Here is a 57,671-nt window from a genome sequence, read left to right on the forward strand (position 1 = left end):
CCTGCAGCCTTTGATCCGATAATACCTGCAATGCACATAAACACAGATTTTCTGGTAACGCTGGCAACGCTTAATGTCAAGTTGAACTTTCAAAATATCTTTGTATATGTCAACGTCAATAAATCAAACGTCATGGGTTTCATGTCAAATTCGGATATAAAAAGCAACGGGCAAACTTACAGTTGGTCTTATTATCTTAACAACGTTTATTTTGTTGTTATCTCGACTTTAACCAAAAGCGATCAGGGTTATTACACGTTGAATCTCAACGTTGAAGCCCTTAACTCTCAGGTTGAGCAGTGGACGAGAGGATCTCAATATACGGTTCCGGTCGAGTTCACCGTGCTTTATGAAGATCTCGGTCCATTCATAGCAAGTTACGGAAACATTCCAAACATCGTTTTTAACAGATAATTTTGAGATAAAAAATAAATGAGAGGAGAGAGAAAGTGAATTTTAAAAAGCATATTTTGGGGTTATTCATGATTTTAATCGCACTTATTCCTATCGGTGCTTTTGCGCTTGGAGGTCTTTACGTTACGCCTCTTACCGAGAATTTGCACGGTGCACCTGGAAGTCAGGTAACTTTCATGACATCCATAACAAACCAGTCTAACGTGCAGTTGACGGCCGTTATCGCCTTCAGAGATTTTTACATTGATTCAAACGGAAATTACAGCATGACAACCTTCGCCTCTTACACGCATTCATGCGCACCGTGGATAACGACCCCTTCAACGGCTCCGATTGTAGGTGCAGGCCAGAGTATTCAGGTGCCTTTCACGATAACCATTCCATCGAACGTGTCGGGAGAATATTTTGCGACGATACTTATAAACAACACGGCGCCGAATCAAACCGGCAGCATAATAGTCGGAGTGAATACGGCAGTGCTTATAACGCTTAAAATAGATAACATGCCTATGACTTATCAGGCACAATTCAAAGGAGTTAAACTCTACAGCACCAATTCGGATAATTTGCCGGCCAACTTTCCAAGCGGTCTTAAAGGTTCCGGTATACCGTACGCACTTGAGATGGATTACACCAACACGGGAAATTCAGTGGTAGGACTTGATGGCCAGTTTAGGCTTGTGTCCGATACGCTTCATCAGATTGTCTACGCGACAAGTCTTGCAAGGCAGGCGACCCTAGCCTTCCCGGGCATAACAAGGACGATATGGATCCCAATCAACAGAATCGTTCCAAATGGCGATTACAGGGTTTTGCTTTCAGCAAATCTTGGAAACGGGATCATGACAAGTCAGAGTTTCAGCATGAAGGTTACAGATCAGAAGATAAGCCCATTCCCGTTTTTGAGTACGGATAAATATATAATAAACATACCGTTTCAGGTTCCGAATGCCTTTTTGAATACAAATTTCAACGTTCAAAGTCTCGATTACAGGATTTCGGATGTGAAGTTTGAACTGGTTGGCATGGCGCAATCCTATCAAGGGCCTGTCGTAGAGGCACCACTCAATCAAAGTTTATTTGGAAATTTAAAGGTTTATCCTAATCCTTTGGTGGTATATCCTTACGCAAGCAGAAACGTCGTCATCGCCGGTAAAGGTCCTGCGACTGCGCCTGCAAGCGGTGAGTATTACGCACTTTTGAAGTTAAGCGAATCCGTGTCGGGAGGAGAGGCAACAACGGTTGATATTCCGATCGTTTTGTCTGTGGGAAAGTTGACAAAGTCGATTGCTTTAAGTGATTTCAAGGTTACTCCTGACGGATCGAACGTTGACATATCTTTGAACGTTCAAAATACCGGAAATTCGATGACTTATTACGCGGGTGAGATCTTCATAACAGATGCGACAGATCATGCCGTGAACAGTTCGCCTGCCATATTAAGCATTGGAGTTTTGTACTCGGGCGCGACGGTTCATAGAACGATGACTTTGCCTTTCAAGGTTTCAAAGGGATATACGGTAAGGATCGTCATGTATTATTTCAACGATCAAACTTTCAAGAACACGGCGACTGTTTCAACACAGCAGAAGATTAACTGATAAGAGGAGGGGAAGAGAAGATGAAAAAATTTTTGGTGCTTTCTTTTATAACTTTTATTTGCGTATCGGCGATATTTGCGCAAAGCGTTACGATATCTTTCTTTCAAGAGCCACTTACGCAAGCGCTGAACGATCTTGCGACGCAGGAGGGTATAACGATACTGACGGATTCAACGATAGGAGGTATAATAACTCTTAATCTTAACAACGTAAGCATCTCTCAGGCGCTCAATCTCATGCTTATGTCCGGAGGATATGCATGGAAAGAGATCCAGCCGGGTATTTATTTCGTCGGAACTCCAAATCCGGCAACAAACAGTTTCCTTTACCTTGCGCAAATGACGCCGTATCAATTGAAATATATAAATTCAAAGACGCTTTTCAGTTATCTGCCGGCAATCATGCAGCCTTACGTGTTTTCGTCGACGACCTCTCCTTACCTTATCATGATAGGCGCGCCTGACAGCACGAAATCGGCCATCATCTCCTTGATAAGATCAGTCGACGTTGCTCCGAAAGATGTTGTCGTGCAGGTTAACGTACTTGAGATGGACAAATCTCTACTTGACAGTTGGGGCATAAACTTGCAGTATTCGCAGCCGACAAGTTCTTCAAACAGCACGACATTTAACATACTCAATGGTGCGATAAACGCGGCGTTCATAATAAATAACCTTTCGATACTTTCGAACATAAATGCGCTTGTATCAAATGGGGAAGTAAAGACACTTGCAGATCCTAAATTAAGAATTCAAAGCGGACAGACCGGAACCATCAATTCCGTAACAACCACAACCTACCTTTACACGACGTCGGCCGGTCAGCAGACTTTAAGTGTGCCGATAGGCATCAATCTGTCAGTAACTCCGACGATAACCGCCTCAGGTGTTGTGCTTGTGAATTTGACAGAAACGCTTACAGGTGCATCCCAGCAGCAAACCTCTTCAGGCATACCAAACACGATGACCAACACGCTGACAACCTCTTTCACAACTCAGGTTGGCAACACAGTGGCAGTCGGAGGGGCTAATTTCGAAACTTATCAGACTCAAAATTCTAAGGTGCCATTGCTTGGAGATATACCTTTGATAGGCTTCCTTTTCACGCAACAAAACCTTATGAAGGTTGAAAAAGAGATCGTGGTGGTTATAACAGTTGAAAAGGCAGGGGATTAAAATGAAAAAGATCATCCTGATTTCCCTTGTGCTTTTGATTTCCGTTGCCGTTTTGGCTTACGCGTCTGACATGACATCGTCTTTCGTTTTCAGTCAGGAGAGTCTTCAAAGTGCTTTTCAAGATGTATCGATGGCATTCAACGTTTCGATAGTCGTCGATCCGACTGTGAGTGGTAACATCACGATGAATCTCAACAACGTGACTTTGGATCAGGCACTTTCCACTATGTGCAAAGGATACGGGTTGTTTTACTTCAATTACAACGGTGTTTATTTCATCGGGACGAATATGTCTTCCATGTCGATGAAAGCAGCCGGTTATTCAGAACGCGCAATAACACTTAAATATCTTTCTTCTTCGGATGCTATGGCTTTTTTGCAGCCTTACACTGATTACATAACGTATGCGCCGTCTTACCCATACCTTTTCTTCTTTGGCCCGGACAACGTTTACAACAAAGTTGCCTCTGCGATTAAATCCGTTGATGTGCCGGGATCTAATGTTTACGTTGTTTACAACATTTACAGCATGTCAAGCAATGCTTACCAGATATGGCAAAATGCTTTTTACTCGAGTTATTTAGCACCAGGTCAATTCAATAGCACGAATTTTGAATTCTTCAGGCAATTTTACAATTCAATGAAATTTGTCGGAAATGGATTTGCGATTGCCAACGCGGGAAAGAGTGTTCAGTTCACGACAAATTATTTGCCTGCCGCCGCCATGAACATGAATGTCAATGTGAATTCGGTAAGTGCGACTCAGGCAAATCTAACCTTTAATTTATCGGCACAGAGTACAAGTTCGAGCACCATGCAGGGTACTCCTGCTTACGTAGTTCAGGCAAATTCAACGGTCACAGTGGGGGCTAATAGAATGGCCGTTGCTGCTTTTACGAGCGGAAATTCAAATTTCATAGTTACCGTTTCCACAGTCAGAAGCGCTCCGAGCACGTCAATTTTCACTTTGATGAACACTTGGGGCCCAAAAGTAAGGATGTACAACCTTGTTATGGATTACAACAGCAAAGACAACACATTCAAAGCGCTTGGAAATTACGGCATCTTCGCACTTGGCCTTAATCTCGCGCAAAGTGCTCCTTTTCAAATATATGCGGGCATATCAAGCCAAATTGCGGTAGGCCTTCAAGGATATCTTTTAATAGGCGGACCGATCTTTTCAAATTTGTCCAACGTCAACAATTACAAGGGAGAAATTGCGCTCGTTCAGTATCCTGATTTCAAATCAAATTTAATTTCTTCAGGTGTTGTGACTGTAAAGGCGTCTTTGACATCGCTGACAAATTTTTATGTTCAATACAACGGAAATCTTGAATACAAAATAGACAATATCGCTTTGGGAGGAGAACTGTCTTACAATTACACGCAATTAACAGGAAACAGCAATTTTGATCTTTACGGTTCGATTGGTTTGGTTTACGACGGAGAAATTTTGAGAGTGCTTTACTCTCCGATTTCAAGCACTTTCAAGTTTGAAATGAATTGGGGTGGTTGAGTTTGAGGAAAATATATGTGCTTTTGATCTTGATAAGCATTATAGCGACGTTGTCTTTTGCGGATAACTGGCTTAACGCACAGACAGAAATTCAAAAGAGTTTCAATTCCAACTCGCCAGGCCAAAATTTGCAGAATCAATTGCTTGGCTCTACAAACACGAATAACAGTTTCTTGAATTTAGGATCGAGTGTGAGTCTTTTAGACAGTAATAATATACATGATAAAGGTACTTATTATTTAACGGTAAGTATTTCAAATTCTGGGACAACCACAATTGAATGGACATTACCTAATAATGCTTTGCCCGGTAATGTTAATTGGTGGACAACAGGTAGTGGTCAGAATTTCGTGAGTAAAATAGCAACGTCGAATACTTCAAATAACATTTCTATATCTATATATATACCTGCTGGCACATCACCAGGAACTTATAATGAAGTAATAACTTTAGCAACTGGAAATCCAGGACAAGATTCTAATGTATGGGAATGTTTTATAGATCTAACCATTGTATATAAGGCCCAAAGTTACATCGCGACTGCGACATCTTACGACGCATCTTTTTGCGGCGTAACGGGAAATGTTCTCACAAATTCTTACACACCATTTGATGGTGGAGTCTTACTTGCAAAACTTGCTGTTCAATCAAATATGTCAATGATAACAGTTGAAGTCTCGACAGGTGTTAATGGAGGTAGTCTTACATCCGGAATAAGCCCGTCAGGTCTTCCCAACGGTATGACACTCCATTACAGTAATAATTATACTGAAAATGGGAATGTATTGACATTGCCGATAGGTTCAAATCCATATTCAGGCGAACTTGATATATTTGCTTCTAACAGTATAGCATCATGGGCGACACCGGGACAGACAACGATTCAATTTGAATTCACAATAGTACCAAAGGGCAGTTATTGATTCCTCTGGTGAATATTTGAAACAAGCCTAAATGTCCGGGCTTGTTTTTTTATTCTACATTCAAACTCTATTCATGTACGATTTTATTTCATCCACAAAAATTTCTATATCTTTAAGATCTGTTGTGATAATCTCATAGAGTTCTTCGTTGCTAATTTCGTTGTATAAATGCACTATTCTGTTCCTATAACCGGCCATTTTAACAATTTTTTTCGATAATTCTGCATCAACAATTTCTTTCTCTCCTAAACCCTTTGCAATTGCTTTGTACTCTGTCGATAGTTCGATGTTACCTGTTTTGGACAAAATGTGCCGGCCCACATCAAAAATGCATTCAAGGCTTCTTCTTAGATAACTTTCAGCCGCTGCAGATAAAATAGGATTATCGATAAAATGATTTTTATCAGTTTCTGATATTGCCTTCAATTCTTTTGTATACTCAGCAAGCATCGAGAGCCTTTCAGATATCAAATCTTTGTTTATCATATATCTTCTAACCTTTCCTCATAATATTTATCAAGTACATATTTGAAATCAGCCGCGTGTTTTAAGATTTGCTCCTCGTAAAAGTCTTTAAATTTCTCGGATTCACTGTAAACGCAGTAACCTATTATGGCCTGACATTGAAAAACCGAATGGTGTTCCTGTAAGAACACAAGATCTAATCTGTACGGCAGAAAAATGTCTTCAAATTCATTGTATATATCGGCATATAATTTATATCGATCTTTCAAATTTAGAAGGTCAAAGTTAAATACTATGCCAACATCTATATCTGCAAGAGGATCGGTGATTGTGATTTTTTCACCGTCGATAATTCTCTTTGCGTTGTCCTTTTGTGATCCAAAAAGATATACAAGTCCGATATTGTATTTCTTACTTATATCTTTTATCATGTCATGCCTGTTCATAGATAAACATCTCTTCTGAATTATATCAACCGTGCTTAGATTATATCATGGAAAAACACTCCCGCATCGAGTACGGGATAACAATGGTGTTGAATCGCTTACTCCGTCATTCCTTGCTTGACAAGGAATCGCCTTTTTCAGTAATATTTTACTTTATCGCTTAAATCTTCCAATTTCGGATTCATATTTCTTATAAGTTGTAATTTCCACGATCTTTTCCAATTCTTAAGTCTTTTTTCTCTTTCTATTGCTTGATCGATTCTTTCAAAGTATTCGTAGTAAATAAGGTATTCACAATTATACTTTTTTGTGAAGCCATCAACAATTCCGCTTTTATGTTCGTTGACTCTTCTTAAAAGATCATTTGTGACACCGATATACAAAACGCTTCTTGATTTGTTCGACATTATATAAATAAATTCTGAGTTCACAAGATTCCCCCTATCGATTTTTAAAATTATATCATAAAAACACAAGGCGATTCCGGTTCTTCGACCGGAATGACGTTGAGGATATGGTTTTGTTAAAGACCAGGATGAGAGGTTAGGAGAAAGCCCCGATACCAGTCTGTCCTTGATGCGGGATCGCATTGAAGTCCTTAAAGATGATCCCTGATAGACTTAAAGATGATAAAGTGGTGGTGAGTACTTGAGGCTAATAGAAATAATCCATTCCCTTGATATGCCTCCTTTGATGCGGAAATGCATTTGTTTTGAACGAGATTTCGGTTGGAGAATCGCGGAATCCTAAGGCGATCCTGAAACAAGTTCAAGATGACAATACAAATCAAATCAGGAGCAAGGAATCTGCTCCCGCGTCATCCCGCACTCGATGCGGGATCGCATTGAAGTCCTTAAAGATGATCCCTGATTGACTTGGGTATGGCAAAAGCAATGACATTATAGTCTATCGGAATGTAGCGGTTTGTCGCACTTTGCCACGCACTAAAGGTATATAATATCGTTGGAGGTGGTATTTGTGAAAAAAATTAAGATTCTGCTTTTTACTTTGACTATAACCGCCGTTGCTTTTGTCTTAAGCGGATGTATTCCGGGAACTTCTAATTCTGTGCCCGTTGTGATAAATCTTCCTTCAAACTGGTCATACGTTACTTCTATGGCAATCGGAAATAACATCGTGCTTTTGGGCGGCGTTTTGAATAACGCATCCGGTGCGGTTGGCGAATACAACCTTACAAATGGCATGTTTTCAGATCTGTCAAGTCAAATGCAATCTTTTCATTTTCAGCATGTTAATTCAATTACCTTTTTGAATAACAAATTTTATATTGCAGGAGATAGCAGTAACGGCGCAGATTTTGCCTCTTTGGACCCTTTGACAAATATTTTCACGCCTTTAAATTATTTTAATATCGGAAATTTCTCAACTTTTAAATCTATTTCCACGGACGGCACTTCAATTTTAATAGGTGGTATTGGAAACTCGCCACTTTTGATTTACAATCCTTCTAATCTTTACACTTTCACGCCGTTGAATGTGTCTTACAATTTTGAAGTTAACAATGTGCTTTGGGATGGGAATGAATACCTAATCGATGGCTTGAATCAAGCCTACAATACCGGAGTTTTATATTTGGATAAATCAAACACATCCATAGACGTTAGCCCTTATTTGCCCCTTTACACCGGCGCTCTTGGCGCCGCTGGATACAACGGGCAACAATTCTTAATCTGGTCAAAGAATAATTCCAACTCAACGTGGCCAAATGGATATTATCAGATGCTGAGTTTCAATCCATCAATCAATAACGTCAGTCCCATAACTGCTTTTGCAACCAACCTTTCGATTCCATCCAATGGAATTACAGGGTCAAATGGCTGGTTTGTAATAGGCGGCACTCTTTTGTCTCAACCATATTTTGTGAAATATAACCTTACGGGAAATCCAATCGATCTGTCGTCTTATCTGCCCAACAACGTATCGAGCATTTCAAGCGTATTCACAGATGGAAGTAACATTTACGTTGCCGGAAATTACGCAAATTCAACTGCTTTCTTCGAGATAGTAAAAGGACAACTCTGAGGCTATTTCCGATGAGGATATGGCTTTGTTGAAGACCTGAATGGAGAAAACAGACACCGAAAGTCGAATACTTATTTACTGTGAGCGCAGGGCAGGATGCCCTCTCGATGGCCTCCGCAGCGAAGCGAGGACCAGACATCGAGTGGGGCGCCTGCCGGAGCGAAGATTCGGAATTTGAACTTTGTTTGGTATATTGAAAATGATTTGATGTTGAAAATGCTTTTAAAAGTGGTAAAATTTATAATAGTGTGATCTTTTTAAATGAGGAGGAGATTGTCATGATAAAGAAATTAAGGATAATGACTCCCGGGCCCACACCTGTACCTGTGGACGTTTTACTCGAAGGTGCACGCGAAACTCTTTACCACAGAAATCCAGAATTTTTAAAAATGTTAGAAACAGCGTCAAATGATCTGAAGAGTGTTTTCAGAACAAATGATCATGTTTTCATCCTTGCGTCATCAGGCACAGGGTCTATGGAAGCGGCGGTGGCGAATACTGTGAATCCCGGCGACAAGGTCATAGCCGTCGTTGGGGGTAAGTTTGGCGAGAGATGGGCAGATCTGTGCAAGGCTTACAACGCTAACATGATAGAGTTAGACGTCGAATGGGGAGATTATTTAAGACCTGAACAGATCAAAAAGTTGTTAGATCAGAATCCGGACGTGAAGGTTGTCTTTACAACGTTAAGCGAAACATCCACAGGCGTCGTTAACGATATAAAATCAATAGCAGAGATCGTAAAAAAGACGAACGCATTGCTTGTGGTGGATGCGGTGAGCGGAATTTTGGCAGAGCCTCTTGAGACCGATCTGTGGGGTGTCGATATCGTCGTGGCAGGTTCTCAAAAGGCCTTCATGATGCCTCCCGGTCTTGCCTTTGTTGCCGTATCCGGCGAGAAAGCATGGAAGAGGATTGAAGAAGTTAAGTCTCCGAGATATTATTTTGATCTCAGAGCATACAAGAAATCTTACACCGATACCCCTTACACAGGGGCGGTAAATTTGGTTTATCAGTTGAACAAAGGTCTTGAAATGATAAAGTCTGAAGGTATTGAAAATGTCTGGGCACGGCATGCCATCTTCGGAAATGCTGTCAGAAAAGGCGTAAAGGCTTTAGGGCTCGAACTCTTTGCCAAAAAACCCGGAAACGTGGTGACGGCCGTTAAGGTGCCGGAGGGTGTAGACGGATCGAAGTTTTTGAAGTTCTGCCGTGAAGAATACGGTATGGTCTTTTCGGAGGGTCAATCTCAACTCAAAGGAAAGATTTTCAGGGTTTCAAATCTCGGTTATGTGGATAAATTAGATATCATATCTGCGGTCGCGACCATAGAAATGGCTATGAACAAGTTCGGGAAAAAGGTACCGATGGGCGCCGGTGTAAAGGCCGCCGAAGAAGTGCTTTTGGGAGATGAAAGATCATGAAATTCAAAGTTTTGGTTAACGATCCGCTTGCACCTGATGCGATAAAGATTCTTAAAGGTGCGAATTTAGACGTGGAAGAAAGGGAATACTCCAAAGAAGATCTGCCAAAGCACATCGGCGAATATGACGGAATAATAGTCAGAAGCGCTACCAAAGTTACGAAAGAGGTCATAGAGGCCGGCAAAAAGTTAAAGGTCATAGGACGTGCGGGTGTCGGCCTTGATAACATAGATCTTAACGCTGCGAAAGCGCACAGTATAACTGTTTTGAGCACGCCAACGGCAAATTCGATAAGTGTTGCCGAACTGGTCTTTGGCTTTATGATCTCTGTGTCACGCCATCTTGTAACTGGCACAACAACGTTGAGAGATGGAAAATGGGAAAAGAAAGCCCTCGACGGGGTTGAACTTTACGGGAAAACGCTTGGCATAGTTGGGTTTGGAAATATAGGGGCAGAGGTTGCAAAAAGGGCCTTTGCTTTTGGCATGAAGGTCATAACTTACGATGTTATACAGAACAAACGCGGTCTTGACGTTGATTTTGTTCCTTTAAATGATCTGCTTAAAAATTCAGATTACATAACGGTCCATCTGCCGCTTTTGGATTCGACAAAGCATATCATATCCGATGGGCAATTTTCGATGATGAAAAAATCCGCAATCTTCGTTCATGCCGCACGCGGCGGGATAGTAGATGATAAGGCACTTTTGAACGCTTTGAAGTCAGGTAAAATTGCCGGCGCAGGTCTCGATGTCTTTGAAGTAGAACCTCTGGACGATACCGGCCGTCAGATCGTCTCGATGCCAAACGTCGTGGCGACGCCGCATTTAGGTGCGTCTACGGAAGAAGCCCAGTTACGTGTTGGTCGCGAGATAGCGGAAAAAGTCGTCGACTTCTTTAAGGGGGTAAAATAAATGATTTCTCCGAAAGATGTGCTTAAAAAGGCTCAGGAATACGAAAAAGATGTTGCACAGTTTTTGAGAGACATCGTTGCGATTCCGAGCTATTCGGGTCAGGAAAAGGCCGTCGTGGACAGGATTGCGGTGGAGATGAAAAAGGTGGGCTTTGACGAGGTCAAAACAGACGGCCTTGGAAATATCTTTGGAAGAATAGGCAACGGAAAGACGAAGATCGTCATGGATGGGCACATTGACGTTGTCGGCGTCGGAGATCCGACCCAGTGGAAGTACGATCCGTTCAAGGGCAAAATGGAGAACGGCATAATCTACGGAAGGGGCGCGGGAGATCAAAAGGCCGGCATGGCTTCAATGGTGTACGGCGGAAAGATCATAAAAGATCTGCATCTGGAAGGCGATTACACACTTTACGTCGTCGGATCCGTGATGGAAGAGGAATGCGACGGGATGTGCTGGCAGTACATAGTCAAAGAGGATAAATTCGTTCCCGATTACGTGGTCATAACGGAGCCTACAAATCTCAACATTTACAGAGGCCATAGAGGAAGAATAGAGGTTGAGATCCGCACCAAAGGGAAATCTGCCCATGCTGCAATGCCCGAACGAGGTGACAACGCGATTTACAAGATGGCAAGGATAATTTTGGGAATTGAAAAGTTGAATGAAAAACTCAAAGTTGATCCCTTCTTAGGCAAAGGCACGGTTGTGGTTTCGCAGATCTTCTTCAAATCACCATCTGAAAATGCCGTTGCGGATGAATGCACGATACATCTGGACCGAAGGCTTACAATAGGCGAGACGAAAGAAAGCGCAATAGAGGAATTCAAAAAAGTTATAAAAGAAGCAGGCGTCGAGGCAGAGATAATCGAACTTACGTATCACGGAAAGGCTTACACGGGAAAGGAATACTCTTCGGAGAAATATTTCAGAACATGGGTTATGGACGAACATTCGGAGATCGTCGATGCGGCGGTCAAAACTTACAAAGAGGTGTTTGGATCCGATCCGAAGGTAGATAAATGGAATTTTTCAACCAATGGTGTCGCAACGGCAGGCCTTTTCAAAATACCGACAGTCGGATTCGGCCCTGCCAATGAGATATACGCGCATGGAATAAACGATCAGGCGCCGGTGGATCATCTTGTCAAAGCGGCTGCCTTTTACGCATATTTTCCGCAAAAAATTCTTAAGAAGGGATGATAAAATGGGTACACTCTTGAGAGGAAAACATTTCATAACAACGCAGGATTTCACGAAAGAAGAGATCGATCTTATGTTGGACACGTCTTTCGATCTCAAAAGGATGTTTGCACGCGATGAGTTAACTCCGTGGCTGCTTTACAAAACGGTTTTCATGATTTTCTACGAAGAGTCAACAAGAACGAGAAATTCCATAGAAGCAGGCATAACACAGTTGGGAGGTCATGCGCATTACCTTGTGCCAGAGATGATGCAGGCGCACCATGGTGAAACACCTGCCGATACGGCAAAGGTTTTGAGCAGATTCGGTCATGCGATAGCCGTAAGAAATTGTTTCTTTGGAGAGGGAAACAAATTTTTAAGAGATCTTGCAGAAAATTCAAGAGTGCCTGTTTTAAGTCTTCAAGATGATGTTTACCATCCTATGCAGGTTTTGGCCGATCTTATGACCATTCAGGAAAGATTCGGCAAGAATTTAAAAGGTTTGAAGGTTGGAATAAGTTGGGCTTACGCCGAAAGCCATCTCAAACCGCTTTCTGTGCCTCAATCTCAGATATTGCTCTTTGCAAGGTATGGAATGGATATAACTTTGGCATACCCCGAAGGCTTTGATCTCATGCCGGATATCGTCAAGCAGGCGCAGGAAAACGCAAAGACCGGCGAAGGAAAGTTGACGATAACCCATAACATGGATGATGCTTTCAAAGGTGCGGATGTCGTAATTCCAAAGTCGTGGGGCGGATTCTACACAATTCCAAATCCTTTGGAGGCTTCGAAGTACAAAGATAAGATATGGGCCGAAGCCGCAAAGCACAAAGACTGGATATGCAATGAAAATCGTATGAACCTCACGAACAAACATTCGGTTTACATGCACGCACTGCCTGCAGACAGAGGAAAGGAAGTTGTTGATTCTGTAATAGACGGACCGCATTCCATAGTCTGGGACGAGGCAGAAAACAGGCTTCACACGGCAAAGGCTGTCATGGCTTTGACCATGGGAGGCAGGCCTTGAACGATTTAGGCATCATCGATGGAAAGGTCTTTGATGGTTTTAAAACTTACAGGGCAAATATATACATCAGAGATGGTCGCATAACAGCGATCACCTCTGATTATCTTGAAGCAAAAGAAAATTACGAGGTGTTTGGCAAGTACGTCATGCCCGGTCTTATAGATCCTCACGTGCATTTTGCGCTTTCTTTAGGCAAATACAGATCGGCGGATGATTTCGAATCGGGCTCCGTAAGCGCCGCTTTTGGGGGAATCACGACTTACATCGACTTTTTAGATCCCGTTACTCACGAAAACGAGATAGATGAAAAGTTTTTAAAGAGATTGGAAGAGGCAAAAAATTCTCACATAGATTATTCATTTCACATGACGATAGCCCATCCGGATATCGAGCCGGTTACCCTTGCAAAACGCACGCTTTCGTTAGGCATAAACAGCATAAAAACCTTCACAACTTACAGTACGTCAAATCGCATGACGGGTAACGGGTATATTTTGGATTTACTCGCAATCACGAAAAAATATGGAATAATTGAAACCTTTCATGCCGAAGATGATGCGATGATACTTTACAGATCGAAGATGAAAGAAAGACATTTACCCCAGGATCTGCCATTTTTGCATCCGTCGGAGTCAGAAGCATCTGCCGCGATGAGTATAGCGACAATCGCAAAATTGACAGATGGTCAGGCATACATAGTTCACAACTCAAGCGGTTTTTCCGTCAAAATGATAGAAAAATTAAACGCTTCTGAAAATGTAAGACTTGAAACGTGCCCTCAATATCTCGTGCTAAATGACGCTTTGTATCAAAAAGATGATGCCTATCTTTACACGCTGGTACCGCCTTTAAGATCACGTTTGGAATCATCTTATTTATATGAAGCGGTTGAAAACGGGTTGATCTCGACAGTAGGAACAGATCATTGTCCGTTCAAAAAAGCGGAGAAATTTGAGAATAAACTCGATTACGATTCCATGCCAAACGGAATAGGCGGAGTTGAGACTTCTTTTGTTTTGCTTTACAACGAAAATTGTTCGGAAAAAAACGTTAACGATCTCGTGAGGTTGCAAAGCGTCAACGTGGCCGAAACTTTTGGCCTTAAAAATAAAGGTAAAATCGTCGTAGGTGCCGATGCGGATATAGCGATTTTCGATCCGTCGATTCAATGGACCATCGGCATATCAAACTTGCATACGAAAGCAGATTACACGCCATACGAAGGAAAAAACGTGAAGGGGAAGTTCGTTTCTGTCATATCGAGAGGAAGATTCGTCGTCAAAGACGGACAATTTGTCGGAAAACGGTTAAGAGGTAAGTTTGTAAGAAGGGGGAAAGTCTTTTGGCCTACACGATCGGGAACGCCATGGTTTATACGGGAGATGAATTCATAAGGGAAGGTTATGTTTCTTTTGAAGATCGCGTGATTTCAACCGGCAGAATGGATGAGTTGAAATCAAAGATCGATCGTGATGCACATGGAATGCTTGTAATGCCCGCATGGATCAACGCGCACACACACGTTTATTCCACTCTCGCACGCGGGATGAGTCTGCAATTCAATCCAATGTCATTTACTCAAATTTTGGAACAACTCTGGTGGAAACTCGACAGGAAATTAGGACAGGTCGAAATAGAATCAAGTGCTTACGTTGCGGCTGCGGAGTTCATACACGCCGGAGTATCTACGATCTTCGATCACCACTCGAGCCAGAACTTTGTGAAAGGCGCGCTTCCGATTTTGAAGAGATCGATTGTGGATGTTGCGGGCATGCGTGGCATATTCTGTCACGAGACAAGTGACAGAGACGGTACCCAGATCGAATCCATAGAAGAAAATGTTGATTTTTTCAAATCCAATCACAACGAAAAGAGTGCCGGTATGATGGGCCTCCATGCCTCTTTTACGCTTGGAGATCGAACGCTTAGAGAAGTTTCGAAGGCATGTGATGGACAAATTCCGATTCACATTCACGTTGCCGAAGGAATTGAAGACGAACTTTATTCGATAAACGATCATGGAATGAGGATAATTCCAAGATTGGAAAGTTACGGTCTTACCATTCCGAATTCGATATACGCACATTGCATTCACATAGATGAATCGGAAGCCAATTTGATATCTAAAAACAAAGGATACGTGGCAAATACCACTCAATCAAACATGAACAACGGTGTTGGTGTGGCCGATCTGGAGATGATCAGATCAAATGGTGCAAAGATGGTTATGGGCAATGACGGTTTCGGCTTTTCACCGGTATTTGATCTCAGATCAACCGTTTTGGGACAAAAAAATCTTTACAAATCTCCGACTGCATTTTCAACTTCCGATCTCAAATCGATAATCGAAAATACTTTTGAACTCGCGTCTAATCATTTGAAAGTGAAATTCGGGAAGATAAAATCAGGATATGCAGCCGATTTGGTTATGATCGAATATGATCCTCCAACCCCGATAGATGAAAAAAATTTCTGGGATCATCTTTTTTTCGGTATAACTGAAAGCCGCGTTAATTCCCTTTACGTTGCCGGTAAGCCTTTGATGATAGATAACGAAATAAAAGTCTTTGATGAAGTTGAAGTGAGAAAGGCATCCAGAAAAGTTGCGGAAACTCTTTGGAAGAACTTGTGAGGAGGGATTTTGAATGGATCTTTCTACCGAAATAGCCGGAATGCATTTCGCAAATCCTCTTTTGCCGGCAGCAGGTCCTTTGACCGGTGATGATAAAAAAATGAAATACATCGCTTCTTTGGGAGTAGGAGGAATGGTCACCAAGACCATATCGACGGAAGGGGCTAAAGTGCCGAGACCGTGCATCGTTGCCACAAAAGATTACGTCGTCAATGCCGAACTGTGGTCTGAATATGGTCCTGACAGATGGATAAACGAGTTTTTGCCGGGCATCCAGTCTTTGAAAATGCCGAAGATTGTAAGCATAGGCTATTCGAAATCACAGATCGAATACCTTGTGCCGCGTTTGAAAGATTTTGGAGATGCTTTCGAAATTTCAACGCATTACACCGGAAAGGATATAGTACCTATAATTGAAATTGCAAAAACGGCGATAAAATTGTCTAAAAAGCCCGTTTTCATGAAGGTCAGCCCGCATATGCCTGATCCTGTCGAATTTGCGCAAAGCATGAAAGATGTCGGGGTCGCAGGCATAGTTGCCGTGAACTCTTTTGGTCCCGTTTATTACGTTGATCCCAAATTCGGTCATCCCACTTTGGGATCTGAAAACAGATACGGATGGATTTCCGGGCCAATAATAAAGCCAATCGCGCTTTCGATAGTCTTGAGAATAAAGCAAAGTGTGGATATTCCTGTGATAGGGGTGGGTGGAGTAAGAACTTCAGATGATCTTGTTGACTTTTTAGAAGTGGGTGCATCGGCCGTCGGAATGCTTTCTTCTGCTTTGATATACGGTAAAGAACAGTACAGAAGAATCGTAAGCGGACTCGAAGTGGCTTTGAAAAAACGCGGGTATGCATCTGTGAAGGATGCGATCGCGAGCAAGATTGAAAAAAAACCTGCCGAATTTAATGTAAGAAATCCTCAAATAGACACTGCAAAGTGCACGCTTTGCAAAATGTGCGAGTATGTTTGCCCATACTTCGCGATAACCGTAACGGATCACGTTGAAGTTGATACAAATGCGTGCTTCGGATGCGGCCTATGTCAAACGAGATGCCCTGTTGATGCTATAAGTGGCGTGCTTAAGTGAATTATACTAAACTTCTTTTAAGAGTGAAACACAATTTTTGAGTTTGGCGGAGGGCAGGATGCCCTCGATCAGTGAACAGTTTTTCTGATTACGGATCACGCGTTACGCGTCACAAATTTCTCTAATCTCTGAGCCCTAATCTCTGCTTTTTCTACGTGCCATTCGGGCACCTGCCGGAGCGATGATTCGAAATCTGAATTTTATTTAGTGTATTATCTGACGTATGTTATAATTTGGTATAATTTGATGAAGCGGAAAATTTCATAGAAGGGAGCATTAATCTTGAAAAATTTATCTGCCGAGCAGATAAGAAGTGAATTTCTTGAATTTTTCAAATCAAAAGGTCACGAAATCCTTCCAAGTATTTCTCTTATACCTGATGATCCACAATTGCTTTTCACCGTTGCCGGGATGGTGCCTTTTAAAAAGATTTTCTGGGGTCTTGAGGATCCAAAATATTCAAGAGTTGCAACCGTTCAAAAGTGTATAAGAACGAATGACATAGAGAATGTCGGAAGAACTCCGAGGCATCACACATTCTTTGAGATGCTTGGAAATTTTTCTTTTGGCGATTATTTCAAAAAAGAGGCGATAGAGTATGCCTGGGAATTTTTAACCACCAGACTTGAAATTCCCGAGGATAGGCTTTGGGTATCGATATACAAAGATGATGATGAAGCCTTTGATATATGGACAAAAATCATAGGTCTGGATCCAAAAAAGATAGTCAGAATGGGAAGAGAGGATAATTTCTGGGGACCGGTTGGGCCAAGTGGACCATGTGGACCTGATTCGGAGATATTTTACGATCTCAGAATTCCGGTCAAAGAGTGTCCCGATCTGGATAAATGCACGCCGGAATGCAACTGCAACAGGTTTTTAGAAATATGGAATCTTGTTTTTACAGGCCTTTATCAGGATGAAAATGGAAATCTCGGAGAATTGAAAAGGAAGAACATAGATACAGGCATGGGCCTTGAAAGAGTTGCTTCCGTTTTGCAGGGAGTCAGAAGCAATTTTGAAACGGATCTTTTCATGCCTTTGATCCACAAATCCGAGGAAGAATTTTCTGTGAAATACGGCAGAGATGATGGCACAGACATATCGATGAGAATAATAGCGGATCACGCAAGGTCTGCGACTTTTTTGATAGCCGACGGTGTCTCTCCTTCAAACACGGAACGTGGATATGTACTCAGGCGCTTGATAAGAAGGGCTGTAAGGTACGGAAAATCCATAGGCGCTCACGATACTTTTCTTTACAGATATGTACCCGTTGTGGAGAGTGTAATGGGCAAGAGATATCCCGAAATAGGGATGAGAAAAGATTTTATCATGGAAACCATAAAATTCGAAGAGGAAAGATTTTTGAAAACTCTTGATCAAGGTCTTGCACTTGTTGAGAAGATACTTTCTAATTCTTCAAAGATATCAGGCGAGGATGCGTTCAAACTTTATGACACTTACGGTATGCCACTGGATATCCTGCTCGATATGGCAGATGAAAGAAAGGCCATCGTCGATGTCGATGGCTTTAACAAACTTATGGAAGAGCAAAAAAGAAGATCGAGAGAGAATCTTGGCCTTCAGTCTTTTGTGGATAGCATTTATGAATCTCTTTCGAATGTTAAAACGGAATTCGCTGGATATGAAAATCTTAAATCTTTTTCAAAGGTCATCGCCATGATTTCAAACGGAGAAGAGGTAGGCAGTGTAACGGCGGGAAACGAAGCCGAGGTTATCTTCGACAAAACTCCTTTTTACGCCGAAATGGGAGGACAGGTTGGAGATTCCGGCAGATGTGAATTTAAAGATGGAAGTGCGACTGTCATAGATACTTACAAAAGAGGCACACTCCATTTGCATAAGGTAAAGGTTGATAGAGGGACTTTGCGGGTCGGAATGGAAGTTAATCTGATTGTTGATTTCGACAAAAGAATGTTTATAGCGAGAAATCACACGGCCACACATCTGCTTCAGGCAGCACTTCAAAAAGTGCTCGGAGATCATGCGAGACAGGCAGGATCCTACGTTGGTCCCGATAGGCTAAGGTTCGATTTTACCCACAATGCTTCCCTTACAGATGAAGAAATCGGTAAGATAACGACGCTCGTCAATTCTGAAATTTTGAAAGCGACGCCCGTTCAAGTCAAGATAATGTCTCTTGATGAGGCCAAAAAAATGGGTGCAATGGCACTCTTTGGAGAAAAATACGGGGATGAGGTCAGAGTCGTGATGGTCGATGACTTCAGCAAAGAATTGTGTGGCGGCACGCACGTTTCAAATGTCGGTCAGATAGGCGGATTTTTCATCTTAAGCGAAAGGGCGATATCTTCCGGAATCAGAAGAATAGAGGCCATAACCGGATTGAACACAATCGAATTGCTGTCCGGCTACAAATCTACACTTTCAGAGATTTCAAAAAGTCTTCAGTGTACTCAGGATGAAGTGGATCAGAAGGTAAAGATCGTCATCGAGGAGAATCAAGCGCTGAGATCGGAAAATAAAAATCTCAGAAAAAAAATCATTTTCGAAGAATTAAAAAAGGAAATAGCGCATGCCACTTCTGACAACAAAAAATTTCTTGTTTTCCAAACTCGCGATCTCGATCCTGCGGATTTGAGAGACATTGCGGATGATGCCGTTAAAACATTTGCGACCGGTCCCGTGATTTTACTTCAAGAAAACGGTGAAAAAGTCACGATGATAGTCAAATCGACGAATGGAAAGGCAAATGATGTGGCATCGATCGTTTCAAAAACATTCGGCGGAAAAGGTGGAGGACGTTCTGATATGGCACAGGGTGGATGGAACGGAAAGATCGAAATTGAAAAAATCAAATCGATTCTCTCGGAGGTACTGAAATGAAAGCCTTCCTTTTTGATCTTGATGGTACTTTGCTGTTATCCGATGAAGAAATTTTTTACAACAGGTATTTCGAACTCGTCGGTCAGGAATTCAAGGATGTGGTTAATCCAAAAGAACTCATAGATGCGATACAGGAAATCATAGAGAATATGATCTTTGACGGCGGGGACGAAAACAATTATCAGAGGTTCATGGGAAAGATATCTCAAAAATTTGGCAAAAAGGCCCTGGAATTCGAGAAAAGGTTTGACGCTTTCTATTCCAACAATTTTAAGTTGCTTAAACCACTTACAAAGCCAAACGATCGCCTGATAAATCACATGCGCAACTTATCCGAAGTGAAAGTGCTCGCGACAAATCCGATCTTTCCGGAAATAGCAATAAAAGAGAGGATGAAATGGGCTGGCCTTGACGATGACGACTTTGCGCTTGTGACTTTTATGGAAAATTCTCATTATCTAAAGCCTAACCCGAAATATTTTTTAGAGATATGTGAAAAGATAAAGGCTGATCCTCAAAATTGCACCATGATGGGAAACGATCCGAAACTCGATGGTGCGTGCGAGAAAGTTGGGATTAAGTTTGTTTTAGTCGGAGAAGACGGGAATTTTTGATCATTTCTCTGCCATTTCTCTTAATTTTTTTGATTGACTTTCGTCACTCTCTATTACAATCAGTACATCTCCGGCATTTATAACGGTTGAAGGGTCCGGATTGAATTTGAAATCTGTACCGTTTTGCATTGCCACAATGAGGAGTCCCGTTTCTTTTCTTATATTTGCATCGCTCAAAGTTTTGCCAACAAGATGGCTTCTTACGTTGACAAGTATTTCTTCCATCTTAAGATGTACGTTGTTCGATTGATGGATTATATCCATGAAAGATTGAAGCGCCGGATTTAGCACAAGAGAAGCCATTCTCGATCCGACTATCTCCGTCGCCGAAAGCACGTTGTCCACTCCTGCGTATCTTAACCTTTTTATGGCCGTTACGTTGTCGGCCTCGCTTATTATTTTGAGACCTTTATTCATGTTCCTTGCCATCAAAGAAACGTAAACGTTCAAAGAATCGTCTGATAACGTTACAACCAGCGTGCTTGCCTTGTTTATGCCTGCTTTGGTGAGCGTTTGCTCATCCATGGTATCTCCCACGACGTACAAAAAATCGCTCTCTTTCATGATATCTTTTATGCTCTCTTTCACTTCATCCACTCTTGTCGGCGTAGGTGTGGCAAAAACAAAAGGATGGTTTCTTACGGCAAGTTGTCTTATGACATACTTTCCTATTTCGCTTCCGCCCATTACTATGCAGTGACCTTCCATTTTGTCTATCATCTTCATCATCCTTCTTAATCTCATGTATTTTCTCAGATCGCCATCTAAAAAAAAGGAGGTAACAACTCCTATTGCGTAGAGGTATGTTGATATCCCTATGACGATCAAAATCGTTGTAAAAAGATAACCGTTGTAATCCAAAGGTTTTGGAAGACCGTAACCAACGGTCGATAAAGTCATCGCCGTCATGAAAAGCGCATCGACGATGTCCCATTTTTCTATTATCATGTAACCGAAAACGCCAAAGACAAAAACTGCTGCGACAAGCGAAAATGCTATTACAACGTGTCTCGTCCTTTTTTTCAGATCTTCTTCCATTCACATCACTCTTTTATATCCGGCCATTCGTCTTCTCCGCCACCAATCGGCTCTGCGTGAATCGTAACTTCTTTTACGTCCGGCAAATTCTTTTTTATTTCGTCTTCAATAGAGGTCATTATGCTGTGAACATGTTGAAGACGCATTTTTCCGGGAATTTCAACATGCATATCCACTATGTAGTAAGATCCAAGTTTTCTGACTCTGATAAGATGAGGGTTGAAGACGTATTCCTGTTTTTTGACGATCTTTTCTATTACCGCCGTCATTTTTGGATCTTGCTTTTCCATCAACTCCGGAATGCCCGCTTTTATGACGTCTATCCCCATCCATACGATCAAAACTGCCACGGCTATCGACGCAATGGGATCGAAGATCGTCATTCCGGTTAGCAGCACAAGTACACCGCCTGCAAGAACGGCGACTGATGCAAAAACGTCGCTCATGTAATCTTTTGCATCCGCGATGACGGCTTGATTTGAAAATTTTTTACCTGTCCTGAACATGTAATACGAAAGAAAAAATTTTCCAACGATGCTGACCGAGGCTCCGACGATCATTATCAGGGCTATGACATCGTGATGGCCGAAATCCATGAAAGATTCCTGGGCTATCAAAAAGCCTGCGAAGATAACTGAAATGCCCACTATGTTTGCGACTATCGTCTCGGCTCTGCCATGGCCGTAAGGGTGTTCCGTGTCTGGCGGACGGCCTGCAACCCTTATACCCTGATAAACAAGAATCGATTTTGCCACATCCATAGTTGTATCCACTCCATCACTTATCAAGGCAATGGATCCGCTTATAATTCCAAGGAGTATTTTAAAAACCGCAAGGATGGCGTTGCCGTAAATTCCAATTTTAACTGCCTTTAAACTTTTTTGTGTTCTTTCTTCCATGAAGTTTTTTCCCTCATGTTCTCCTTTTTGTGTTAAAATCTTTATGACTCTAAGTATTTTACCATAGGAGGGCTTAAATGGATACAACAGTCAAGTTTGATAACGTTAAGAAGGTCTATTCCGGAGATGTAAAGGCTTTAAATGGGATATCTTTTGAAGTTTCGACGGGAAGTATCTTCGCGATTCTCGGTCCAAATGGCGCCGGTAAAACCACAACTTTGAAGATAATAATGGGTTTGATAAGGCAAACGGATGGAACCGTGAGTGTGATGGGTAAGGTGCCTTTTCCGGATGGAAACAAAGAAATTTCTTTTGTTCCGGAAGAGAAAAATCTTTACGATGGGATGAAAGTGTCAAAAATGAAGGATTATTTTTCGGCATTTGCGCCTAATTTTTCTGAAGAAAAATTTGATCAAATTCGCAAAAGATTGGATTTGACTTATCAGAGAAAGGTAAAAGCCCTTTCGCAGGGAAATAAGACCAAACTTTACCTTGCACTTGCCCTTTCGCAGGATGTCAAACTTTACCTGCTTGACGAGCCGACGTTAGGGCTCGATCCTGTGGTAAGAGCCGAAGTGCTTGAACTTGTTAATGACATCGCAAAAGAAGGTAAGACGATAATTTATTCTTCGCAAATACTCTCAGAAGTTGAGGAGGTTTGCGATCATCTTTTGATCCTTAAAAACGGGACGATTCTTTACACGGGTACGATGGCAGATTTTAAAGGGGCCAACGGAGAAAATCTTTCGAAGGCTTTTCTTGACCTCGTAAGAAAGGGTGAGATCAAATGACATTTGTTGAATTCAAATTAAACTTGACGAGGGCAATAGTGCTTATTGCCATCTTAATCGCGCTTTCCCTTGTTCCCGTCTTAAGTCATAACTTGGTGACAGGTATCTTTGGTTCTCCTGAAGTTCAGCAGAATTTAAAAAATAATCCTGTTGGTCAGCAGGGTCTTAACGCCATCTTATCCAATTACAACTTTTACTCGTATGCGGAATGGTACGGGGGGAATTACAATTTTCTTTCGATAATCGTCGCCATAGTGATGAGTTTCTCTCTCTTTTCAAAAGATAAAGAGCACAAAACATTTTACATCATGGCCGGAAGAATGACAAGATGGGAAATATTTTCATCTAAAGTTTTCGCGGGTTACATATGGACAGCGGCGATTGTGATTATAGGCGGACTCTTCTATTATCTTCTTTCATTGACAATGGGATATACCCTTTCGGGTACCATGGTTGCTATATGGACAGCAAGAGCGGTTGCCGGCGCTGTGCTTTTTTACCAGATAGGTGCATATACGTCGATGCTTTTTTCAAGTCAGGCAAGACCTATACTGCTTGACATAGTAATATTTGCAGGATTGCTGACGGCGGGCGCTTTCGAACAAACTAAATTTCTTGACTTTTTTCAGTACATGGGCGGACAAGACGTACTTACCAAACAATCTTTCGGTGTGCTTACCTTTTCAATTTTACTTGTCATCGCCGCCGGCCTCTTCATACTTCAATACTTTCATTTTAGAAGTTCGGATCTTTAAAGACAGTGCTGGAGGCTCAGCACGAAAAGGCTCGTGGCACGTAGCCGGTAGCGTGTAGAAAAAACACTCATCCTGCCCTATGTCAAGTCGAATAAACATTCGATTTTTAAACTTGAGTTGGCATATTATGTTATAATGCTTTTAGATATATGCCAAACGAAATTCAAATTTCGAATGACCGCTCCGGCAGGTGCCCCACTCGATGTCTGGTCCTCGCAGGCTGCGGAGGCCATCGAGAGGGCATCCTGCCCTGCGCTCCCAGTAAATAAGAATTCGGCTTTTAAAGTGAATTCATTATAAATTAAGGAGAGAGACGATGAAAGACGTTGTACTTATAACCGGCGCATCAAGCGGTATAGGAAAGGAACTTGCGCAATTATTCGCAAAAGAGGGCCGGGATTTGGTACTTGTATCGAGAAATGAATCTGAATTGAGAAAAATTTCGAAAGATCTGTCAGATAAATTCGGGATATCTGCTTTTATCATTCCAAAAGACCTTTCAATGCCTTCCGCTCCGGATGAGATTTTTGATGAGTTGAAAAAAATGGAGTTGAATGTTGATGTACTTGTCAACGATGCTGGTTTTGGAAGTTACGGCGCTTTTATAAAGACCGATTTGAAAACATCTCTTGATATGATACAGGTTAACGTTACGGCACTCACACATTTGACATGGCTTTTGGTGTCGCCGATGATCAAAAACGGCAAAGGTAAGGTGCTCAACGTTGCTTCCCTTGCTGCCTTTCCGCCGGGACCTTACATGAACGTTTATTATTCTACAAAAGCCTACGTTTTGTCATTCTCGGTTGCACTCAACGAAGAGTTGAAAGGTACGGGTGTTTCTGTGACGGCTCTGTGTCCCGGACCGACTGACACGAATTTTCAAAAACGCATAGGTCTTACAAGTGCAGAAACTTTCAGCATAAAAAGCATGAGCGTACAAAAAGTGGCCTTTATGGGTTATAAAGGCTTGAAAAAAGGTAAATTAATAGTCTTGCCGGGCTTTGTAAACAAGATCACGGCTTTCGCACTCAGATTTATTCCCAAAAGCACGGCTGCCCATTTCGTCGCGATAGGGCAAATTTCAAGAAAGTAATGGCTTTTTAGGATCTATTTTTTTGCCCTTCACATCATGTAAACCATCTTTGAATCCTCTGAATATATAGGGCTTTGATTCCGGAGAAACGTATGACCATATGTATCTATCAATTGACAGGTAAAGTTTAACGCCTAAATTCACTATTTTAAAATTTTTAGTCGCCAGAATTGGATTTCTGAAAAGATAATAAGTTTTCCACGGAGGAACATTTGGTTTTGAAAACGGAAAGCGAAAGATGCGTTTTTGCCTTATCCAGTCTTTGTGTGCTATCAAACTTGAATGGACTCTTATCATCTTGAATCCGGCCTTTTTTATTCTCATGGAATAATCGTAATCATCAGCGTAGATGAAAAATTCCGAATCAGGAAGGCCAACTTTTTCAACAACTTCTTTTTTTACCGCAAAACCAACAAAAGTGCCCGTCACCGCAGATGACGTCTTATTTGATGGTTTTGTATTATCTTCATCTGTCAATTTGCTGAGAAAAACGCCTATGTTCGAATTTTGATTTTTTAAAATGGTATATTCGAGTGCTTCGAGAGCATTTTTGTAAGGAATTGCATCGTCATCCATCATCCAAACCCAATCCGATCCGTCATCGATCGCACATTTCAGGCCACACGCAAATCCTCCGGCACCCCCGATATTTTCTTCAAGCCTTTTGAATTTAACTTTAGATAGATTTTTCAAAAAATCATATGTGCCATCCGTACTTGCATTGTCAACGACTATTATCTCATCGGGAATTCTTGTTTGAGACAAAAGTGCATCGATGTTTTTTTTGAGCCAGTTTATTCTGTTGTAAGTTACGACTACGGCTGCGATCTTCATCTGTGTTTGAAGAAAGAATAGTTTGATATGTCATCTTTTGGAGCAAAGAAAGCAAAATTGAACGGTTCGAGATCGATTGAAACAGAACCGGCACTGATTTTCACAACACGATTCGAGATCATATCCTTCATCTCCAATCCATCGAAAGCGTACGAATACGGTATCATGACATTTGAAACGCTTGTCATACCGGTAGGGTTAGCGACAAAAAGCATGAACTTCTCCCATTTGTCATATCTTAAAATAGACAGGATATCTCCCGCCATCCATATTTTTGTTTTCCCGCTTGAAAGTACATCAAACGTTTTTCTTAAATTGTTCATTTTCTGGTAAAATTCGAATCTTTCGTTTTTTTGATTCCAGTTCATGGGAGATCTGTTGAACGGATCCGGCCCGCCGTTCATCCCTGTTTCTTCACCGTAATAAACCATGGGAATTCCCGGGAAGGCATTTTGAATCGCTATCGCCAAACGTACCTTTTTTTCGTTGCCGAGTACGTAAGAAAGTCTTGGCGTATCATGTGAAGAAAGTATAGTCCATGAATTAAGCAACTTATCTTGAGGATATTCGTCAATCATCCAGTTCAAAGCGGTAACGTAATCGTTTGTGGTAATTTCATCATTTAGGATAGAAAGTGTTGATTGCCTGAAAAAGTAGTTCATCACCCCATCCATATGATCCATCCAGTCTTTGGCATAGGTCATCACCTCGCCTATCATCTGTCCGCCGAATTCGTGAATTTTGTCCATGATGCGATCAAGATGGCCCATTCCAACATCGTTGGCACAGTCGATTCTAAATCCGTCTATGCCTTTTTTCATCCAGTATTCTACAACTTTTAAGACAAATTCCATAACATCGGGTCTGTCGAGATCCAATTCCGTTAGTTCACCGAAACCTCTCCACCTTTTGTTTGTTCCCATCTTTGAAATTATTTCGGCATCAGCGCTCGCATGATTAAAAACGCCGTCGAGGAAAACCTTTATTCCTTTTGAATGAAAGACTCTTACCAATTCTTCGAGATCCTTTTCCTCTCCGACCATCGGATTTATTCGAAAGTAGTCAAGCGTATCGTATCTGTGATACGTTTTTGAATCGAAAATAGGCGTGATGTAAATTGCACTTGATCCGAGATTGGCTATGTGATCGATTTTCGAAATCACACCGCGAAGATTCCCACCGTAAAATTCGTTTACAGCACCTTCGATCGGTGAATCCCACGATTTAACCTGATATTTTTGATCTGAACTTGCAAATCTGTCGACGAATATCTGGTATATCATCTTCCACCTCACAATTTGCTTATATCGTTGAATCCTTCTCCAAAGGCTTTGTCTATGTCTTCAACTATGACAAAGGCTTTTGGATCTATCCGTTTTATAGTGCTCAAGAGTTCTGCTATTTCTCTTCTTTTGATGACGACCATTATCATTTTGTACGCTTCGTTTGTGTATGCCCCTACTGTTGGAACGTAAGTCACACCATGGCTCATTTTTTTAACGATGTAATCAGATATTTCCTCATTTTTGGCCGAAATTATGAAAAGTTGTTTGTTCATTTCCATACCGCGCATGAGAAAATCTATTGAAAGTCCATTCAAGACTATGGCAAGAATGGCGTACATTCCTATGTTTATGCCATATTGAAAACCTGAAAGCACGCCTATCGCTATATCTGCAATCAAAACTCCCTGTCCAAGCGGAATGGCAAAAAATCTGTTGAAAAGTTTTGCGACTATATCCGTTCCTCCCGTGCTTCCGTTTTGCGAGAAGGCTATCGCCATGCCAAAAGCCGTTATTATCGATCCGAAGATCGTCGCGAGCATCAAATCTCCGCCGTTGTAAACCGGTATTGGAAATATGTTGTTGAAAAGATCGACGAAAAATGAAAGCAAAAATGTCGAATATATCGTTTTGAAACTGAAATCTATGCCAAGAATCAAAATGGCCATGAGTATCAAAAATCCATTTATTATGTACATCCATACACCGATTTGGATCAAAGGCACAAGACCATGAAGGATTATCGCAAGACCGCTTGCTCCTCCCGCCGCTATGTTGTAAGGTACGAGAAAGGCTACCACACCAACTGCTGTTATAAGGTCTCCTACCGTTATAAGTGAATATTCTTTTGTGACATTCCAAAATTTCGATCTTTCCAAACTTATCACCTAATGGAATTTTAACACAGGATCGTCTTGCAACAAAAACGGCACGTGGTACGTAGCCGGTAGGGTGTGAAAAAGGGAAGACGCCAAGCGATTCTAAATCGTTTTCATCTTTGCCATGTATTGAAATAAAATGATTTTAGTGGTATTATATTATTTGCCTGTCAAGGCAAATTTACCTTAAATTCATATTTTGAAGGGAGGAATTCAGATGAAACGTTTGGTAGTGCTTACAGTCGTCATTCTTGCACTTTTGACGATGGGTGTTTTTGCCGCTACTCCGGGACAGTTACTTATTTGGGCAGATTCTACGAGGGCCCCGATTTTGACACAACTCGGTAACGAATTTCAGGCTGTTTACGGTATACCTGTCAAAGTTGTAGAAATGAACTTCGGTGATATCGAAAATAAATTCATAACAGCCGCTGCTGCAAATGAAGGGCCGGATATAATAGTTGGTGCAAACGATTGGGTTGGTCAATTGGCAGCGGATGGACTTTTAACTCCTGTCACTTTCCTTTCATCCGATCAACTAAACCAATTTGCGCCTTCATCTCTTCAGGCTTTCTCTTACGGTGGTAAACTTTACGGACTGCCTTACGGAATAGACGTACTTGGTTTGTTCTACAACAAAGATTACGTCACAAATCCACCAACGACTCCAGATCAACTTTTCACGATGGCACAGCAAATGACATCTGGCGGATTTTACGGACTTGCGTATGGAGTGTATGGTAACCCGTATTTTTCCGCTCCATTTGTTCAAGGATTTGGCGGTTACGTGTTCGGGACAAATCCGGACGGTTCTCTCAATCCAAATGATATAGGACTTGCCAATTCCGGAGCAGTTGCCGGACTCAATTACATAGTGAAGTTGTTTACTTCCGGAATTATACCGCAGGGTGAGGATAACAACACTGCAGATAATCTCTTCACATCCGGTAAGGCTGCCATGTTGATAGATGGTGAGTGGGAAGTACCTGCTATTCAACAGGCCGGTATCAATTTCGGAGTTGCACCTATTCCTGGTGGAAAACCATTTGTCGGAGTTCAGGGTTTCATGATAAGTTCAAAATCTCCTAACCAGATTCAGGCAATGGAATTCATGTCGGATTACATAAACACACCGGATACGATGTACAAAATCTGGCAGGCAGATCCAAGAATTCCGGCGCGCTACGATGTTGCCGCCAAAGCCGAGGCAGTTGCACCATGGCTTAAGGGCTTTGTCGATGCTTTAAGCAACACAACTCCTATGCCAAACATTCCGCAAATGGCTTCTGTATGGAATGCATGGACCAACGCTATAAACCTTGCAGTTAGCGGTAAGGAATCTTCGCAGGCTGCTTTGACGACGGCAGTTCAGCAGATACAGCAAGCGATATCTAAATAAAATTTCGTAAGGCGGGAATTATCCCGCCTTACATTTATAACGGAGGGATTAATTTGTTAAAAAAGACGATTCTTTGGGTATCTGTTGCGGTTATAGATGCAATACTTGCCTGGGCGATAACGCTTTTGATGGCAAATGGTTCTTACGCGCTTGGTGTTATAGTCGTTTTGTTGCTTATCTTTATAGATTACGCACTTATAAATCCAAAAGGATATCCTTTTAAATACATGGTCCCTGCGATCATAATATTGATGATCCTTACCGTTTACCCGATATATTTCACCGTTCAACTTGCATTTCAGAATTATGAAACGGGATACATGTGGACGCGAGATCAGGCTGTCAACATAATGCTTGATACAATAGTTATAAGTCCCAATCCAAAATTTTTCAATTATTCCGTTTACACGCTTTACCAAGATTACAAACCAACGGATGATTTCGTGATGCTTTTGAAAGATTCCGATGGAAATTTGTACATAGCAAATTCCCCGATTAAAACCGGAAATGCCAAATACGTAAGCAATTTTGAGATGATAACAAATGGATCGGTTTCTATAAATGGTGTCAGTTATTCACTTGTGAGGTCTTTAAAAGATCCTTCACAGATAATAGCGATTTCGGTTGACGGTCAAAATTACAATTACTTTTACAGTCCTTCGGATCAAACAACCTTTCCGAATTTGAAATTTTTCAACGTTAATTATGGACCGGAATTGAGCAACACCGAATTCATAAACTCTCAGTTTGGCACGCTCTTTTTTACGACCACCTATGGTTTCAACAAATTGGTTACGGCCAAATATGAATACATACTCTCGACCATGCCTGTCGTGGAAAATGGACGTAACGTCGAGAAAACAGTACTTGTCAACACGATGACGAATCAGCCTGTGGTTGAACACGATTACGCATTTTGGAATGTAAATCCAACCACAGGCAAACAGACCATGATAATCGGTTATTACGGTAACGTTGGCTTTTCGAATTTTGGATCGCTTTTGACAAACAAGCAGATAACTTCTCCGTTTTTAACGGTCTTTATATGGACATTTGAATGGGCTGCGCTGAGTGTCTTCTTTACTTTTGCAGTTGGGTTGATCCTTGCCGTGGTTTTGAACAACAGGCAGATGAGACTGAGAACGATTTACAGAACTTTACTCATAATTCCATGGGCAATACCCGCATTTATCTCCATAATAATATTCCGGGTAGGCTTCTTTAACGTGAGTTTTGGAATAATAAACAGGATATTTTTGGGAGAATGGTTACACTTAGCACCGATAAATTGGTTTGGAGATGCTTTCTGGGCAAAAGTCGCGCTGTTTTTGGTCAACACGTGGCTTGGCTTTCCTTACATGATGGTTATCTCTTTGGGAGCGTTGCAATCAATTCCGGATGATCTTTATGAAGCCGCTTCCATAGACGGATCTTCTAAATGGCATTCTTTCTGGACGATAACTTTTCCATTACTTATGACGCCGCTTGCACCTTTGCTTATAGCATCATTTGCATTTAACTTCAACAATTTCAACGTCATCTATCTTTTAACGGGAGGCAATCCTCCTATTCCCAACTCAATAACTCCGGCCGGACAAACGGATATACTTTTAAGTTACACCTACAACCTCGCATTCGGCGGAGCGGCGGGACGTAATTACAGTCTTGCGGCTGCGATATCCATACTTATTTTTGTTATAATAGCAGTCATCAGTGCCATAAACTTCAAATTGTCGGGTTCTTTTGAAGAGGTGAACAAATGATGTTTAAAGTTCATCCTGTAAGGCACATAATAATCATAGCCGTCATAGCGGTGGTCTTATTTCCGATTCTATGGATTTTCATGACATCTATAAGAAGGGACAATTCTTCCATAAGTCCAAATTTGTTCTCAGGGCAAACGACATGGCAAAATTACGTCGATCTGATTCTCGAAAAGAAAAACGTTCCGGCCCTTTACAACGAAATATCGAACATTTACAGTCTCGGAACTCCTTACAACAAAATGAGCAAAGGAGAAATTTTAAACACGCTAAACGGCGATTTTAACACATTTGACGGGTATTTCAAAGACACCTCCAAGATGAACGATTCTATAACGTCTAACGCTTCTTGGATATCGGTCAATTTCATTCCGAAAGCGAAGTCTGAGGCAATTGAAAATGTCAAATCAAATGCCGGGATGGATATGACGTATCTCTCGACAATTTCAGCATATCTTTCAAATAAATTCAGCACACTCGATCAAAATTACAAATTGGCAGGCCTTTACGATACTCTAAATACCGTCAAAGCCTCTCAGACGCAACAGGCGATAGAAATAGCAGGTCAGTATTTCCCGGACATTCTGACGGCACGGGCAACATACGTCAACGCCATGGCTTCGGTTGTGTCCGTACTTTCTAACGTACCCGGAGAAGTTTCGCAGATTCTTCTGGAAAATAACGCAGATAACAAAACGGCCAAAGATCTCGTCGGGGCTTATCAGGAAACCATCGATTCCCTTAAAAACGGTACTTTTAACTATGGCCAGTGGTTTGCTCCGGTTTATCTCAGGCGCATAAACATGGATACGATAAATCTTTCTAACACCCTTGGATCAACGGCAAGCGGGCAACTTCAAAACATAAAAACTTCTGTTTTTTCTGCGATTCAAAAGGTTAATTCCGCCCAGACAGTTTACGATAAAAGTGTTTCCGATGCGATTTCACAGGTTCAAAATGTAAGAAGCGATCTTGTGGGTACGCTTCAATCTTCTATAACAAATCTCAACAACACTTATTCAACGCTTCAAACCCAATTGAGTACGATGATGGCAAGTTCCACCGCTTTACTCAGTTCTATGTCTTACGATGCATCTCAGGTTTCTATCTTTTCAAATAACATAGTGCCAACGGCCATGGCAATTGATGACATGATTTCCGTCATGAAAGATGCGTTGAAGGGGAAAACCGCACCTTCGACGCAAAACGGAGTTTTCTACGATGTTTCATCTTACATATCTCAGGTCAAAAATTGGGTTGGCATCTCTTCGAAATATAAGATTTTCGATTCTATAACGGCGCAGGTTCAAAGAATTCTTGATGATCTTGAGTACATTCAAAACAATCAGTCTTTGATATTCGCGAATATGAATTCAAATGCAATTTCGAATGTCAAATCTTCTCTTCCGATAGCGCTTTTGAAATTGCAATCGGGTCTTTCGATGTCTTTGTCCGTTCTTCAAAATTACGATGATTCGGCCCAAAAATATGATAAGATAGCCTCCGAAGTGCCTCAAATAAACAAAACAATTTCAGAAATTTCATCTGAGATACCGCCCATGCAGCAAAAAATAAATGACATAAACTCTAAAATATCCTTATCTTCTTTGTACTTTAAAACTATCTTGATGGTGCCTGTCATAAAGGCCGACGAAGCAAAAATAGGTACTTTTGAAAGTGCCGCAACTTTTTTAAGCGATCTCAACGCATATTACGGTACGCTTGTGAATTCTTCAATTTACAAAGATATCCAGCCTATTCCTCCTTCGTTGAGGTACGATCAGTTTTTTAACACGCAAAAATTGATGGACACGATTAACCTTACTTTGCAAACGACGTCACAATTCAACACTTTCAACGCTCAATACGGTAATTACATATCGAACCTCAAAGAAAGAAGCAACGCTTACATAGACATAAACTTGCTTGGCTTCCCGTTCAGCGTAAACGAAATAAACGCCATGAACAATCTCTACCAGAATCAATACGTTTCAGTCATAGCGCCGGCACTCGGAATAATTTCAAGGAGGACGAACGAACTCGCGGCGTTGCCTTATTTCAAAGACATAAGCGGGAGGTTGAATTCCATAAACAACACATCTTATTATTTGACTCAAGACTGGCAGGTAAAATATTTGCCACCTTTCCTTTTATGGCTATTGAACAGCATAATCGTTGCCGGAAGTGCTGCCGTGATAACAGTCTTGCTTTCTGCTTTGATGGCCTATCCATTCTCACGTCTCAGATTTCCCGGCAGAAAATACGGTTTGATAAGCATATTGCTCATACAGATGTTTCCAACTATGATGGCAATGGTCGCTCTGTACCTTTTGCTGAATTACATAGGCCAATTTTTACCGTTCCTTGGCCTTAACTCTCTTGGCGGTCTTGCCTTCCTTTACATAGGTGGCGGAATTGCATTCAATTCATGGCTTATAAAAGGGTTTTTCGATACAATTCCGACCGAACTTGAAGAGGCCGCGATGGTCGATGGGGCAACGAGATTCCAAACATTCTGGAGGATAATACTTCCGCTCTCGGCTCCGGTGCTTGCGGTTACGGTTATCCTGAGTTTTATAGGAAACTACGGCGATTACATACTTGCATCCATAATCATGTCCGGTATAAATCATTACACTTTTGCGGTTGGACTCCAATCCTTTGCAACAAGCCAGTATTCAACTAACTGGGGTCTTATGACAACGGCGGCGTTGATCGGAATGATTCCTATATTGGCACTCTTTTTGAGTTTGCAAAGATTTATAGTCGGAGGTTTAACGCAGGGATCGGTGAAGGGATGAGAGTAGATTACGAAAAATCCCTTTTGGGTTTGATAAATTCGATCGTCTCGAAATTCGGTGTCGTGCCATTACACAAACCTCTGCCGAAAGAATATCTTGGGCCGAAATTTGAAAGTGCAAAGCGGGTTGTCATGATTTTGATCGATGCGTTGGGATACGATGCCGCTTTGAATCTTTTTCAAAATTCAAACTTTAAACACATCGATAAACCCAAAAAAATATCGTCTGTTTTTCCTTCGACGACGGTTAACGTGCTTACAACGCTCGCAACGGCTGCATCGCCCATTGAACATGGCATGTTAGGATACATACTTTACCTTAAAGAATTTGGTACCCTTGCAAACATGATAGATTTTTCACCGATAGGAATGCCACGTGACACTTTGATATCGAGAGGCGCAAATCCTTCAACTTTTCTCGATGTTAAAACCATATACGAGCCTTTAAGAAATTACGGTGCAAATCCACTTATAATAATACCTTCCTCTTTCAAAGAAAGCGGCCTTTCCAAGATTCACGATCACGGATCTGCCGTTCAGGGTTATTTTGACATAATCGATATGATGGTTAAACTCAGAAATAGCCTTGAATCTGAAAAGTTTTCTTACATTTACGCTTACTGGCCTATGGTTGATGCCATGGGACACATTTATGGGCCATCTTCCGAGGAGTACATTGAAGAATCCAGACTTGTGCTCAAAACTTTTGAAGATATCGTTTACGAAAGGCTTTCGGATAAAGTAAAAGACGATACCGTTTTTATCATAACGGCCGATCATGGTCAGATTCACACACCATGGCAGCATGAATATCACATAAAACCGGAAGATAAATTTGTCTCGACTTTACAAATTTTACCTACGGGAGAGCCGAGGATCATGTATCTCTACACAAAAGATCCGCAAAAGACCATCGATGAAGGTGAACGAACCTTCGGATCGAACGTTGAATTTCATTCTTCAATGGAATTTCTCGATGAAGGATTATTTGGCCCGGGTATTCCTAATCCTAAATCGATAATGCGCATAGGCGATCTCATAGCCGTTCCAAGGAATGATTATTCATTTGTGGTAAAATATACCGGAAATGAACATCAGATGAAAGGAAAACACGGAGGGCTATCGGAAGCGGAAATGGATATTCCCCTTTTTGTGATTTAAATGAATAAGATGGAAGAGTATCATGAACAGGATATTAAAAATTCGGTTAATTACATCTGGATAATCCTTTCGATCTTTTTACCGTTTGTCATTTATTACGTGATGTACAAAATATCAAGATCGGTGGATGACCATATAAAACACAAAAAAGCACTTTACAAATCATACGCCGAAAACATTCCTGCCGATCTGAAAAAAGATTTGGACGATTTTCCCACTACCACGATAGGTTATTACTGGCTCTTTTTGCTTTCGGGATTTTTTGAATTTTTGATGGGTTCGATATACACGATAAATCTCAAAAACCTTTACATACCGATGCCGATCGTTTTAGCGGTTTTGATCAATTTTTTCTTTTTAGTCATCCTTGTTGACGTGATATCGAAAAGATTTTACGTTCATCAGTTGATAGAAGATGACGTAAATCATCATATAAACAGCGCATCATCAAGCACCGCTTCATTTAAAAAGAGAAATGGCATTGTCTTTTTAATACTTTCAATTCTGACCTTGACTATATACATCTACGTCTACCTTGCCGTTATAACAAAAGAATATCTTTCGCATCTCGATCTCGATTACACCGTCATGGAGCATTTGAAATGATAAAAGGGATAGGGATTGATATTCTCGAAATTTCGAGAGTTGATGAAAAATTGGCAAAAAGAATATTTTCGGAAGCAGAGATGAAATTGTGGCAAAAGCGTCAAGCCAAAGAGTTTTTGGCCGGCAGATTTGCACTTAAAGAGGCTTTTTTTAAGGCTTTGGGCACGGGCATAAGGGACGTTGAACTGTCCGATCTTTCTTTTGTTCCGGATGATCTGGGAGCACCGCATCTTTTTGAAAATGCGGTTGTTGATGCTTTAAAAGAAAAATACGGTTTTGATTTTGTTCACGTATCTCTTTCTCATGACAACGGCATGGCAGTTGCGGTTGTCGTGATTGAGAGCAGAAAAAACTATACTTAAATAACTTTAAAAGTCGAATGTTCATTTAATTTAAGCGATGGGCAGGATGCCTCCGAAATGGCCTCCGCAGCCTGCGAGGACCAGACATCGAGTGGGGTACCTGCCATCGTTGCGATTCGGAATTTAAAACTGGTTTAGTATATTGAATTTTTGGAGGATAAAAAATGATATCTTTCATTTCGGATTGGGGATATAAATCGTATTACGTGGGAGTTGCCAAAAGTGTCATATACTCAATTTCTCCAGATTCCAAAGTTATAGACATCTCACATGACATAGAACCATTCGACGTGGAGGAAGCATCTCACGTGATCGAAAGAGTTTTCGACGATCTTCCGAAGGGATCTGTTTTGCTTTGCGTTGTCGATCCGACGGTTGGATCTGACAGAAGGGCTGTTGTTGTCAGCATAGATGAAAAATATTGTGTCGTACCCGATAACGGTGTGCTCACAAGGCTAATCGAATTGAAAGACGTAAAATCGGCTTACATGATAGAAAACCCAAAATATATGTACAAATATCCGCCGTCATCCACCTTTCATGGAAGGGATATTTTTGCGCCGGCAGCCGCCTACATAGACAGCGGAATAGCACCTTATGAGTTTGGCAGGGCTGTTGAAAATCTTAAAACCATAAAAATTGAAGGTGTTTTTGTCAACACAGGTAAGGTGGAAAGTGTCGTGGCGTACATCGACGGTTTTGGAAATATAGAAACGACGATAAGTCTGAAAGATCTTCAAACGGCCGGTATATCCGGAAACTACATGCTTGTAAATGGGAAAAGGGCAATTCTGACAAATAATTATTCTGAAGGAAAACATGAATTAATTCTCGCCCACGTCGACAGTTCAAATTACATCGAAATATCTTCAAGTGCCGGCAAGGCATCGGAAATTCTGAAATTAAAAAAGAGAGACAAAATAGTGCTGCAAAATTTGGACTGAAACTGAAAGGGCACATCAACTATTGCCTTTTTGAATATCTTATGGTATACTTTTTCCGTAATGCGGGGCGTAGCGCAGAGGTAGCGCACCTGTCTTGGGCACAGGGGGTCGCTGGTTCAAATCCAGTCGCCCCGACCATACATAAACGAAATCCAGCGTTCATCTGAACAAGATGACTTAAGGCTGGATTTTAATTTTACAAGGGAGGTAGGAACATGAAAAAAAGTTTCGTGATTTTCACGATTTTGCTTTTGATCGTGTCAGTCATGGCAATGTCGGCGCATCTTGTCATCCTCGAGATCAACGACACACATGGACATGCATGGCCTTACGGCAATTACGGGGGATTTGCGGCTATGGCAACGATTGTAAATCAAATCAGAACTGAAGCGCAGTCAAACGGATGGGATTTTCTTTTCCTTGATGCTGGCGATGTTAACACGGGTATCCCCGAATCAGATATGCTTTACGCAAGGCCTGACATTCTTGCGCTTGATATGATGGGACTTAACGCAATGACAATAGGCAACCACGAATTTGATCATCCGTGGTCGGTACTTTCAAGGCAAATGGCGTGGGCCGATTTTCCATTCCTTTCTGCCAACATAGTCTACAAAGGCACAGACAAGACTCTCGGTGATCCTTACTTAATCGAAAATTTTCCGGATTTAAAAGTTGCAATTCTCGGTTTAACGACAAAAACAACTGAGTACATAAGCAATCCTGAATATGTCAAAGGTTACGATTTTCTATCTCCCGATACGGTTGCCCAGCAGTACGTTCCAGAACTTCAGAAAATGGTTGGGCCTGATGGCATAGTCATAGCGTTGACACACCTTGGCATTTTTGGATACAGTGAAGAAAGTGTTGCCGGCAGCCCATCTGTTGTTTCGAAAATCGAAAAACTCGATCCTCCCAACAGTCCTTACGGTGGAAGTGTATCTCTTGCCCAAAGTGTTTCAGGGCTGGCGGCTATACTCGACGGTCACAGCCATACGACCGTTACCTCTCCTCTTGACGTCAATGGCACTTTGATAATTCAGGCTGGGTCTTATTCAAAATACATAGCGCGGCTTGATTTGATCGTGGAAAACGGAAGGGTAACAAATTACACCTATAAGTTGATAACGGTTTCTAAAGATATAAAACCGGATGAAGCCGTAAACGATCTTTTGACGGCCTACCAACTTGTCGGATCGAAAAAGTTGAACGAACCAATAGGATTTTCAAAGGTTGATTTTGCCAATGCAAATGACAGTCCAAGAAAATCAGATACTCTTATAGGCCATTTGATAACGGATGCCGTTGCATGGAAATTCCAGAGTATGGGAGTTCAGGCAGTTTTCATGAATGGTGGAGGAATTCGTGCCCCTATTCCGGCAGGTACGATAACCTACAAAACGGTTTTAACCGTGCTCCCGTTTGGAAACACAGTTGTGATATTGAAGATAAAGGGATCCGATCTTTTGAAGGCAATTCAATGGGGAGCGGTAGCGCACCCTGAAGATACCGGTGCAAGGTTGAACGAATGGGGTCTGACCTACACTGTAACTCCTGATGGCGTTAAAGATATACTTTTGCAGGGTAAGCAAATAGATCCGGATGAAATATACACAATAGCGACAAACGATTACATGGCAAACGGTGGAGACAATTACTCGATGCTTAAAAATGCTCAATCTTACAATACAGGCTATGTGCTTGCGGATGTGGTCAAAGAATACATACAAAGCATAAGCCCGATAGACGCTTATCCGTTTACCCCAAGATGGACAGAAGTAAAGCAGTGAGCAGTTAAAAAGTAAGTGATGGCCTGGGTCGTCTCTAAGGAGACGACCTTTGTTAACTAATTCTTAATAGATAGAAATTGTTAACGAATTATTTTACCTGTATAATCATTCCGTATTTGTGAAAAAGAAAGGAAGAAAGCATGAGTAAATTTTCAGATTTAAATCTGTCGGGAAAGACATTAAAAACGTTGGAGAAAATGGGATTTGACGAGGCAACCCCTATACAATCGATGACGATTCCTGCAATTCTCGATAGAAAAGATGTAATAGGGCAGGCACAGACGGGGACGGGGAAAACTTTCGCTTACGCTTTGCCAGCGATTGAAAATCTTAAAGGAGAGAATCTTCAGATTCTTGTCCTATGTCCAACACGGGAACTTGCAATTCAGGTTGCTGATGAGTTCAGAAAGATCGCAGATCCAGAAAAAGTTGTGGCCGTTTACGGTGGTCAGGAAATAGTTTATCAGATAAAGGCTTTAAGAAAAGGACCGCAGATAGTCGTCGGCACACCTGGGAGAATACTTGATCATATCGGAAGAAAAACGCTTAAACTGGCCAACGTTAAAATGGTCGTGATCGACGAAGCCGATGATATGCTTGACATGGGGTTCATAGAAGATATAGAGGCAATTTTGAATGAGACTTCTTCTGAAAGACAGACGGTTTTGTTTTCGGCAACGATGCCAAAACCTATAATAGATCTGACAAAGAAATTTCAGAAATCTCCGGAATTCATAAAAGCACCCTCAAAGGAATTAACGGTTGAAAATATCGAACAACATTACTTTTTGGTAAAAGAAAGCGATAAAAGCGAATTGCTTTTTAGGCTTTTCGACATTTACGATCCGCAAAGCGCCATGATATTTTGCAATACGAAAAAAGGCGTGGATGATCTTGTCACCGTTCTCAAGGAAAATCATTATTCCGTTGACGCGATCCATGGTGACATAAGGCAAAGCCAGCGAGATAAAGTTATGAACACTTTTAAGTCGAGAAACACGAAAATACTCGTTGCAACCGATGTCGCAGCAAGAGGACTTGACATTAAGAATGTTGAAATGGTCATAAATTACGATCTTCCAAATTACAACGAATATTACATTCACAGAATAGGACGTACCGGCAGAATGGGAAAATCAGGTCTTTCCTTTACATTTGTGACCGGCAGAGAAGTTTACAAATTACATGAGATAGAAAGATATGCCAAAACAAAGATAGAAAAACTTGAGATACCTTCTATCGAAGAGATTGAAGACAAAAGTCAATCGGTTCTCGTTAACCGTGTCAAAGTTGAACTTATGGACGAAAACTACAAAATGTATCTTAAGAAAGCCAAAGCATTGCTTGAAGAATTTCCGGACATCGATGTTATCGCGGCACTTTTGAAGATAAGTGAAAAGAATTTCAGAAAAAGAGAGTTCAGGGCGATAGAAAAAATTCGTGAATTTTCAAACGATTCGCGCAAAAGCAGTTCAAGAAAATACTCAAAATTCAGCAAAGGCGAAAACAAACCGTATAGAAAAACAGCACGCACGCGCAGCAAATGAAATACGGCGAATGGGGCATCTGCCATCGCTGCGATTCGGAATTTGAAACTGACTTGGTATACAATTCGCCATTAAAAAAGTGCTTGACTGAGTATATGTTTATGTTGTAGAATACTTAAGCATTAACAAATTTTGAATTTGAAGGAGGCAAAGAGTCATCAAATGCCTACTATTAATCAGTTGATTAGAAAAGGAAGAGAAAGATTAAAAACCAAAAGTAAGTCTCCGGCGCTTGGCGGTAACCCTCAAAAAAGAGGGGTTTGCATTCGTGTCTCTACCATGACGCCAAAAAAACCTAACTCTGCTTTAAGAAAAATAGCAAGGGTAAGGTTAACGAATGGTGCTGAAGTTACCTCTTACATTCCCGGTGAAGGACACAACCTTCAGGAACACTCAGTTGTGCTTGTCAGGGGCGGAAGAGTCAAGGATCTGCCTGGAATAAGATACAAGATAATAAGAGGTACGTTGGATGCCCAGGGTGTTGAAAACAGGAAAAAGGCAAGAAGCCGTTACGGTGTTAAACGCCCAAAAAAGCAAACTGCATGATCTTTGGAGGTATTAAGAATGAGAAGGAGAAGGGCTGAAGTAAGAAAAGTTTCACCTGATCCCGTTTATCATGATGAATTGGTCACAAGATTCATAAACAAGATAATGTGGGATGGGAAAAGAAGCGTTGCCCAAAAAGATTTTTACACCGCTCTTGATATAATAAAAGAAAAGAGTGGCAAAGAACCACTTGAGGTTTTAAAAAAAGCCTTTGAAAACGTTGCGCCAGTTCTTGAAGTCAGGCCAAGAAGAGTCGGAGGAGCAACTTATCAGGTGCCAATAGAAGTTCAGGATCCCAGAAAAACTTCTTTGGGTGTAAGATGGATTGTTGATGCCGCAAGAGCCAGGAAAGGAAGGCCCATAAGTGAGAAATTAGCCGAGGAAATTCTCAACGCTTATTCTAACACAGGGACAGCCGTTAAAAAGCGCGAGGATGTGCAAAAGATGGCCGAAGCGAACAGGGCCTTTGCCCATTATAGATGGTGATGAACGTAAAAATGCCTGAAAAAGTACTTCAACTTGAAAAATTAAGAAATATAGGGATAATGGCGCATATAGATGCCGGCAAAACAACGACTACCGAAAGAATTCTTTTTTATTCTGGTAAAAAACACGCAATGGGAAATGTTGACGATGGCAATACCACCACGGACTGGATGGTTCAGGAAAGAGAACGTGGTATAACCATAACCTCTGCTTCTATATCTTTTGACTGGAAAGGTCATCGTTTTAATCTCATCGATACGCCCGGACACGTGGACTTCACAATTGAGGTAGAACGTTCACTCAGAGTACTTGACGGGGCAATAGCGGTTTTTGACGCTTCTGCCGGAGTTGAACCACAATCCGAAACTGTATGGCGTCAGGCGTCGAAATACAAAGTGCCGAGAATTGCCTTTATGAACAAGATGGATAAAATGGGAGCCGATTTTGATATGTCTGTCAAATCGATGATAGACAAATTAGGAGCCAAACCGCTTGTTATTCAATATCCGATAGGATCGGAAAGTGCATTTGAAGGTGTCGTTGACATAATAAACATGAAAGCCATAAGATGGACCGATGAACTTGGTACGCAGATGGAATACTCCGAAGTGCCGGCACATCTCGTTGAAAGAGTTGAAGAGTTGAGAGACGAAATGATGAACCACCTTGCCGACCTTGATGATGAGATACTTCAGATGTATCTCGATGGTGAGACTGTACCTGTTGAAAAGATAAAATCCGTCATAAGAAAAGGAACCATAGAATCAAAGTTTTTCCCTGTGCTTTGTGGTTCTTCTTTCAGAAATAAGGGAGTGCAACCTCTCATCGATGCCGCGGTTGATTATTTACCGTCGCCTTTGGATCTTCCTCCCGTTTCCGGAAAGAATCCCGACGATGAAGAGATCATCAGATCGCCATCGGTGGATGAACCATTTTCGGCTTTGGCTTTCAAAATACTTTCGGATCCATACGTTGGAAAATTAACTTATTTGAGAATATATTCCGGAGTGCTTGAAAAAGGAAGTTATGTTTACAATTCTACCAAAAGAACGAAAGAAAGAATATCTCGTTTGCTTTTGATGTTTGCCGATAAAAGAGAAGACATAGATTACGCGGGCCCCGGTGATATAGTTGCCTGCATAGGTTTGAAGAATACGACAACGGGAAATACGCTTTGCGATGAAGATGATCCCATAATACTCGAATCTCTTGAAGTGCCTGATCCCGTCATATCGATAGCGGTCGAGCCTCAGAGCAAAGACGATGAGCAAAGGTTGAAAGATGCGCTTGGAAGGTTGATGGACGAAGATCCTACTTTTAGAGTTTCGGTCGATTTGGAAAGTGGAGAGACGATTCTTGCCGGTATGGGTGAATTGCATCTTGAAATAATCATAGACAGGCTTTTACGCGAATTCAACGTTAAAACTCAGGTTGGCAAGCCTCAGGTTGCTTACAGAGAAACTATTTCCGTGCCCGTCGATGCTGAAGGCAAGTACATAAGGCAAAGTGGTGGAAGAGGACAATACGGACATGTAAGGGTCAAGTTTGAGCCGTTGGGAAGAGGAAAAGGATTTGAATTTGAAAATAAAATAATCGGAGGAACGATTCCGAAAGAATACATCCCTGCAATAGAAGCGGGAATAAAAGAAGCCCTTTCTTCGGGTAGTCTTGGCGGATATCCAGTTGTCGATGTCAAAGCAACGCTTTACGATGGCTCTTACCATGAAGTTGACTCTTCGGAAATAGCCTTTAAGATAGCCGGTTCTCTTGCCACGAAAGAGGCTTTGACTAAAGGTAAGCCGAAGATGATGGAACCGATCATGGAACTTGAGATAACCACACCAACCGAATACATGGGCGATGTTGTTGCGGATCTGAATTCGAAAAGAGCGCAGATAACGGGTTTTGATAATCGCGGTAATGCAAGGATAATAAAAGCGCTTGTCCCGTTAGGAGAACTTTTTGGTTATGCAACGGTCTTGAGGTCTTTGAGTCAGGGAAGGGCAGTTTACACGATGAAATTTTCGCACTATTCTGAAGTTCCTCAAAATTTTGTCGATAAAATCATAAAAGTTAAATAATTTTTCAAGGAGGTAGAATCAAATGGCAAAGGAGAAATTTGTAAGAAACAAACCACATCTTAACATCGGGACGATAGGACATATAGATCACGGTAAGACCACACTTACGGCTGCGATAACCAAAGTTCTTTCTATGAAGGGAGAATCGGAATTCGTTCCATTTGATCAAATCGATAAGGCCCCAGAAGAAAAGGCAAGAGGTATAACGATAAACGTTTCCCACGTTGAATACGAAACGGATAAAAGGCACTACGCACACATAGATTGCCCGGGACACGCCGACTACATAAAGAACATGATAACCGGAGCAGCCCAGATGGATGGTGCCATTCTCGTTGTTTCCGCCGTTGATGGACCTATGCCACAAACGAGAGAACATATATTGCTCGCACGTCAGGTTAACGTGCCGGCGATGATCGTGTTTTTGAATAAAATTGATGCCGTTGACGATCCGGAACTTGTCGATCTTGTTGAAATGGAAGTAAGAGAATTGCTCACGAAATATCAATACCCGGGTGATGAAGTGCCGGTCATTCGTGGCAGCGCTTTGAAAGCACTTGATGCGACAAGCCTTGATGATAAATGGGCAAAAGGCATTCTTGATTTGATGAATGCCGCTGATACTTACATACCCGAACCAAAGAGGGAAACCGAAAAGCCATTCTTGATGCCGGTTGAGGATATATTCACGATAACCGGACGCGGAACGGTCGTAACAGGTAGAGTCGAACGCGGTAAGATCCATGTCAACGATGAAGTTGAACTTGTCGGTTTGAGGCCAACCGCCAAAACCGTCGTTACCGGCGTTGAAATGTTCAGAAAATTGCTCGATGAAGGTATGGCCGGTGACAACATAGGTTGTCTTTTAAGAGGCATTAAGAAGGAAGAAGTCGAAAGAGGACAGGTGCTTGCAAAACCAGGCACGATAACTCCTCACACGAAGTTCGAAGCCAACGTCTACGTTTTGAAGAAAGAAGAAGGTGGACGCCACACGGCATTTATTCCAGGATACAGACCTCAGTTCTTTATAAGGACTGCAGATGTTACCGGTACGATAGCCAAACTTCCAGATGGCGTTGAAATGGTCATGCCCGGAGATAACACGGTCATGACGGTTGAACTCATCAAACCGGTTGCGCTCGAGGAAAGTATGAGGTTTGCCATTCGTGAAGGTGGAAAAACCGTTGGAGCCGGTGTTGTTTCTAAGATACTTGAATGATAACGAGAGGGGATGAATTCCCCTCTGGCTTTTGAAGGAGGTTTTTCGAATGGCTAAATCAAGAATAAGAATAAAATTGAAGGCTTACGATTACGAATTGTTAGATCAATCGGCCAGAAAGATCGTTGAAACTGTTAAGAAGACCAGTGCAAGGGTTTCAGGACCGATACCGCTTCCAACTGAAAGAACAGTTTATTGTGTTTTGAGATCTCCTCATACGGATAAAGATTCAAGGGAACATTTCGAGAAGATAGTTCATAAGAGGTTGATCGACATAATAGAAGTTCAACCCCAAACGGTCGAATCTTTGATGAAGATGGATCTTCCGGCTGGCGTTGAAGTTGAGTTGAAACTTTGAAACGGCTGGAGGTGTGTTGATGAAAGCGTTACTTGGTAAAAAAATTGGCATGACGATGATATTCAAAGATGGTCATGCGGTGCCTGTTACGGTACTTAAAGCAGGACCATGTGTTGTTGTCCAGAAGAAAACAGTTGAAAGTGACGGATATAATTCTGTTCAGATAGGATTTGAACCTGTTACCGAGAAGCATGTTACCAAACCAATGCGCGGTCACTTCAAAAAGGCAAATGTTTCTCCTTTAAGACATCTCAAAGAAATAAGAACGGACGATGTTGCGAGTTATCAAATAGGACAAACTTTGGATGTTTCCGTTTTCAATGAAGGAGATTATGTTGATATTTCTGGAAAAACAAAGGGAAAAGGTTTTCAAGGCGCCGTTAAAAGATGGAACTTTGGCGGCCACGACAAAACTCACGGTACAAAATTCCCAAGACATGGATCGACAGGAATGCATACCGAACCCGCTAAAGTGCTCAAAGGCACGCATATGGCGGGTCATATGGGAGATGTCAACAGAACGATATCAAATCTCAAAGTCGTTAGAGTTGACAAAGATAATTCTCTCATTGCGGTTAAAGGTGCCATTCCCGGCGCTCGTGGATCTTTGATTTACATAAGTTCTGCCAAGAACTGGAAGGTGAAATGATCATGGCAGAGTTAAAGGTTATGAACATAGAAGGAAAAGAAGTTGGAAGTATTTCTTTGCTTCCATCGATTTTTGAGGTTGAACCCAACAAAGACTTGCTTTTCAGATACATTCACAAGCAACTTTCCGACAAAAGAAGTGGAAATGCTTCGTCTAAAACGAAGGCAGAGGTTTCCGGAGGCGGAAGGAAGCCATGGGCTCAAAAGCATACGGGACGTGCGAGGGCCGGATCGATAAGATCTCCTCTTTTCAGACACGGAGGAGTCACATTTGGTCCAAGGCCGAGAGATTGGTCCGAAGGTTTAAACAAAAAGATGAAGGTCGGGGCAATTAAATCCGCACTTTCGGCAAAATTAAAAGATGGCAAGATATTGGTTGTCGATAAATTTGAGATGGAAACACCGAAATCCAAAGAATTCGTGAACACTTTGAAGAAAATCGTTCCATCCGACAACGCCGTTGTCGTGCTTGATACCAAAAATGACAGACAGATGAATGTCAAACTTTCTTCTCGCAATTTGAAGATGGCAAAGGTCATAATAGCGGATAACCCGGGTAAAGGCAAAGTCAACGTTGATGGACTCAACGTCTACGATTTGATAAAATTTGACTGGGTTGTACTCACGAAGCATACAGTCGAGAAGATAACGGAGGTGTACGGAAATGCCAGCAAATGAAATGGCACCTCACGATATTTTGGTGAGACCTTTGATAACCGAAAAAGCACTTTCTAACATCAAAAACGGAACTTACACCTTTGAAGTGGACATAAGGGCAAACAAACATATCGTTAGAAATGCGGTTGAAAGACTTTACAACGTTCAGGTTGCGGATGTGAGAATGATAAGCGTCAAAGGGAAACCCAAAAGATACGGCAGATCTGAAGGATATTCGAGGTCTTTCAAAAAGGCCATTGTTCAGTTAAAAGCGGGATTCAAGATCCAGGAATTTGAAGGCTTGATTTGATCTTGAAGGATCGAAAGGAGTAATTTTATGGGACTTAAAAGTTTTAAACCAACCTCTCCTGGAGTTCGACACATGATAAGATCGGATTTTTCGGAAATAACGAAAGACAAACCCGAAAAATCCCTTACCATAGGCAAAAAATCCATAGCCGGCAGGAATTCCGATGGGAGAATAACGGTAAGACATCGTGGCAGCGGGCACAAGGATAGATACAGAATTATCGACTTCAGAAGAGATAAGACCGGAGTGCCTGCGAAAGTGTTTTCGATAGAGTACGATCCGAATCGCAGCGCAAGAATTGCATTGCTTAATTACGTTGATGGTGAAAAAAGATATATAATAGCCCCGCAGGGCTTAAATGTTGGTGACACGGTTGTGTCCGGCCCTGATGCCGATATAAAGCCGGGAAATGCTTTGCCGCTGACGAGAATACCGATAGGTACCTTCGTTCACAACATAGAATTCATACCTGGCGCGGGTGGCAAGATAGCAAGGAGTGCCGGTAATTCGGCGCAGTTGATGGCACGGGAATCCGGATACGCGCTTTTGAAGATGCCATCTGGTGAATTAAGAAGGGTTAGAGAGAATTGCATGGCAACAGTTGGTGTGGTTGGTAACGAACAACACATGAACGAATCGTTTGGTAAGGCCGGAAGAAGCAGATGGTTAGGCATAAGACCTGCCGTAAGAGGAATGACGATGAACGCTGTCGATCACCCGATGGGCGGAGGAGAAGGAAAAACCAAAGGCGGAAATGTTCCTCAAAGTCCATGGGGCACACCTGCAAAGGGTTACAAAACGCGCCGCGGCAAAAAGAGATCTGATAGGTTCATAGTCAGAAGAAGAAATGACAATAAAGGTAATCAATGATGAAAGCCACGGAAGAAGGAGGAAGATAGCGTGAGTCGCTCAACCAAAAAAGGTCCTTTTGTGGATGCTAAGTTAATCAAAAAAATACAGAGTTTAAACGAAATAGGTCAGAAACGTGTTGTGAAAACATGGTCAAGGGCCTCGATGATACTGCCCGATATGATAGGTCATACAATAGCCGTTCATAACGGAAGAAAGCACATACCCGTCTACATAACAGAGGCAATGGTCGGCCACAGGCTTGGAGAATTCTCTCCCACAAGACGTTTTGGAGGTCATACCGAGAAAAAGGCTATAAAGGGAGAGGTCAAGAAATGACAGAGGTGAAATCAATGGCTGAAAACAAGAAAAGAGCCAAAAGATCTGTTTTTCATAGAGAAAGAAAAGCGTCTGCTCCCCAACCAATCGAAGCCGTTGCCCGTGGAATGTATTTGAGAATAAGTCCTTACAAAGTCAGATCTATTCTTAACACCATACGTGGCAAAGATGTCAGCGAGGCTTTGCAAATACTTGAATTTGCAAACAAAAAGAGCGCACGCCTCGTTCAAAAGATACTCAACAGTGCGGTGGCAAATGCGCAAAACAACTTTAAACTCGATGTGGATTCTCTTTACGTTTCTCGATGCATGGCTGATGATGCTCCGAGGTTGAAAAGGCTTAATCCAATGGCACGTGGACGCGCTTCGATGATGTTCAAAAGGCTTTCGCACATCACAGTCGTTGTAAGGGATAAATCTAAAGAAGAAACGCTTAAGACCACTGCAAAGCCAACAGAAAGCCAGGAAATTCAACCTTCCAACGAGAGCGAGGTGCAATGAGAAATGGGTCAGAAGACGCATCCGATTGGTTTCAGACTTGGGGTTTCTCAAGATTGGCAATCAAAATGGTTTAACGAGAAACATTATTCCGAATATCTTTTAGAAGATGAAAAGATAAGAAATGCCGTTAAAAAGGCATATTTTCATGCCGGAATATCCAAAGTCAAAATAGAGAGATCTGGAAATCGTGTAAACGTCATCATAGTTACCGGAAGACCCGGGATATTGATAGGTAAGAAAGGTTCCGAAATAAACAACATAAAAAGTCTTGTCAAATCCGTTGTTTCTCCGGAAAGAGATATCGTCATAAGTATAGAAGAAGTTAGAACGCCCGAGTTAGATGCACAATTGACGGCGGAATTCATAGCCGGCAGAATCGAGAAAAGGGCTTCTTACAAACGTACGATGAAAAGAAGCATTCAATTTGCTTTGAAAAAAGGCGCACTTGGCGTTAAGACCATGGTTGGTGGGAGAATAAACGGTGCGGAAATAGCAAGATCCGAGTGGTACAGGGAAGGCAGAGTTCCTTTGCAGACTTTGCGCGCACATGTTGATTATGGATTTGCGATTGCACACACCAAATATGGCGTTCTTGGTGTTAAGGTATGGATATTCACCAAAGAAAATTCGCCGGTGAAATCAGCCTGATTCGTTGATAAGGAGGTTTGTAAAGATGCTGATCCCTAAAAGGGTTAAGTATAGAAAACAACAACGGGGAAGAATGAGAGGCCTTGCAAAGGGTGGCAGCGAGATGAATTTCGGTGATTGGGGCCTTAAAGCACTCGAACCGGCATGGATAACGAACAAACAAATAGAGGCGTGCCGTGTTTCGATAATGAGGAGTCTCAAAAAATCCGGAATGCTATGGATAAGGATTTTCCCGGATAAACCTATTTCGATCCATCCGGCCGAAAGCAGAATGGGACGCGGTAAGGGAAATCCGGAAAAGTGGGTATGCGTCGTTAAACCCGGCAAGATCATGTTTGAAATCGGTGGTGTGAACAGAGAAGTGGCGGAAGAAGCGTTAAGATTAGCCTCTTCGAAACTACCCATAAAGACGAAATTCGTTGAAAGAACCTCTTTTGGAGGTGAATCGCTATGAAGGCTAAAGATATGAGAGAAATGACCATCGATGAACTAACGGCGCTTGTGAAAGATCAAAAGGAAAAACTTTACAAGTTAAGATTTCAACTTGAACTTTCCCAACTTCAGGATACATCTCAGATATTGCAAACAAAAAGAGACATAGCAAAGATAAAGACGCTTATAAGAGAAAGAGAACTTGGTCTTGAGCCCGTTAATTCTGATGAGAAGGGGAATAAGAAATGAAAAAACATCTTATAGGTGAAGTTGTAAGCAACAAGATGAAAAAGACCATAGTTGTGCTTGTAAAGGAAACCACAAGAGACCCGAGGTTTGGGAAAATCATAACCAAAACCGCCAAGTACAAGGCTCATGATGAAAACAACGAGTCCAACATCGGAGACATCGTTGAGATAGAAGAATCAAGGCCTCTGAGTCGCGAAAAGAACTGGACACTTGTTTCAATCGTGAAAAAGAACATTCTGAAAGTTGAAGAAACTCAGGTAAGCAAGGAAGAGGGTGCTCCTCAATGATCCAGCAGGAAAGTATACTTAACGTGGCAGACAATTCCGGAGCACGCAGCATTCTTGTCATAAGAGTGTTGGGTGGTTCAAACAGGAAAAGGGGAAGTGTCGGTGACGTGGTCATAGGAGCCGTCAAAGAGGCTGCACCGCACACCGATATAAAGAAAAGCGAAATAGTCAAAGCAGTTATAGTGAGAACGAGAAAAGAAATAAGAAGACCGGATGGGTCTTTCATAAGGTTTGATGATAACGCGGCAGTTCTCATAGACAAAGAGAATGAGCCGCGGGGAACAAGGATATTCGGTCCTGTTGCCAGAGAATTAAGAGAAAAAGGTTACATGAAGATCGTATCCCTTGCTCCGGAAGTTTTGTGAGGTGTTGAAATGAAAAAGCACACTTTGAACATAAGAAAAGACGATACCGTTGTGGTTATAAGCGGTGAAGACAAGGGAAAAAGAGGAAAAGTCATAAGAGTGCTTCCCGATGAAGGAAAGGTTATAGTTCAGGGAATTCACATGATAAAAAAGCACCAGAGGCCTACCGCGTCGGTCAGAGAGGGAGGAATCGTTGAAAGGGAATCCCCCATTTACGAATCCAAAATCATGGTTATCTGTCCGAACTGCGATTCTCCCACGCGCGTGTCGCACAAAAGAACTGAAGATGGGATGAATATCAGAGTCTGTAAAAAGTGCGGAGAAAGCATCGATAAAGTATGATGCGAGAGGAGGTATGACATGTCTGTTGCTTTAAAAGAGATATATGAAAAAGAAATCGTGCCTTTTTTCATCAAGGAACTTGGATACAAGAATGAAATGGCAGTTCCGAAAGTAAACAAGGTCATTTTGAATATGGGAGTCGGAGAGGGTTCGAGAAATCAGGCCGTAATAGACAAACATCTTCAAGAACTCACAAACATAGCCGGACAGAAAGCGGTTGTGACGAAGGCAAAGAAAAGCGTCTCCAACTTCAAAATAAGACAGGGTATGCCCGTTGGAATAAAAGTTACACTCAGAGGAGAGAGAATGTACAATTTCCTCTACAAATTTTTCAACATCGCAATGCCAAAAATACGTGATTTCAGGGGAATAAATCCCAATTCTTTTGATGGCAGGGGAAACTTCTCGATGGGTGTATCTGAACAATCTATTTTCCCTGAAATAACGGGAGAAATTTCGAGAGTTCAGGGAATGGACATCATCATAGTCACCACTGCCAAAACGGATAGGGAAGCCAGGTATCTTTTAGAGAAACTGGGAATGCCCTTCAGCAAGAATTATTGAGGAGAGTGATGAAATGGCCCGTAAAGCACTTATAAATAAAACTAACGCAACGGCAAAATACAAAACCCGGCAGTATACGCGCTGCAAGATTTGCGGAAGGCCGCATGCCGTTTCCAGAGAACTGGGAATTTGCAGACTTTGCTTCAGGAAATTAGCGTTAGAGGGAAAACTGCCTGGCATAAGAAAAGCCAGTTGGTAAGGATGTGATAAAATGTACACTGACACAATAGCCGATATGCTTACAAGAATAAGAAACGCGAATATGGTTTACAAAGAAGTTGTTGACGTACCGTCTTCGAACATAAAAAAGGCCATACTCGACATTCTTAAAAGAGAAGGTTTCATAAAAGACTACAAATACATCGAAGATGGAAAACAGGGTGTGTTGAGGATTTTCATGAAATATTCCGGACAGAAAAGAATGAAGATCAGAATCATAAATTCAATAGTCAGGGTTTCTCACTCTGGCAGAAGAATATACGTTTCAAAAGACAAATTGCCCGTCGTCAACAGTGGACTTGGGATAGCGATTCTCTCCACTTCCAATCCTGAAAAACCCGTTGTCACAGATAAAGAAGCGCGCACTCTCGGGATTGGCGGAGAAGTCATCGCTTACGTATGGTAAGCGGAGGTATGATGATATGTCGAGATTGATAAAAAAACCGATAGAAATTCCAAAAGGTGTTGATGTTAAAATAGAACCGAGCATGTTAACGGTCAAAGGACCGCGTGGCCAACTCACAATGAGTTATCTTTTTGTGGATTTTAAACTCGACGGTAACAACCTTTGGGTTTCCCAAAAAGAAAACCTCGATCTTCCGCCGAGAGTCTTAAAGAAAAATAAATCTATAATAGGTACAAGATGGGCTCTTGTGAGAAACATGGTGGAAGGAGTGACCAAAGGATTTCAAAAAGAACTTGAAGTTGAAGGCGTAGGATACAGAGCACAACTTCAAGGAAAATCTTTGTTGCTTAACCTTGGTTACATTCAACCGGTTAAGATAGATCCTCCTGATGGCATAACGATAGAAGTTCCAAAACCTAATCAGATAATAGTCAAAGGCATAGACAAAGGACTTGTCGGTCAGGTCGCGGCTAAAATACGAAAGACACGTGAACCTATGGTTTTTGCCAAAGGTAAGGGTGTCAGATATGCCGGAGAAGTCATAAGACTTAAAGAAGTCAAGAAAGTTTAAGGAGGTAATCTGTCGTGATCCAGCCTTTTGATAAAAAAAGCAAGAGAATTTCAAGACATCTTGCGATAAGAAGAAGAATACACGGTACGCGTGGCGTTCCAAGGCTTTCTGTTTTCATAAGCGATAAACATGCTTACGCCCAGATCATAGACGATGATAGCGCAACAACTCTTGTCAGTGCTTCTACCGCGCAAAAAAGTTTGAAAGAGGCGCTGAAAAACAAGACATGGAATAAAGTTGCGGCACATCTTGTGGGCAAAGAGATAGGAACGCGTGCGATTGAAGCGGGAATAAAAGAAGTTGTTTTTGACAGAGGCGGTTTTCGTTACCATGGTAGAATAAAAGAAATCGCCGATGGCGCTCGGGAGAGCGGATTGAAATTTTAAGGAGGTAAAGAATGCCGCGCGATCTTCAGAAAGAAGACGAAAATAAAGAATTCAAAAGAAGAGACAGAAACATAGAAACCACAGAACCCGAGACGGAATTCGTAGAAGAAGTCGTCGAAGTTAGGCGTGTTGCAAAAGTCGTCAAAGGCGGTAAAAATTTGAGTTTCAGGGCAATTGTCGTCGTTGGAAATAAAAATGGCAAAGTCGGTCTTGGAGTTGCGAGTGGCCGTGAAGTGGTCGATGCCATAAGAAAGGCCTCAAATCTTGCAAAGAGAACGATGGTTGACGTTAACGTCGTCAACGACACCATTCCGCACATGATCGAGGTCAAATTCGATTCCGCAAGGTTGCTTTTGAAACCGGCAGCGCCCGGTACGGGTATAATCGCAAGCAATACGGCAAGACCTGCTTTGGAACTTGCGGGCATAAAAAATGTGCTTTGCAAATCACTCGGCTCTAACACGCCTTTGAGCATTTTGAGGGCCGTTTTCAAGGCTTTTGACGAGATCAAGCCGCCTGAATATTATGCCAAATTGCGTGGAATACCTTTGAGACAACTTTTCCATGGCGAGGAGGTTGCCAAGTCATGAAAGTTAAAATAGAACTCGTGAGAAGTCCGATAGGTTACAGGTACGATCAAGGAGAAACGGCAAGAGCGCTTGGCTTGAGAAAAATGCACGATGTGGTGGTTGTCGAACAGACACCGCAAATTCGCGGGATGATTCGAAAGATATCTCATCTTGTGAGAGTTGAGGAAGCGCAATAAGGGAGGAATTCAGATGAAACTTGAAGATATAACTCCGACACCCGGATCGAGAAGAAAATCCAAATTGCTTGGTAGAGGAAAGGCCACAGGTCATGGTAAAACATCAACGCGTGGCATGAACGGTCAGGGATCGAGAAAAAGTGGAAATGTAAGAACCGGTTTTGAAGGTGGACAGACACCACTGTACAGAAGATTGCCGAAAGGTGGATTCAAAAACATCAACCATAAGGTTTATACTCCCGTCAACGTTGGAGATCTCAACGTTTTTGAAGACAATTCGAACGTTACGGTTGCCAATTTGATTCAAAAGGGTATAGTCAAAAAAGTTCAAGACGGTGTTAAAATTCTCGGTAACGGAGAACTTAAAAAACCTTTAAAGATAACGGCAAATGCTTTCAGTACTTCCGCAAAGGAGAAGATAGAGTCTGCCGGCGGGCAGGTAGAGGTGATATGAGTGTGGGAAGCGATTAGGAACTCCTTCAAGATACCTGAGTTAAGAAGCAGGATAATATTCACTTTTTTGATGCTTGCTGTTTTTAGGTTTGGTGTTTACATACCCGTGCCTGGCATAAGCCTTTCAAGTTGGGCAAACTTTTTCAACGGCGTTTCCGCAGGTGCCGGTGGAGGATTTTTTACCCTGCTCAACGCTTTTGCCGGCGGAGCACTTAGCAACATGTCAATCTTTGCCATGAGTGTGACACCTTACATAAACGCATCTATCATACTTCAACTTTTGATGGCCGTTGTTCCGAGTTTGAAGGAACTCGCCAAAGAAGGAGAACAGGGCAGACAGAAAATAGAAAAGTATACACGAGAACTCACACTTTTACTTGCCGCAGTCGAAGCATTGGCACTTACGATCGTTGTCGTCATGCCACATGCCACCCCTGGACTTAACAAAGTCGCTTTCATAATACTTTCTTCAGTTTCACTTATGGCCGGGAGTATGTTCCTGCAGTGGATAGGCGAGATGATAACGGACAAAGGAATAGGAAACGGAATATCCATAATCATCTTTGCCGGCGTTGTCGCTACGTACCCGTTCTACTTAGGACAGATGATAATCTCCAACCTTTCTGTCACGTCATGGGCTTTGTTCTTCCTCATCTTCGTGGTCACCATCTTCGGTTTGATCTACATAATGCAAGGCGAAAGAAGAATAAACGTTCAATACGCCAAAAAAGTTGTCGGCAGAAAGATGTACGGCGGACAATCGAGTTACATACCGATGAAAGTGAATCAGGGTGGAGTCTTGCCTATAATCTTCGCGGTCGCGATACTCATGATTCCATCCATGATAGCACAGTTCACCCATAACTACACGCTTCAGAGTATCTTTGGATTTAATTCAGTCTTTTACATAGTGATTTACGCATTACTCGTCTTTTTCTTCACATATTTTTACAGTGCCATAACCTTTGACGTGCATGATGTCTCCGACAACATAAAAGAATACGGAGGATTTATCCCGGGCATAAGACCAGGAGTTTCAACAGAACAGTATCTCGCAAAAGTTTTGAGCCGTATCACGTTCTTGGGTGCACTTGCGCTTGTCGTAATAGCACTTTTGCCAAATATTTCCGCGGCGATAGTCGGAAGCAATTCCGGTCAGATAGTCGGCGGTGTGGGTATGATGATAGCCGTCGGAGTTGCGCTTGACGTTGTTCAACAGATGGAAGCCCATCTTATCATGCGCCATTACGAAGGATTCATAAAACGCGGTAAACTCAAAGGGAGGATATGATGAACATCATTTTTGTTGGTCCTCCCGGAGCCGGCAAAGGAACACAGGCGCAGATCGTATCCAAAACCTTTAAAATTCCGCATATATCTACGGGAGACATGTTGCGTGCCGAAATGGATTCCGGCAGTAAACTCGGAAATCAGGTAAAAGACATCGTTACCTCCGGAAAACTTGTCGATGACAATTTGATGAATCAGATTGTCAAAGAAAGGCTTTCGAAGTCAGATGCCGTTTCGGGATTCATATTGGACGGTTTTCCGAGAACTTTAAATCAGGCAAAATCTTTAGATGAGATATTGAAGTCGATGGGAAAGCAAATAGATCGCGTCATATACGTTGATGTCCCTGAAAAGGTTATAGTTGAAAGACTATCGGCAAGACGAATGTGTCCAAAATGTGGTCGCAATTACAACATGATAACAGATCCGCCGAAAGAAGACGAAATGTGCGACGATTGCCATGTTCATCTTATAACACGCGATGACGATAAACCCGAGACCGTCAAGAAACGTTACGAAGTTTATCTTGAACTTACATCGCCCGTTATAGCATATTACAGGCAAAAGAACGTACTTTTCACGATAGACGGAACGATGAAAATGAAAGATATCGAAAAACATCTGATTGAAATGATCAAAGGTCGAAAATAATGGTAAAATTGAAATCGGAAGCAGATATCGATGCCATGAGATATCCAAACAAAATAGTCGGAGAGGTCCTTGAATACGTAAAGGACTATATCAAGGATGGCGTAACAACTTACGACCTTGACAGAATAATAGAAGAATTTTTTGCAAGAAAAGGTGTCATACCGGCCTTTAAAAATTATGAAGGTTATCCTGCCGCTTCATGTATAAGTCCGAATGAAGTCGTTGTGCATGGCATACCATCCAAAAAAGTCATTTTGAAAAACGGAGACATAGTTTCGATAGATGTCGGAACTATTCACGATGGATGGTACGGTGACGGCGCAAGGACTTACGCTGTCGGCGAAATAGATGAAAACAAGCGTAAACTCATCGAAGTGACGCGGGGGTCTTTTTTTGCGGGCATATCTCAATTTAAAGTTGGCAACAGGCTCGGCGATATATCGAACGCTGTTCAAACTTTTGTCGAGAAAAACGGTTTTTCCATCGTAAGGGATTACGTGGGCCACGGCATAGGCAGGGCGCTTCATGAAGATCCGCAAGTGCCGAATTTTGGAAAAAGCGGTAGAGGAATACCGCTGATGGAAGGGCTTGTACTTGCGATAGAGCCCATGGTTAACATGGGAGACTGGAAAGTAAGAGTTCTTGATGATAAATGGGGCGTTGTGACTTTGGACGGATCGCCCAGCGCCCATTACGAAAATACCGTTGTGTTACACAAAAAGGAGGTCGAAATATTGACGATTCCGGAGGGAATGAATGTCTGAAGAAAAAGACATGATAAGAATAGAAGGACGTGTTGTGGATTCGCTTCCAAATACGACTTTTAAAGTTATTTTAGATAACGATCTTGAAGTACTTGCCCATATTTCTGGGAAAATGAGACAAAATTTCATAAAGATCGTACCGGGAGACAAAGTTGTGGTTGAATTGTCACCGTACGATTTAAAAAAAGGAAGAATAGTTTACAGAAAGAAATAGATTAAAAGGAGGTCTGAATCATGAAAGTTCAAGCTTCAGTCAAGAAGCGCTGTGATTCATGCAGAATTGTCAAAAGAAACGGTGTGATTCGGGTCATTTGCTCCAAAAACCCAAAGCACAATCAGAGACAGGGATAAGGAGGGGTTGAAGGATAAATGGCTCGTATTCTTGGCGTTGATTTACCAAATGAAAAGCACGCTTTTGTGGGTCTTACGTACCTTTATGGCGTGGGTAGGACAAGGGCTATCGAGATTTTGGATGCGACGGGCATCCCCCTTAACAAAAAGATCAAAGATCTCAGCGATGATGAGGTCAGAAAGATCACCCAGTACATAAACGAGCATTACAAAGTCGAAGGTGATCTCAAGATGGAAATTCAAAGAAACATAAAACGTTTGATCGAAACAGGCTCTTACAGGGGAACAAGACACAGACTCGGATTACCCGTAAGAGGACAGAGGACACGCACGAATGCCAGGACGAGAAAAGGCCCTTCGCATGGCGTTGGCGCTAAAAAATAGTAAAGGGAGAGAACTATCGAATGGCTGAAAAGAAAAAAAAGGCGTCTTCAAAAAAAAGAGTACATTTTGATTATGGCGTTGCGCACATTTTGTCGAGTTTTAACAACACCATAATAACGATATCCGATAAAGACGGGAATGTGGTAACATGGTCAAGCGGCGGGGACGTTGGATTTTCCGGTTCGAGAAAGTCAACTCCTTTTGCCGCACAAATGGCTGCAGATAAAGTCGCAAAAGAATCTATCAACTTTGGAGTGA

At 41.9% G+C, this 57,671-nt stretch carries 67 protein-coding genes and 1 tRNA gene (1 of these 68 running past the window's edge); 60 read left to right on the forward strand and 8 right to left on the reverse strand.

What is annotated here, in order from left to right; translation table 11 throughout:
- The 5 genes from ACP5NR_RS04360 to ACP5NR_RS04380 form a co-directional block, all read left to right on the forward strand.
- On the forward strand, positions 1-414 hold a 414-nt coding region (locus ACP5NR_RS04360; protein ID WP_428006016.1), incomplete at its 5' end, for a hypothetical protein.
- A gap of 35 nt (positions 415-449) precedes the next feature.
- Positions 450-2,015: a hypothetical protein gene (locus ACP5NR_RS04365; protein WP_428006017.1), complete on the forward strand. Its 1,566-nt coding sequence runs from the start codon at positions 450-452 to the stop codon at positions 2,013-2,015.
- Positions 2,016-2,035: 20 nt separating this feature from the next.
- Entirely contained in the window at positions 2,036-3,190 is a 1,155-nt protein-coding gene (locus tag ACP5NR_RS04370) for a hypothetical protein (protein ID WP_428006018.1), read from the forward strand.
- 1 nt (position 3,191) lies between these two features.
- Positions 3,192-4,706, forward strand: a complete 1,515-nt coding sequence (locus tag ACP5NR_RS04375) for a hypothetical protein (RefSeq protein ID WP_428006019.1) — start codon at positions 3,192-3,194, stop codon at positions 4,704-4,706.
- A gap of 2 nt (positions 4,707-4,708) precedes the next feature.
- Positions 4,709-5,629 carry a hypothetical protein gene (locus tag ACP5NR_RS04380; protein WP_428006020.1) on the forward strand — a complete coding sequence of 307 codons (921 nt, stop codon included), beginning with the start codon at positions 4,709-4,711 and terminating at the stop codon, positions 5,627-5,629.
- Positions 5,630-5,689: 60 nt separating this feature from the next.
- Here the strand turns inward: ACP5NR_RS04380 and hepT are convergent, their stop codons facing one another.
- The 3 genes from hepT to ACP5NR_RS04395 all read right to left on the reverse strand — a co-directional run bounded on the left by hepT (position 5,690) and on the right by ACP5NR_RS04395 (position 6,971).
- Positions 5,690-6,115 (reverse strand): type VII toxin-antitoxin system HepT family RNase toxin, encoded by a 426-nt coding sequence (hepT, locus tag ACP5NR_RS04385; protein ID WP_428006021.1) that lies wholly within the window; start codon positions 6,113-6,115, stop codon positions 5,690-5,692.
- Positions 6,112-6,540, reverse strand: a complete 429-nt coding sequence (locus ACP5NR_RS04390; protein WP_428006022.1) for a nucleotidyltransferase domain-containing protein — start codon at positions 6,538-6,540, stop codon at positions 6,112-6,114. Before ACP5NR_RS04390 ends, hepT begins: the two co-directional genes overlap by 4 nt.
- A gap of 137 nt (positions 6,541-6,677) precedes the next feature.
- Positions 6,678-6,971, reverse strand: coding sequence for a GIY-YIG nuclease family protein (locus ACP5NR_RS04395; protein WP_428006023.1), 294 nt, complete (start codon positions 6,969-6,971; stop codon positions 6,678-6,680).
- 547 nt (positions 6,972-7,518) lie between these two features.
- Between ACP5NR_RS04395 and ACP5NR_RS04400 the strand changes: the two genes are divergently transcribed.
- From ACP5NR_RS04400 to ACP5NR_RS04445, 10 genes are all read left to right on the forward strand, one after another.
- The gene (locus ACP5NR_RS04400; RefSeq protein ID WP_428006024.1) at positions 7,519-8,583 is read left to right on the forward strand and encodes a hypothetical protein; all 1,065 of its coding nucleotides are present in this window, start codon (positions 7,519-7,521) and stop codon (positions 8,581-8,583) included.
- A 278-nt stretch (positions 8,584-8,861) separates the two neighbouring features.
- Entirely contained in the window at positions 8,862-10,007 is a 1,146-nt protein-coding gene (locus ACP5NR_RS04405) for a pyridoxal-phosphate-dependent aminotransferase family protein (protein WP_428004396.1), read from the forward strand.
- Positions 10,004-10,921, forward strand: coding sequence for a hydroxyacid dehydrogenase (locus ACP5NR_RS04410; protein WP_428006025.1), 918 nt, complete (start codon positions 10,004-10,006; stop codon positions 10,919-10,921). Before ACP5NR_RS04405 ends, ACP5NR_RS04410 begins: the two co-directional genes overlap by 4 nt.
- Positions 10,922-12,124: a YgeY family selenium metabolism-linked hydrolase gene (locus ACP5NR_RS04415; RefSeq protein WP_428006026.1), complete on the forward strand. Its 1,203-nt coding sequence runs from the start codon at positions 10,922-10,924 to the stop codon at positions 12,122-12,124.
- A 4-nt stretch (positions 12,125-12,128) separates the two neighbouring features.
- Positions 12,129-13,139: an ornithine carbamoyltransferase gene (locus ACP5NR_RS04420; RefSeq protein ID WP_428004399.1), complete on the forward strand. Its 1,011-nt coding sequence runs from the start codon at positions 12,129-12,131 to the stop codon at positions 13,137-13,139.
- Positions 13,136-14,533, forward strand: coding sequence for an amidohydrolase family protein (locus ACP5NR_RS04425; protein WP_428006027.1), 1,398 nt, complete (start codon positions 13,136-13,138; stop codon positions 14,531-14,533). Before ACP5NR_RS04420 ends, ACP5NR_RS04425 begins: the two co-directional genes overlap by 4 nt.
- Positions 14,482-15,771, forward strand: a complete 1,290-nt coding sequence (locus ACP5NR_RS04430; protein ID WP_428006028.1) for an amidohydrolase family protein — start codon at positions 14,482-14,484, stop codon at positions 15,769-15,771. The genes ACP5NR_RS04425 and ACP5NR_RS04430 overlap by 52 nt, the downstream gene beginning before the upstream one ends.
- Before the next feature lie 13 nt (positions 15,772-15,784).
- Complete coding sequence (locus ACP5NR_RS04435) at positions 15,785-16,864, forward strand: 4Fe-4S binding protein (protein WP_428004402.1); 1,080 nt, start codon at positions 15,785-15,787, stop codon at positions 16,862-16,864.
- A 282-nt stretch (positions 16,865-17,146) separates the two neighbouring features.
- A complete protein-coding gene (alaS, locus tag ACP5NR_RS04440) occupies positions 17,147-19,732 on the forward strand; it encodes an alanine--tRNA ligase (RefSeq protein ID WP_428006029.1) in 2,586 nt (861 codons plus the stop codon).
- Complete coding sequence (locus ACP5NR_RS04445) at positions 19,729-20,346, forward strand: HAD family hydrolase (RefSeq protein ID WP_428004404.1); 618 nt, start codon at positions 19,729-19,731, stop codon at positions 20,344-20,346. The genes alaS and ACP5NR_RS04445 overlap by 4 nt, the downstream gene beginning before the upstream one ends.
- On the opposite strand, the gene ACP5NR_RS04450 is transcribed toward ACP5NR_RS04445, so the two are convergent.
- A complete protein-coding gene (locus ACP5NR_RS04450) occupies positions 20,347-21,384 on the reverse strand; it encodes a potassium channel family protein (RefSeq protein ID WP_428006030.1) in 1,038 nt (345 codons plus the stop codon). It abuts the gene before it with no gap.
- A gap of 5 nt (positions 21,385-21,389) precedes the next feature.
- Positions 21,390-22,283: a cation diffusion facilitator family transporter gene (locus tag ACP5NR_RS04455; RefSeq protein ID WP_428004406.1), complete on the reverse strand. Its 894-nt coding sequence runs from the start codon at positions 22,281-22,283 to the stop codon at positions 21,390-21,392.
- Positions 22,284-22,360: 77 nt separating this feature from the next.
- Here ACP5NR_RS04455 and ACP5NR_RS04460 point away from each other — a divergent pair, with 77 nt between their 5' ends.
- From ACP5NR_RS04460 to ACP5NR_RS04470, 3 genes are all read left to right on the forward strand, one after another.
- Entirely contained in the window at positions 22,361-23,074 is a 714-nt protein-coding gene (locus ACP5NR_RS04460; protein ID WP_428004407.1) for an ABC transporter ATP-binding protein, read from the forward strand.
- On the forward strand, positions 23,071-23,829 hold the full coding sequence (locus tag ACP5NR_RS04465; protein ID WP_428004408.1) for a hypothetical protein: 759 nt from the start codon (positions 23,071-23,073) through the stop codon (positions 23,827-23,829). Before ACP5NR_RS04460 ends, ACP5NR_RS04465 begins: the two co-directional genes overlap by 4 nt.
- Before the next feature lie 316 nt (positions 23,830-24,145).
- Entirely contained in the window at positions 24,146-24,925 is a 780-nt protein-coding gene (locus ACP5NR_RS04470) for an SDR family NAD(P)-dependent oxidoreductase (RefSeq protein ID WP_428004409.1), read from the forward strand.
- Here ACP5NR_RS04470 and ACP5NR_RS04475 read toward each other — a convergent pair.
- The 3 genes from ACP5NR_RS04475 to ACP5NR_RS04485 are packed head-to-tail and all read right to left on the reverse strand — an operon-like array spanning position 24,914 to position 27,920.
- Positions 24,914-25,759: a glycosyltransferase family 2 protein gene (locus ACP5NR_RS04475; protein WP_428004410.1), complete on the reverse strand. Its 846-nt coding sequence runs from the start codon at positions 25,757-25,759 to the stop codon at positions 24,914-24,916. The genes ACP5NR_RS04470 and ACP5NR_RS04475 overlap by 12 nt on opposite strands.
- The gene (locus ACP5NR_RS04480; RefSeq protein ID WP_428006031.1) at positions 25,756-27,042 is read right to left on the reverse strand and encodes an alpha-amylase family glycosyl hydrolase; all 1,287 of its coding nucleotides are present in this window, start codon (positions 27,040-27,042) and stop codon (positions 25,756-25,758) included. The genes ACP5NR_RS04475 and ACP5NR_RS04480 overlap by 4 nt, the downstream gene beginning before the upstream one ends.
- 8 nt (positions 27,043-27,050) lie before the next feature.
- The gene (locus tag ACP5NR_RS04485) at positions 27,051-27,920 is read right to left on the reverse strand and encodes a YitT family protein (RefSeq protein WP_428006032.1); all 870 of its coding nucleotides are present in this window, start codon (positions 27,918-27,920) and stop codon (positions 27,051-27,053) included.
- A 217-nt stretch (positions 27,921-28,137) separates the two neighbouring features.
- Here ACP5NR_RS04485 and ACP5NR_RS04490 point away from each other — a divergent pair, with 217 nt between their 5' ends.
- From ACP5NR_RS04490 to rpsK, 42 genes are all read left to right on the forward strand, one after another.
- The gene (locus ACP5NR_RS04490) at positions 28,138-29,319 is read left to right on the forward strand and encodes a sugar ABC transporter substrate-binding protein (protein ID WP_428006033.1); all 1,182 of its coding nucleotides are present in this window, start codon (positions 28,138-28,140) and stop codon (positions 29,317-29,319) included.
- 53 nt (positions 29,320-29,372) lie between these two features.
- Positions 29,373-31,082 carry an ABC transporter permease subunit gene (locus ACP5NR_RS04495; protein WP_428006034.1) on the forward strand — a complete coding sequence of 570 codons (1,710 nt, stop codon included), beginning with the start codon at positions 29,373-29,375 and terminating at the stop codon, positions 31,080-31,082.
- A complete protein-coding gene (locus ACP5NR_RS04500) occupies positions 31,079-33,883 on the forward strand; it encodes an ABC transporter permease subunit (protein ID WP_428006035.1) in 2,805 nt (934 codons plus the stop codon). Before ACP5NR_RS04495 ends, ACP5NR_RS04500 begins: the two co-directional genes overlap by 4 nt.
- Positions 33,880-35,043, forward strand: a complete 1,164-nt coding sequence (locus ACP5NR_RS04505; RefSeq protein ID WP_428004416.1) for an alkaline phosphatase family protein — start codon at positions 33,880-33,882, stop codon at positions 35,041-35,043. Before ACP5NR_RS04500 ends, ACP5NR_RS04505 begins: the two co-directional genes overlap by 4 nt.
- Positions 35,044-35,649: a hypothetical protein gene (locus tag ACP5NR_RS04510; protein ID WP_428004417.1), complete on the forward strand. Its 606-nt coding sequence runs from the start codon at positions 35,044-35,046 to the stop codon at positions 35,647-35,649.
- Positions 35,646-36,011 (forward strand): holo-ACP synthase, encoded by a 366-nt coding sequence (gene acpS / locus ACP5NR_RS04515; protein WP_428004418.1) that lies wholly within the window; start codon positions 35,646-35,648, stop codon positions 36,009-36,011. The genes ACP5NR_RS04510 and acpS overlap by 4 nt, the downstream gene beginning before the upstream one ends.
- A 164-nt stretch (positions 36,012-36,175) precedes the next feature.
- Entirely contained in the window at positions 36,176-36,955 is a 780-nt protein-coding gene (locus ACP5NR_RS04520; protein ID WP_428004419.1) for an SAM hydrolase/SAM-dependent halogenase family protein, read from the forward strand.
- Positions 36,956-37,018: 63 nt separating this feature from the next.
- A tRNA-Pro gene (locus tag ACP5NR_RS04525) sits at positions 37,019-37,093 on the forward strand.
- 77 nt (positions 37,094-37,170) lie between these two features.
- Entirely contained in the window at positions 37,171-38,745 is a 1,575-nt protein-coding gene (locus ACP5NR_RS04530) for a 5'-nucleotidase C-terminal domain-containing protein (RefSeq protein ID WP_428004420.1), read from the forward strand.
- A 140-nt stretch (positions 38,746-38,885) separates the two neighbouring features.
- Complete coding sequence (locus ACP5NR_RS04535; protein WP_428006036.1) at positions 38,886-40,292, forward strand: DEAD/DEAH box helicase; 1,407 nt, start codon at positions 38,886-38,888, stop codon at positions 40,290-40,292.
- Between the two features lie 162 nt (positions 40,293-40,454).
- Positions 40,455-40,838: a 30S ribosomal protein S12 gene (gene rpsL / locus ACP5NR_RS04540; protein WP_428004422.1), complete on the forward strand. Its 384-nt coding sequence runs from the start codon at positions 40,455-40,457 to the stop codon at positions 40,836-40,838.
- An 18-nt stretch (positions 40,839-40,856) separates the two neighbouring features.
- Complete coding sequence (rpsG, locus tag ACP5NR_RS04545; RefSeq protein ID WP_428004423.1) at positions 40,857-41,324, forward strand: 30S ribosomal protein S7; 468 nt, start codon at positions 40,857-40,859, stop codon at positions 41,322-41,324.
- Positions 41,325-41,335: 11 nt separating this feature from the next.
- Positions 41,336-43,405, forward strand: a complete 2,070-nt coding sequence (gene fusA, locus ACP5NR_RS04550) for an elongation factor G (protein ID WP_428004458.1) — start codon at positions 41,336-41,338, stop codon at positions 43,403-43,405.
- A gap of 22 nt (positions 43,406-43,427) precedes the next feature.
- On the forward strand, positions 43,428-44,624 hold the full coding sequence (gene tuf / locus ACP5NR_RS04555) for an elongation factor Tu (protein WP_428004424.1): 1,197 nt from the start codon (positions 43,428-43,430) through the stop codon (positions 44,622-44,624).
- Positions 44,625-44,673: 49 nt separating this feature from the next.
- Positions 44,674-44,982, forward strand: a complete 309-nt coding sequence (rpsJ, locus tag ACP5NR_RS04560; RefSeq protein WP_428004425.1) for a 30S ribosomal protein S10 — start codon at positions 44,674-44,676, stop codon at positions 44,980-44,982.
- A 19-nt stretch (positions 44,983-45,001) separates the two neighbouring features.
- Positions 45,002-45,631 (forward strand): 50S ribosomal protein L3, encoded by a 630-nt coding sequence (rplC, locus tag ACP5NR_RS04565; protein WP_428004426.1) that lies wholly within the window; start codon positions 45,002-45,004, stop codon positions 45,629-45,631.
- A gap of 2 nt (positions 45,632-45,633) precedes the next feature.
- A complete protein-coding gene (gene rplD, locus ACP5NR_RS04570) occupies positions 45,634-46,308 on the forward strand; it encodes a 50S ribosomal protein L4 (protein ID WP_428004427.1) in 675 nt (224 codons plus the stop codon).
- Positions 46,295-46,597 carry a 50S ribosomal protein L23 gene (gene rplW, locus ACP5NR_RS04575; protein WP_428004428.1) on the forward strand — a complete coding sequence of 101 codons (303 nt, stop codon included), beginning with the start codon at positions 46,295-46,297 and terminating at the stop codon, positions 46,595-46,597. The genes rplD and rplW overlap by 14 nt, the downstream gene beginning before the upstream one ends.
- Before the next feature lie 27 nt (positions 46,598-46,624).
- Positions 46,625-47,467: a 50S ribosomal protein L2 gene (gene rplB, locus ACP5NR_RS04580; protein WP_428004429.1), complete on the forward strand. Its 843-nt coding sequence runs from the start codon at positions 46,625-46,627 to the stop codon at positions 47,465-47,467.
- 30 nt (positions 47,468-47,497) lie between these two features.
- Positions 47,498-47,785, forward strand: coding sequence for a 30S ribosomal protein S19 (rpsS, locus tag ACP5NR_RS04585; RefSeq protein WP_428004430.1), 288 nt, complete (start codon positions 47,498-47,500; stop codon positions 47,783-47,785).
- A complete protein-coding gene (gene rplV, locus ACP5NR_RS04590; RefSeq protein ID WP_428004431.1) occupies positions 47,782-48,285 on the forward strand; it encodes a 50S ribosomal protein L22 in 504 nt (167 codons plus the stop codon). Before rpsS ends, rplV begins: the two co-directional genes overlap by 4 nt.
- Before the next feature lie 3 nt (positions 48,286-48,288).
- A complete protein-coding gene (gene rpsC / locus ACP5NR_RS04595) occupies positions 48,289-48,933 on the forward strand; it encodes a 30S ribosomal protein S3 (RefSeq protein WP_428004432.1) in 645 nt (214 codons plus the stop codon).
- Positions 48,934-48,958: 25 nt separating this feature from the next.
- A complete protein-coding gene (gene rplP / locus ACP5NR_RS04600) occupies positions 48,959-49,387 on the forward strand; it encodes a 50S ribosomal protein L16 (protein ID WP_428004433.1) in 429 nt (142 codons plus the stop codon).
- Positions 49,384-49,614, forward strand: a complete 231-nt coding sequence (gene rpmC / locus ACP5NR_RS04605; protein WP_428004434.1) for a 50S ribosomal protein L29 — start codon at positions 49,384-49,386, stop codon at positions 49,612-49,614. Before rplP ends, rpmC begins: the two co-directional genes overlap by 4 nt.
- Positions 49,611-49,901, forward strand: a complete 291-nt coding sequence (gene rpsQ, locus ACP5NR_RS04610; RefSeq protein ID WP_428004435.1) for a 30S ribosomal protein S17 — start codon at positions 49,611-49,613, stop codon at positions 49,899-49,901. The genes rpmC and rpsQ overlap by 4 nt, the downstream gene beginning before the upstream one ends.
- Positions 49,898-50,266, forward strand: a complete 369-nt coding sequence (rplN, locus tag ACP5NR_RS04615) for a 50S ribosomal protein L14 (RefSeq protein ID WP_428004436.1) — start codon at positions 49,898-49,900, stop codon at positions 50,264-50,266. The genes rpsQ and rplN overlap by 4 nt, the downstream gene beginning before the upstream one ends.
- A 24-nt stretch (positions 50,267-50,290) precedes the next feature.
- A complete protein-coding gene (rplX, locus tag ACP5NR_RS04620) occupies positions 50,291-50,608 on the forward strand; it encodes a 50S ribosomal protein L24 (protein ID WP_428004459.1) in 318 nt (105 codons plus the stop codon).
- An 18-nt stretch (positions 50,609-50,626) separates the two neighbouring features.
- Positions 50,627-51,172: a 50S ribosomal protein L5 gene (gene rplE / locus ACP5NR_RS04625; protein ID WP_428004437.1), complete on the forward strand. Its 546-nt coding sequence runs from the start codon at positions 50,627-50,629 to the stop codon at positions 51,170-51,172.
- Between the two features lie 13 nt (positions 51,173-51,185).
- Positions 51,186-51,371, forward strand: coding sequence for a type Z 30S ribosomal protein S14 (locus ACP5NR_RS04630; RefSeq protein WP_428004438.1), 186 nt, complete (start codon positions 51,186-51,188; stop codon positions 51,369-51,371).
- A 12-nt stretch (positions 51,372-51,383) separates the two neighbouring features.
- Positions 51,384-51,797, forward strand: coding sequence for a 30S ribosomal protein S8 (gene rpsH, locus ACP5NR_RS04635; RefSeq protein WP_428004439.1), 414 nt, complete (start codon positions 51,384-51,386; stop codon positions 51,795-51,797).
- A 16-nt stretch (positions 51,798-51,813) separates the two neighbouring features.
- Positions 51,814-52,368: a 50S ribosomal protein L6 gene (gene rplF, locus ACP5NR_RS04640; RefSeq protein ID WP_428004440.1), complete on the forward strand. Its 555-nt coding sequence runs from the start codon at positions 51,814-51,816 to the stop codon at positions 52,366-52,368.
- A gap of 14 nt (positions 52,369-52,382) precedes the next feature.
- Positions 52,383-52,754, forward strand: a complete 372-nt coding sequence (gene rplR, locus ACP5NR_RS04645; RefSeq protein ID WP_428004441.1) for a 50S ribosomal protein L18 — start codon at positions 52,383-52,385, stop codon at positions 52,752-52,754.
- Between the two features lie 11 nt (positions 52,755-52,765).
- The gene (rpsE, locus tag ACP5NR_RS04650) at positions 52,766-53,344 is read left to right on the forward strand and encodes a 30S ribosomal protein S5 (RefSeq protein ID WP_428004442.1); all 579 of its coding nucleotides are present in this window, start codon (positions 52,766-52,768) and stop codon (positions 53,342-53,344) included.
- Positions 53,341-53,520: a 50S ribosomal protein L30 gene (gene rpmD, locus ACP5NR_RS04655; protein ID WP_428004443.1), complete on the forward strand. Its 180-nt coding sequence runs from the start codon at positions 53,341-53,343 to the stop codon at positions 53,518-53,520. The genes rpsE and rpmD overlap by 4 nt, the downstream gene beginning before the upstream one ends.
- A 13-nt stretch (positions 53,521-53,533) precedes the next feature.
- A complete protein-coding gene (gene rplO / locus ACP5NR_RS04660; RefSeq protein ID WP_428004444.1) occupies positions 53,534-53,974 on the forward strand; it encodes a 50S ribosomal protein L15 in 441 nt (146 codons plus the stop codon).
- Positions 53,975-55,264: a preprotein translocase subunit SecY gene (gene secY, locus ACP5NR_RS04665; protein WP_428004445.1), complete on the forward strand. Its 1,290-nt coding sequence runs from the start codon at positions 53,975-53,977 to the stop codon at positions 55,262-55,264.
- Entirely contained in the window at positions 55,264-55,914 is a 651-nt protein-coding gene (locus ACP5NR_RS04670) for an adenylate kinase (RefSeq protein ID WP_428004446.1), read from the forward strand. The genes secY and ACP5NR_RS04670 overlap by 1 nt, the downstream gene beginning before the upstream one ends.
- Positions 55,914-56,678: a type I methionyl aminopeptidase gene (gene map / locus ACP5NR_RS04675; protein WP_428004447.1), complete on the forward strand. Its 765-nt coding sequence runs from the start codon at positions 55,914-55,916 to the stop codon at positions 56,676-56,678. The genes ACP5NR_RS04670 and map overlap by 1 nt, the downstream gene beginning before the upstream one ends.
- Positions 56,671-56,892, forward strand: a complete 222-nt coding sequence (gene infA / locus ACP5NR_RS04680) for a translation initiation factor IF-1 (RefSeq protein ID WP_428004448.1) — start codon at positions 56,671-56,673, stop codon at positions 56,890-56,892. The genes map and infA overlap by 8 nt, the downstream gene beginning before the upstream one ends.
- Before the next feature lie 20 nt (positions 56,893-56,912).
- Positions 56,913-57,029, forward strand: a complete 117-nt coding sequence (gene rpmJ, locus ACP5NR_RS04685) for a 50S ribosomal protein L36 (RefSeq protein WP_428004449.1) — start codon at positions 56,913-56,915, stop codon at positions 57,027-57,029.
- Between the two features lie 18 nt (positions 57,030-57,047).
- Complete coding sequence (rpsM, locus tag ACP5NR_RS04690) at positions 57,048-57,413, forward strand: 30S ribosomal protein S13 (protein WP_428004450.1); 366 nt, start codon at positions 57,048-57,050, stop codon at positions 57,411-57,413.
- Between the two features lie 20 nt (positions 57,414-57,433).
- Positions 57,434-57,671, forward strand: partial view of a 30S ribosomal protein S11 gene (rpsK, locus tag ACP5NR_RS04695; RefSeq protein ID WP_428004451.1) — the 5' portion only. Its footprint extends 152 nt past the window's final position; the window shows 238 of its 390 coding nt (coding positions 1-238); its start codon is at positions 57,434-57,436; the stop codon falls past the right edge of the window.

This window comes from Athalassotoga sp., assembly GCF_049965695.1.
Lineage (GTDB): Bacteria > Thermotogota > Thermotogae > Mesoaciditogales > Mesoaciditogaceae > Athalassotoga.

Coding starts and splice junctions, on each gene's coding strand:
- acpS (WP_428004418.1), top strand. CDS start 35,646: ATGATAAAAGGGATAGGGATTGATATTCTCGAAATTTCGAGAGTTGAT.
- rpsC (WP_428004432.1), top strand. CDS start 48,289: ATGGGTCAGAAGACGCATCCGATTGGTTTCAGACTTGGGGTTTCTCAA.
- rpmC (WP_428004434.1), top strand. CDS start 49,384: ATGAAGGCTAAAGATATGAGAGAAATGACCATCGATGAACTAACGGCG.
- rplW (WP_428004428.1), top strand. CDS start 46,295: ATGCCAGCAAATGAAATGGCACCTCACGATATTTTGGTGAGACCTTTG.
- rplD (WP_428004427.1), top strand. CDS start 45,634: ATGGCAGAGTTAAAGGTTATGAACATAGAAGGAAAAGAAGTTGGAAGT.
- map (WP_428004447.1), top strand. CDS start 55,914: ATGGTAAAATTGAAATCGGAAGCAGATATCGATGCCATGAGATATCCA.
- ACP5NR_RS04445 (WP_428004404.1), top strand. CDS start 19,729: ATGAAAGCCTTCCTTTTTGATCTTGATGGTACTTTGCTGTTATCCGAT.
- ACP5NR_RS04460 (WP_428004407.1), top strand. CDS start 22,361: ATGGATACAACAGTCAAGTTTGATAACGTTAAGAAGGTCTATTCCGGA.
- ACP5NR_RS04405 (WP_428004396.1), top strand. CDS start 8,862: ATGATAAAGAAATTAAGGATAATGACTCCCGGGCCCACACCTGTACCT.
- ACP5NR_RS04500 (WP_428006035.1), top strand. CDS start 31,079: ATGATGTTTAAAGTTCATCCTGTAAGGCACATAATAATCATAGCCGTC.
- rplO (WP_428004444.1), top strand. CDS start 53,534: ATGAAACTTGAAGATATAACTCCGACACCCGGATCGAGAAGAAAATCC.
- rpsE (WP_428004442.1), top strand. CDS start 52,766: ATGCCGCGCGATCTTCAGAAAGAAGACGAAAATAAAGAATTCAAAAGA.
- ACP5NR_RS04470 (WP_428004409.1), top strand. CDS start 24,146: ATGAAAGACGTTGTACTTATAACCGGCGCATCAAGCGGTATAGGAAAG.
- rpsL (WP_428004422.1), top strand. CDS start 40,455: ATGCCTACTATTAATCAGTTGATTAGAAAAGGAAGAGAAAGATTAAAA.
- ACP5NR_RS04370 (WP_428006018.1), top strand. CDS start 2,036: ATGAAAAAATTTTTGGTGCTTTCTTTTATAACTTTTATTTGCGTATCG.
- rpsG (WP_428004423.1), top strand. CDS start 40,857: ATGAGAAGGAGAAGGGCTGAAGTAAGAAAAGTTTCACCTGATCCCGTT.
- ACP5NR_RS04435 (WP_428004402.1), top strand. CDS start 15,785: ATGGATCTTTCTACCGAAATAGCCGGAATGCATTTCGCAAATCCTCTT.
- hepT (WP_428006021.1), bottom strand. CDS start 6,115: ATGATAAACAAAGATTTGATATCTGAAAGGCTCTCGATGCTTGCTGAG.
- rplF (WP_428004440.1), top strand. CDS start 51,814: ATGTCGAGATTGATAAAAAAACCGATAGAAATTCCAAAAGGTGTTGAT.
- rpsJ (WP_428004425.1), top strand. CDS start 44,674: ATGGCTAAATCAAGAATAAGAATAAAATTGAAGGCTTACGATTACGAA.
- rpmJ (WP_428004449.1), top strand. CDS start 56,913: ATGAAAGTTCAAGCTTCAGTCAAGAAGCGCTGTGATTCATGCAGAATT.
- rpsH (WP_428004439.1), top strand. CDS start 51,384: ATGTACACTGACACAATAGCCGATATGCTTACAAGAATAAGAAACGCG.
- rpsQ (WP_428004435.1), top strand. CDS start 49,611: ATGAAAAAACATCTTATAGGTGAAGTTGTAAGCAACAAGATGAAAAAG.
- ACP5NR_RS04410 (WP_428006025.1), top strand. CDS start 10,004: ATGAAATTCAAAGTTTTGGTTAACGATCCGCTTGCACCTGATGCGATA.
- ACP5NR_RS04450 (WP_428006030.1), bottom strand. CDS start 21,384: ATGGAAGAAGATCTGAAAAAAAGGACGAGACACGTTGTAATAGCATTT.
- rplP (WP_428004433.1), top strand. CDS start 48,959: ATGCTGATCCCTAAAAGGGTTAAGTATAGAAAACAACAACGGGGAAGA.
- fusA (WP_428004458.1), top strand. CDS start 41,336: ATGCCTGAAAAAGTACTTCAACTTGAAAAATTAAGAAATATAGGGATA.
- ACP5NR_RS04520 (WP_428004419.1), top strand. CDS start 36,176: ATGATATCTTTCATTTCGGATTGGGGATATAAATCGTATTACGTGGGA.
- ACP5NR_RS04535 (WP_428006036.1), top strand. CDS start 38,886: ATGAGTAAATTTTCAGATTTAAATCTGTCGGGAAAGACATTAAAAACG.
- rplV (WP_428004431.1), top strand. CDS start 47,782: ATGACAGAGGTGAAATCAATGGCTGAAAACAAGAAAAGAGCCAAAAGA.
- rplE (WP_428004437.1), top strand. CDS start 50,627: ATGTCTGTTGCTTTAAAAGAGATATATGAAAAAGAAATCGTGCCTTTT.
- ACP5NR_RS04420 (WP_428004399.1), top strand. CDS start 12,129: ATGGGTACACTCTTGAGAGGAAAACATTTCATAACAACGCAGGATTTC.
- ACP5NR_RS04480 (WP_428006031.1), bottom strand. CDS start 27,042: ATGATATACCAGATATTCGTCGACAGATTTGCAAGTTCAGATCAAAAA.
- ACP5NR_RS04475 (WP_428004410.1), bottom strand. CDS start 25,759: ATGAAGATCGCAGCCGTAGTCGTAACTTACAACAGAATAAACTGGCTC.
- ACP5NR_RS04390 (WP_428006022.1), bottom strand. CDS start 6,540: ATGAACAGGCATGACATGATAAAAGATATAAGTAAGAAATACAATATC.
- ACP5NR_RS04530 (WP_428004420.1), top strand. CDS start 37,171: ATGAAAAAAAGTTTCGTGATTTTCACGATTTTGCTTTTGATCGTGTCA.
- rplC (WP_428004426.1), top strand. CDS start 45,002: ATGAAAGCGTTACTTGGTAAAAAAATTGGCATGACGATGATATTCAAA.
- rpsM (WP_428004450.1), top strand. CDS start 57,048: ATGGCTCGTATTCTTGGCGTTGATTTACCAAATGAAAAGCACGCTTTT.
- infA (WP_428004448.1), top strand. CDS start 56,671: ATGTCTGAAGAAAAAGACATGATAAGAATAGAAGGACGTGTTGTGGAT.
- ACP5NR_RS04630 (WP_428004438.1), top strand. CDS start 51,186: ATGGCCCGTAAAGCACTTATAAATAAAACTAACGCAACGGCAAAATAC.
- ACP5NR_RS04670 (WP_428004446.1), top strand. CDS start 55,264: ATGAACATCATTTTTGTTGGTCCTCCCGGAGCCGGCAAAGGAACACAG.
- tuf (WP_428004424.1), top strand. CDS start 43,428: ATGGCAAAGGAGAAATTTGTAAGAAACAAACCACATCTTAACATCGGG.
- ACP5NR_RS04455 (WP_428004406.1), bottom strand. CDS start 22,283: ATGGAAGAAAGAACACAAAAAAGTTTAAAGGCAGTTAAAATTGGAATT.
- rplN (WP_428004436.1), top strand. CDS start 49,898: ATGATCCAGCAGGAAAGTATACTTAACGTGGCAGACAATTCCGGAGCA.
- ACP5NR_RS04505 (WP_428004416.1), top strand. CDS start 33,880: ATGAGAGTAGATTACGAAAAATCCCTTTTGGGTTTGATAAATTCGATC.
- ACP5NR_RS04465 (WP_428004408.1), top strand. CDS start 23,071: ATGACATTTGTTGAATTCAAATTAAACTTGACGAGGGCAATAGTGCTT.
- ACP5NR_RS04375 (WP_428006019.1), top strand. CDS start 3,192: ATGAAAAAGATCATCCTGATTTCCCTTGTGCTTTTGATTTCCGTTGCC.
- ACP5NR_RS04490 (WP_428006033.1), top strand. CDS start 28,138: ATGAAACGTTTGGTAGTGCTTACAGTCGTCATTCTTGCACTTTTGACG.
- rplB (WP_428004429.1), top strand. CDS start 46,625: ATGGGACTTAAAAGTTTTAAACCAACCTCTCCTGGAGTTCGACACATG.
- ACP5NR_RS04415 (WP_428006026.1), top strand. CDS start 10,922: ATGATTTCTCCGAAAGATGTGCTTAAAAAGGCTCAGGAATACGAAAAA.
- rpmD (WP_428004443.1), top strand. CDS start 53,341: ATGAAAGTTAAAATAGAACTCGTGAGAAGTCCGATAGGTTACAGGTAC.
- ACP5NR_RS04510 (WP_428004417.1), top strand. CDS start 35,044: ATGAATAAGATGGAAGAGTATCATGAACAGGATATTAAAAATTCGGTT.